Origin of the sequence: Nonomuraea sp. NPDC049504 (genome assembly GCF_040676845.1) — a bacterium.
GTDB classification, from domain to species: domain Bacteria; phylum Actinomycetota; class Actinomycetes; order Streptosporangiales; family Streptosporangiaceae; genus Nonomuraea; species Nonomuraea salmonea.
On record NZ_JBFAPT010000023.1, the window covers coordinates 55163 to 112002 of the forward strand.

Genomic DNA, 56840 nt, shown 5'->3' on the forward strand with positions numbered 1-56840 from the left:
CGCGCCCGGTTGAGCCGCGAGGAGACCGTGCCGAAGGGCACGTCCAGCGCCTGCGCCACCTCCTCGTACCTCAGCCCGGCGAGCGCCACCAGCAGCAGCACGTCACGCTGGTCCGCGGGCAGGGCGGCGATGGCCCTGGCCAGGGCGCCTTTGACGGCCTGCGCGCTCACCTTCGCCGTCACCTCCTCCTCGTGGCCGCCGATCGGCTTCGCCCCCGGTCGCAGCCGGTCCACGGCGCGGAGGAGGCGTGCCTCGTCGCGCCGGTGCCGGCTGATGAGGTTGGTCGCGATGCCGTAGAGCCAGGGACGGGCGCTGCGACGGCGCAGGTCGTAGCGGCGGCGCTCGCGGAAGGCCAGGGCGAACGTCTCGGCGCAGACGTCGTCGGCGGCCTGCGGGCCGAGCCTGCGGGAGGCGTACCGGTGGATCTCCGCGTAGTGCGCGTCGAAGACGGCGCCGAAACGCTCGGGCTCCTGCCAGGACCGTTCGATCGCCCCGGCGTCGTCCTGCGACGGTGAGGCGGTGTCCGGGGGGTCGGCCAGGTGCGGCTCATTCATGGCGAGGCCTCGTGATCGGCGGGACGTCGGTCACCTGTTGTTGCCCGCAGGCCGCCGTCGCCTTCCCCCTGAATTCACCGTTCCCCCTGAATTCACCGCGGCTGTGCGGCAAGCACACAGCCCGACCGGCCCAGGTTCGGTGGGCGGGTCGGGCTGGAGGAGAGAAACGCTAGCGAGGCGGGTCCGGGGCGGTCACCTGGCGCCCCGGCCCGGGAGGTCAGGCCTCGGTGAAGCCGCGGGCGCGGCCACCGGCCGACTCGCGGACGGCGGCGGCAACCGCGGTGGCGACGTCGGGGTGGAAGACGCTGGGGATGATGTAGTTGGGCCCCAGCTCCTCGGGGGTGACGACGGCGGCGAGCGCGCCGGCGGCGGCCAGCAGCATCTCCTGCGTCACCTCGGTGGCCTGCGCGTCGAGCAGCCCGCGGAACACCCCGGGGAAGGCCAGCACGTTGTTGATCTGGTTGGGGTAGTCGGAGCGCCCGGTGGCGACCACGGCGGCGTGTTCGCGGGCCTCGTCGGGCGAGACCTCGGGCTCGGGGTTGGCCAGCGCGAACACGACCGGGTTGTCGGCCATCGCGGCGATGTCGTCGCCGGTGAGGATGCCGGGCGCAGAGACACCCACGAACACGTCGGCGCCCTTGACCGCGCCGCGCAGGTCGCCGGCGTAGCCCTCGGCGTTGGTGTGGTCGGCGATCCAGCGCAGCGACTCGTCGAGGTCGTCGCGCCCCTTGTGGACGGCGCCGAGGTAGTCGCAGACGACGACGTTGCGGGCGCCGGCCGCCAGCAGCAGCCGCAGCACGGCGTTGCCCGCCGCGCCCGCGCCCGCCATGGTGATCTTGACGGTCTCGATGCTCTTGTCGACCACCCGCAGCGCGTTGGTGAGCGCCGCGAGCACGCAGATGGCGGTGCCGTGCTGGTCGTCGTGGAAGACCGGGATGTCGAGCAGCTCGCGCAGCCGGCGCTCGACCTCGAAGCAGCGCGGCGCCCCGATGTCCTCGAGGTTGATGCCGCCGAACCCGGGCGCGATGACCTGCACGGTGCGGACGATCTCGTCGACGTCCTGGGTGTCGAGGCAGATCGGCCAGGCGTCGATGCCGGCGAAGCGTTTGAACAGCGCCGCCTTGCCCTCCATGACCGGCAGCGCCGCCTCAGGCCCGATGTTGCCGAGGCCCAGCACGGCCGAGCCGTCGGTGACGACGGCCACGGTGTTGCGCTTGATGGTCAGGCGCCGCGCGTCCTCCTTGTTGCGCGCGATCGCCATCGATACGCGCGCCACCCCCGGCGTGTACGCCATGGACAGCTCGTCGCGGTTGCGCAGCGGCACCTTCGACTTCATCTCGATCTTGCCGCCGAGATGCATGAGGAACGTGCGGTCGGACACCTTGTGGATGACGACGCCCTCGACGGCCTCGAGCTGGTCGACGATGGCCTGGGCGTGGTCGGTGTCCCTGGCCGCGCAGGTCACGTCGATGCGGAGCTTCTCGTGCCCCGCGTTGGTGACGTCGAGGGCGGTGACGACGCCCCCAGCCGACTCTACGGCGTGGGTGAGCAGGCTGACGGCCTTGCCGCCTGCGGGCACCTCGAGCCGCACGGTGATGGAGTACGACACACTCGGGACGGTCGCCACGTCAATCGCTCCTTCGGGACTGACCAAGAATGCCTCCCATGTTAGGGGGCTTTCGGTCAACCCAGTGCCTCGGCGGCCAGGACGATCAGCTCGACGCACGTCGTCACGGGAATGGTGGTGCTGTCGAGAACCAGGTGATATTGGCACGGATCGGCCGGGTCGACGCGGTAGAAGTGGCGTACGTACGCGGTCCTCGCCCGGTCGTTGTCCTCGATGACGCGCCGCGCCTCGCGCTCGCTCAGCTCGGCGAGCGTGGCCGTCTGCCTGACGCGCCGCGTGAGCGGCGCGTCGAGCCGGACGTGCAGCGCGCCTGGATGGTCGGCCAGCACCACCGCGCCCGCCCGGCCGAGGAACACGCCGCCCTGGTCGCCGGCCATCTCCTTGAGCAGCCGCTCGGTGTGGCGGACGAACTCCTCGGGCGCGAGCGGCATCGCGCCGGGGACGTACATGTCGACGCCGCCGAACGTCACCGTGGGCAGCCGCATGGCCCCGGAGAACAGCCGGCCGAGGCCGTGCTCGGCGCGGTCGTCGTGGGCCAGCGCCTCCTCCAGCGTGCAGCCCAGCTGCTGGGCCACCGCGCTGGGGATGGCCCGGTCGACGAAGGGCACGGCGAGCCGCTCGGCCACGGCCGGGCCGATCTGGTTGCCGGCCGTGCCGTATGTCGCCGATATGGTGACGACCCGCATATCCCCAGGTTAGAACAGGGCGCTCGCCAATGCCCTACGCGCCTTCGCCAAAGATGGGTCTTCGGCCGGCAAGGCGTCGAAAAGCCCCAGCAAATGCTTTCTCGCCCGGTCACGGTCGTCACCCGAGGTGCGCTTGACCACGGCGATGACGCGGTTGAACGCCTCGTCGACCGAGCCGGACAGCATCTCGAGGTCGGCGGCCATGAGCTGGGCGTCGAGGTCGTCGGGATCCTGGGCGCGCCGCTGCACCTCGGCGGGGTCGGCCTCGGCCGTGCGCTTGATCAGGCTGACCCCCGCCAGCCCCATCTTCGCGTCCTCGTCGCCGGGCGCGCGGGCCAGCAGCCGCTCGTAGGCCGCGATCGCCGCGTCGTAGTCGCCCGCGTCGATGGCCTGCTCGGCCGCCACCAGGTCGGGGTCGGCCGGCGGGCCGGCCTGCGCCTCGGGCTCGCCGCCCTCGGCCTCCGGCGGCCTGGCACCGGGGTTGGCCTGGTAGAACTGCTCGACCGCGCCCATCAGCTCGTCGAGCCAGCGCCGCACCTCCTGCTCGGGCAGCACCTGCTGGAAGCCGGTCACGGCCTGGCCCTGGAAGATCGCCAGCACGGTCGGCACGGCCTGCACGCGCAGCGCCTGGGCGATCTGCGGGCTGGCATCGACGTTGACCTTCGCCAGGACGGCCTTGCCGCCCAGGTCGCCGACGACCTTCTCCAGCACCGGGCTGAGCTGGGCACTGCCAGGAGCCCGCGGCGACCAGAGGTCGAGGACGACCGGCACGGTCATCGAGCGCTCGATGACATCGGCCGTGAACGTCTCCTCGGTCACATCGACGACTGAGGCCGACGCCGCCTGGGGACCTGCCGCCTCCCGCCGGGCCTGCGCCTCAAGAGCCTGCTTGCGCGCGCCCAGGTCTATCGCTCCGTAGAGTGACCCGGGCTTAGAGAAGTCCGCCATGCCCTTCATCTTGCCGCATGGACGAAGCCGGGAAGTCACCCGCCGCCACCCGTAGCGTGCGCAACTGGTCGAACATCTGGCTGAGTTCGTCCTCGGCGTACATCGACAGGCCGAACTCGGCGGCCATGAGGTCGGCGGTGGCGCGGCGCACGACGTCGCGGCCGGCCTCGGTGATCTCGGCGAGCACGCCGCGGCCGTCGCGGGGGTTGGGGCGACGCGTCACGAACCCGGGCTTCTCCAGCCTGTCCACCGTGTTCGTCACGCTCGTGGGATGAACCATGAGACGTTCGCCGATCCTGGACAGCGGGAGCGCGCCCGTCCTGCTGAAGGTCAACAGCACCAGCGCCTCGTATCTGGCGAAGGTCAAGTCGTATGGCTTCAGGAGCGAGTCAAGTTGCGACAGCAGGATCTGATGCGCTCTCATGATCGAGGTGACGGCGGCCATGGCGGAGGAAGGTCCGAAGTGAGCGCGCCAGCTTTCCGCGGCGCGGTCGATGGGGTCGAACGGCAGGTTGAGCGGCTTCGGCTGCGACACAGCGATACGGTAGCGCGCCGGTCATCCCGGTTCGTCTGATTACGCTCAGCGACAGCTCTCTTTGCTTGACCAAGAATCCGGACGTCAATCATCACGCTCAGTTATGGTTCTCGTACGTATGGTGACGCGGACGCCAAGTTCACGGCCTGTGGGGACGGGCCAGGACCGCGCGGCGGCCGCATCGCCTAGGGGCACGGGGGGTGCTTGATGAACGTCAACGGGGACAAGGGTGCGTGAGCACGCGGGCGTTTCACGGGAGGAGCTGAAGCACAGCGCGGCCGTCACGGTTGCCGTCCTGCTTGCTGTCGGCCTGATCGCGGCGTGGAACGTCCTGATCCCGGGTGTCGACGCGTGGGAGAACATCGTGGCCGCGGTCATCGGCTCGCTCCGGCTGACCGGGCCCGTCGCCGCGGCCTTCGCCGCCTGGGTGGCGCTGCGCAAGCGCCGCGCGCTGCGCGGGCGCTCACTCACGACGTGGCGGGCGCTCAAGGCGCCGCTGGCGATCGTGGTGGTGGTGCTGGGCTCGTTCGGCGCTACGGTGCTGGTGCTCGCCGTCAAGACGGTGCTCACCGACCAGGCCGGCCGGCTCAGCCTGTCGGGGCTCGGCATGGGCATGGCGGGGCTGGCGCTCTACTCGGTGATCGGGTGGGTGGCCGGATGGGTGGTGCCGAAGCCGTACACGCCGCCGATCGCGGGTCTGGCCTGCTACGGGGTGTTCTCATGGCTGGCCGACGACCGCGGGTGGGCCGACAAGCTCGCGCCGGGCACCGGCGAGCCGTATGACCTGTTCCAGGGGCTCAGCGGGGCGCCGTTCTTCGACCAGACGATCTGGCTGCTCGGCCTCACCGCCGCGCTGCTGCTCGGCTGGGCGGCGCTGGTGACCAGGCAGGCCATGGTGCTGGCGTGTGCGCTGCTCGCCGTGCTAGCGGCCGGCATGGGCGTCTCACGGGTGCTGACCCAGGCGAAGCCGGCCGCGGCGGTGGACATCGCCTACAGCTGCCAGGAGTGGCCGATCACCGTGTGCGTGCATCCCGGCATGCGGGCGGGGCTGACCGAGCTGGGGGCGGCGTTCACGCAGATCGCCTCGCGGCTCGCGGGCACGCCCGCCGCGTTCACGCGGGTGGAGCAGCGCCCGCTGGACGACGCGCTCAAGCCGGCCAACGGGCTGGCCCCCGTGCACGTGCCCGACCTGTCGGCGGGGTTCGCCGAGGAGGCGGCGTACGAGTACGTCGAGTCGCTCGCGCCCCGCTGCCCCACCACGGTCGCCGAGGGCTACCGCCAGATCGTCACGGCCTGGCTGCGCGGCGAGCCGCTGCCGGGCACCCCGCTGCCCGAGCACCAGTACGCGACCCAGTGGTTCTCCTCGCTGAGCGAGCCGCAGCGCCGCGAGTGGCTGCGCATGTTCTACACCGACTTCCAGGGCTGCCGGCTGTCGAGCACCCACTTCGGCGGCGGCCCCGCGCAGGCGGGCATGACCCCGTCGGTGCGCCCGACCCCTGAGTCGAGCCACGTCTACCCCGTCTACCCAACGCCCGGCGGTTCCGCCAGGTCGGCGCCGCAGACGCCCGGTGCGGGCGGGGTCAGTTCGGTGGCGAACACCGGGGACGTCTCCTAAAAGGAGCCAAGTTGTCACCATAGGGCGGGCACTGATGATCGCCCAGCGGGTAGTCATGCTCGCATGACGACTTCCCAGACGACGCCGCCCGCGGTGGCCTCGGGGCGGCGCCGGTGGTGGCGGCTCGCGGCGGGCCTGCTGGTCGTGGCGGTGCTGCTGGTGGTGGCCGGGCGGCTGGCCTGGTCGTGGCTCGACCCGCTGGGCGAGCGGACCATCGACCGCAGCCAGCCGGTGCTGCTGCAGTCCATCAAGGACCTGAGCAGGTTCGAGGCCGCGACGGGGAACTTCCAGGTGGTCGTCGACCTGGAGAAGGACGCCGCCTTCCTGCCGGACGCCATCAAGGGCACGCGCACGTTGTTCGTCGGAGCGGGCGGCGTGGACGCGTACGTGGACTTCTCGACGCTCGCCACGAACGGCGTGACGGTGTCGCAGGACCGCACCGAGGCCACCGTACGCGTGCCGCGCGCGCAGCTCGAGAAGCCGAACCTGGACAACAACCGCTCCTACGTCTTCGCCCACCAGCGCGGCCTGTTCGACCGGGTGAGCGACTTCCTGTCCGGCTCCCCCGCCGACCAGCGCGAGCTCTATCTCCTGGCGGAGAAGAAGATCTCCGAGGCGGCCGTGGCGAGCGACCTGCGGGCCAGGGCCGACGCCAACACCAAGGCGATGCTGTCCGGCATGCTCAGGTCGCTGGGCTTCACGAAGGTCACGGTGAAGTTCACCGACGAGCCCTAGAGGCGCCTTAGGCGTTCCTCGCACCCGTCTAAGTACTTACCGTCCGCGCCTGTGCCGAGAGATAGGACATCCGCCCGATGTGCGGATGGGGGCCTTAGGCGGAGTCTTGAGAGTGCAGGGAACGAACCGAAGGAGCACTCGGATGCACGCCGAACTCGAATACACCGTCATGCAGCACCACGCCTCCGAACTGCGCCGCGCGGCCGCCGAGCACCGCCGCGCACGCGAGGCGGGGCAGGAGCGGCCGGCCGAGCGCCGGCACCGCTCGGTGTTCGCCCGTCTGCTGTCCTCATGACCGCCCACAAGCAGCCCGGCCGCACCCTCCCTCGCGGCCGGGCTGAAGCGCCCCCTTAGCGGGGCGGCCGCGTTCCAGCCCGAATCCTGGTCGGGCTCAGGGAGACGGCATCACGAGGCCCCGGTCCCGTTCCTGGCGGACCGGGGCTTCGCGTCTGCCCATCTGCCGTCACATTGTGCGATCGTCCGTGTACGGAGGATGATGCCGGTATGAGCAGGCTCGCACTGGTGTGGAGCGGCTCCGCGGTCGCGGTCGTCGCCCTGGCGGGGCTGGTCGTCTACGTCGCGCGGGCGGGGCTGGACGAGGCCGACAAACTGGCCGGGGTGATCGGCGCGTTCGTCGGCCTGGCCGGGCTGGGAGTCTCGGTGTACGGCGTCGTCCGCGGCGACCCGCCCACAGGTCCTGGACCGGGCTCCGGACCAGGCTCCGTGGTCGTCAAGGGCGACAACTCAGGCGTCATCACCACCGGCGACGCCGCCGACGTCCGCATGACGACGGAGCCCGACCCCTGACATCGGGCTCAGGACCTGGGGACGCTGATCAGCAGCGCGTCGCCCTGGCCGCCGCCACCGCACAGACCGGCCGCGCCCAGCCCGCCGCCCCTGCGGCGCAGCTCGTGGGCCAGCGTGAGCACGATGCGGGCGCCCGACGCGCCGATCGGGTGGCCGAGCGCGATGCCGCCGCCGTTGACGTTGACCTTGTCGAGCGGCACGCCCAGCTCCTTGACCGACTGGAGCACCACGCTGGCGAACGCCTCGTTGATCTCCACCAGGTCGAGGTCGTCGGCCGTGACGCCCTGCCTGGCCATGGCGTGCTTGATGGCGTTGGCGGGCTGCGACTGCAGGGACGCGTCGGGGCCCGCGACGTTGCCGTGGCGGCCGATCTCGGCCAGCCAGGGCAGCCCCAGCTCCTCGGCCTTCGACTTCGACATGACGACGACCGCGCAGGCGCCGTCGGAGATCTGGGAGGCGGAGCCCGCAGTGATCGTGCCGTCGGCGGCGAAGGCGGGGCGGAGCTTGGCGAGCGTCTCGGCGGTGGTGTCACCGCGTACGCCCTCGTCCTCCTTGACGACGACCGGCTCGCCCCTGCGCTGCGGGATCTCGACGGGGACGATCTCGTCCTCGAAGACGCCGTTCTTGATCGCGGCGGCGGCGAGCTGGTGTGAACGGGCCGACAGGTCGTCCTGCTCCTCGCGGCCGATGCCGAGCCTGGCGTTGTAGCGCTCGGTGGACTCGCCCATCGCGCACTGGTCGAACGCGCAGAACAGGCCGTCGTGCGCCATCGAGTCGACGACCTCCGACCCGCCGTACTTGACGCCCCTGCGCAGCCCCGGCAGCAGGTGGGGCGCGTTGGTCATGGACTCCATGCCGCCGGCCACCACGATGTCGAACTCGCCCGCCCTGATGAGCTGGTCGGCCAGCGCGATGGCGTCGAGGCCCGACAGGCACACCTTGTTGATCGTGATGGAGGGGACGGTCATCGGGATGCCGGCCTTGACGGCGGCCTGGCGTGAGGGGATCTGCCCGGCGCCGGCCTGGAGGACCTGGCCCATGATGACGTACTCGACCGCGTCGGGCGCGACCCCGGCCCGCTCCAGCGCCGCCTTGATGGCGATGCCGCCGAGCTCGACGGCCTGCAGCCCGGACAGCGAACCGAGCAGCCTGCCGATGGGGGTGCGAGCTCCGGCGACGATGACGGAACCTGACATGACAACGGCCTCCTGTGCTCGCGCGTCGGGTCTTTGACACCATACCCACGGGTACGACACCGCTCGCCATGGAGGTGGACCACACATGTTCCTGCGTATCGACCACATAGGGATCGCCTGCCGCGACCTCGAGGAGAAGATCGAGCTGTTCTCCCGCCTGTTCGAACTGGAGGTCGTCGCCAGGGAGGTCAACGAGGAGCAAGGGGTGAAGGAGGCCATGCTGCACATCGCCGACGGCGAAGGCGGGGGCTCCTACATTCAGCTCCTCGAGCCGCTCTCCGACGACTCGCCTGTGGGAAAATTCCTGGCTAAGCGGGGCGAGGGCGTCCATCACGTGGCATTCGGGGTGCCCGACGTCGCCGATGCCATGTCCCAGATCAGCGAGAAAGGTGTGAGACTCCTGGACGAGCGTCCCAGGCACGGGTCGATGGGCTCGGAAATCGCGTTCCTGCATCCCAAGGACGTGGGCGGAATGCTTACAGAGCTGGTCCAAGCGGCCAAGCGATAGCAAACCACCACAAAACGTAAAAACCGTTCATATGTAACTAGTCACGCAGAAAGTTGGACGGGGCTTCGCACGCGGCACCAGCGGAGTACGCTTGACCTTCCACCGGACATGGGGCCTGCCGAGAGGCACAGGCTCCTGGTACGGATGCCCCGAACCCCCCGTCCGGCCCGTGTAGCCGTCTCGACAACCCAGGATCGAGCCTCCATGCAGTCCGACATCGACGCCCAGCTCAACAACTTCTTCGAGGACGCCCCAGCACGCGAGTTCGACGTGGTGCTGCGCGGCTACGACCGGCACCAGGTCCACGACCATCTCAAGCAGCTCGACGGGGAGCTCCGCCAGGCCCGCGAGCAGGTCACCGCCCTCCAGCGCGACCTGTCCGACTCCCAGCGCCAGCTGCAGGAGCAGGAGCGCCCCACCTACTCCGGTCTCGGCGCCCGCATCGAGCAGCTTCTCCGCCTGGCCGAGGAGCAGGCCACCGAGCTCGTCCAGGCCGCCAGGTCCGAGGCCAACGAGATCAAGGCCGCCGCCAAGGTCGAGGCCGCCGACCTGCGCGCCGCCGCCGAGGCCGAGGCCGCCGACAAGCGCGCCCAGGCCACCCGCGAGAGCGACGAGATGCGCACGACCGCCGAGCGCGAGGCCGAGGACATCCGCTCCACCGCCCGCCGCGAGGCCGACGAGCTGACCAACACCACCGAGCGCGAGGCCGCCAAGCTGCGCGCCACCGCCGACCACGAGGTGGCGGAGAAGCGCGCCGACGCCGAGCGGGAGATCGCCAAGCTCCGCACCACCACCGAGCGCGAGGTCGCCCAGCTGCGGGCCTCGACCAAGCGCGAGCGCGACGAGGTGCTGACCACCGCCAAGCGGCAGGCCGACGAGATGCGCGCGCAGGCGCAGCGGGTGCTGGAGGAGTCCGAGGCCAAGCGGGCCCAGGACGAGGCCGAGTTCGAGATCCAGCTCGCCGCCCGCCGCGAGGAGGCCGAGCGCCAGGAGGCAGAGCGCCACGCCACCGCCCAGGCCGCCACACAGAAGCTGGTCGCCGAGGCCGAGCAGCGCGCCGCCACCGCCGAGTCGCGGGCCACGAAGGCCACGCAGCAGGCCGAGCAGACCCGCCGCGAGGCCGACCTGCACGCCAAGCAGCTGGTCGCCAACGCGCGCAAGAGCGCCGATACCATCGTGGCCGAGGCCAAGACGAGCGCCGAGACCATCGTCACCGAGGCGAAGAACGAGGCCGAGCGCACCCGCACCGCCATGCAGCGTCAGGTCGACGAGCTGACCCGCCAGCGTGACAGCATCACCAGCCACCTGGCCCAGCTCCGCCAGCTCCTCGGCGGCGCCGCGCTGCCGGGCATGGAGTCCTCCGAGGCCGCGGTCACCGCGGCTCCGCCGAAGCCCGCTCTCGCCGCCGCGGCACCGGCCGCCGAGCCGGCCGCTCCGGCGACGACGCCCGCTCCCAAGGCTGAGGCCAAGGCCGAGGACGACGCGGAGTGGTGGCAGGAGTAACGACCGCGCACGGGGGCTGAACGACGGCTGGGGAGAGCCTGGCGATCACACGGTCGCTAGGCTCTCTCTTTGCCGTCGGGCGTGTACGAACCGGTACGAGCCCGTCATGCTGCGTTGTCACCGAGCCTTTCTGGAGTTCCCCGTTGTCGGCAGACGCCGGACCCGCGACCGAGCGGGACGAAGCCCGCACCCCTTCGGCCGATCCCGTGCCCGACGCGGACGGCGGCTCCCGCGACGGCGGTTCCGGAGGCCCCTGGCACGAGGACTTCGAGCGCTCCCCAGCGCGGAAGCAGGCGCGGGAGCAGGCGCGGGAGCAGGGCGCCGACGGCGGCGAGACGCCGTACGGACTGCCGGGGAAGCCGCTGGCGCGCGGCCCGTTCCTGTTCGGGCTGGTCGGCGGGCTAGGCGTGCTGACGGCGCTCGCGCTCGCCCAGATGATCGTGGCCTCGCTGAGCACGATCATCCTGGTCGTCGTCGCGATGTTCCTGGCCGTCGGGCTCAACCCGGCGGTCGAGGCGCTCCAGCGCCGGGGCCTGGCCAGGCGGGGCGCGATCGCCATCGTGTTCATCGGCGTCATCGTGGCGTTCGTGCTGTTCGGGCTGGCGATCGTGCCGCCCGTCAGCAAGCAGCTCAGCGAGTTCGTCGACGCCGTGCCTGGTTACATCACCGAGCTGAGCAACCATCCGACGTTGCGGCAGCTCGACGCCGACTATCAGATACTCCCCCAGATCCGCACGTTCGTGACGGCCACGCTGGGGCCGGCGCTGGCCAGTGGCATCATGGGCGCGGGGCTGGTGGTGCTCAACGGCGTCTTCACCACGGTGACGCTGCTGGTGCTCATGCTGTACTTCCTCGGCTCGCTGCACACGATCAAGGAGTATCTGCTCAAGCTCGTCCCGGCCTCGCGGCGGGCGCGTACGCGGGCGATGAGCGAGGAGATCCTCGGCGGCATCGGCGGTTACGTCGCGGGCAACGTGCTCATCTCCCTGATCGCCGGCGTGCTGGCCTGGATCTTCCTGTCGATCATCGGCGTCCAGTACGCGCTCGCGCTCGCCCTCGTCGTGGCGCTGACGGACCTGATCCCGCTGGTCGGCGCCACGATCGGCGCGGTGATCGTGACCGGGGTCGCGCTGCTCGACTCACTGCCCGCCGGCATCGCCTGCGCCATCTTCTTCGTGGTCTACCAGCAGGTCGAGAACTACTTCGTCTATCCCCGGGTGATGAAGCGCTCGGTCGACGTCACGCCCGCGGTGACCGTGATCGCCGCGCTGTTCGGCGGCGCGCTGCTCGGCATCGTCGGCGCGCTACTGGCCATCCCGGTGGCGGCGGCCATCGCGCTGGTCATCAGGGAGGTCGTGGTGCCCCGCCAGGACCGCGCCTGACCGGACGGCCGTGGTGCCCCGCCAGGATCTGCCTGACCGGGCGCGCTACCTGGCCGCCTGGTTGATGCGCAGCAGGTTGCCCGCCGGGTCGCGGACGGCGAAGTCGCGCACGCCGTACGGCTGGTCCATCGGCTCCTGCAGCACGTCACCGCCGGCGTCCCTGATGCGCTCGTACGTGGCGTCGCAGTCGTCGACCTCGAAGATGACCGCCCGCAGCAGGCCCTTGGCCAGCAGCTCCGCCATGGCCTGGCGGTCGGCGGGCGAGGCGTCGGGGTCGGCCAGCGGTGGCTCGAGGACGATGTTGACGTCGGGCTGGGACGGCGAGCCGAGGGTGATCCAGCGCATGCCCTCGAAGCCGACGTCGTTGCGTACCTCCAAGCCGAGGACGTCGCGGTAGAAGGCGAGCGCTTTGTCGTGGTCGTCGACCGCGATGAAGCAGGTGTTGAGTCGGATGTCCATGCCCGTCACGTTACGTGGCGGTCGGCGGTCTTGCCCGGATGACGGCGGACCGGCCGCAGGTAGATCTTCGCGTAGCAGGACGGGACGGCGGCCAGCTCGTGGTGGTCGCGGGCGCGGTAGGCGCTCGGGCTCTCGCCGACCAGCTCGGTGAAGCGCGAGCTGAACGAGCCCAGCGACGTACAGCCGACCGCGAAGCACACCTCGGTCACCGACATGTCGCCGCGCCGCAGCAGCGCCTTGGCCCGCTCGATGCGGCGCGTCATGAGATAGCTGTAGGGGGTCTCCCCGAAGGCCGCGCGGAAACTGCGCGAGAAGTGGCCCGGCGACATGAGGGCGACGCGCGCCAGCGCGGGCACGTCGAGCGGCTCGGCGTAGTCGCGGTTGATCACATCCCGCGCTCGCCGCAACCGAACCAGGTCCTCAAGCGTCACGCCGCCAGCATGCCACACCCCACCGACAACCCCCGGCCCCCGGCCCCGCACCCCGACGTCCTGGGAACAGACCCCGCCGCACAGCTGCACGTCCTTCTTGGGGGTGGGCGGATGCACAGCCTTCTTGGGGGTGGGCGGATGCACAGCTCCGCGCCCGGCCGACGCCACCCGCCCCACACATCCCGCCCCAAAGGGCGATGGGGCAGACCCCACCCAGGCAGGAGCCACCCGCCCCACAAGCGCACGTCCCGGTCGGGGGCGCGATTCCGCGCGCGGGCCAGGCCGCGCAGCCCCGTGCTCAGGCCAGGCTGCGCGGTTCTGTGCGCACGTCGGGTGGCGCGCAGCCCCGTGCGCGGGCCAGGTCGCGCGGTTCTGTGCGCACGTCGGGGGTGGGCGGAGCGTGACCGCGCAGGTTGGCGGAGATGGGCGGTGCGTATGCCCGGGGGTCAGGGGCGGGGGGTGGGGAGTTCTGTGCGGAGGAATTCCGTGACCGCGGTGTTGAAGGCTTCTGGTTGTTCGACGGCGGTCAGGTGGCCGGCCTTCGGGATGATCTCCAAGCGGCCGTCAGGGACTGCCTTGGCCATGGCGGCGGCGTCGGACGGTGGTGAGAGCTCGTCTTCCTCGCCCACGATGACCAGCAGCGGCACCTTCAGCGCGGTCAGGGTGTCGAAGGAGTCGGGGCGGGCGGCCATCGCGCGCTGGGCCCAGGCGACCGCGCCGGGTGGCGCCGACTGGACGAGGCCCTTGACGCGGCCGAACACCATGGCACGGCGTTCCTTGGTCGTCGGCCCGATGAGCGCGGGCAGGACCTCGCTGACCAGCACCTCGCTGCCGGACTCGAGCACGGCCTGCGCGATGCGCTCGCGGTTGTCCCTGGCCGGGGGCGGGTCGGGGCTGGCCTTGGTGTCGGCCAGGATGACGCCGAGCACCCGGTCGGGATGCCGCCGGCAGAACGCCATGGTCACGTAGCCGCCCATGGACAGTCCGCCGATCACGGCCTTGTCGATGCCCTCCGCGTCGAGCAGGGCGGCGACGTCGTCGGCCATCAGGTCGAGTGACGGCTCGTCGTCGCCCAGCCGCGACCCGCCGAAGCCGCGCAGGTCAGGCGTGATGACGCGGCAGACCTTGGCTAGCCCTTCGCGCTGGGCCAGCCACATGGCGGACGAGAGCGGGAACGCATGAAGCAGCACAAGCGGGATTCCGGTCCCGGCCGATCTCGTGTAGAGCTGCACGGACCTCACGGTAACGCGGTTCACGGCGACATTCACTCAATGGCCCATGCCAAATATCTCGCTAAATGCCGCACACAGCTAATGTCCGCCCTAAAAGTGACTTTGCCCGCCGCATAAAACACCCGCACAATCCAGGCGCGACCGTCCCGGGCCCCCGAGGTGAAACCTGGCAGGAAAGCGTCCCGCCCTTCCCGACGCCACCAACGCCGGCCCACCAACGCCGGCTTCCTCCTCGACGCGCTGCACGCGGTCAACGCCCGCCGCGCCGAGGGCCCGGCGGCGTACGAGACGTACCTCGTCTTCGTCTTCGAGCCGCCGGGCCCTCAGATCAGCCGATCACTGGGCGGCGAGCGCGGCGATCTGCTCCGCGCTCAGCGCCCCGTCATACGCACGGACGTCGTCCACGGCCCCCGGCCAGTAGCCGGTGAAGGCGCCCGCCAGCTTCGTCCGCCCGAGTTGCACGGGCCCGGTGGCGTTCCACGTGCTCAGGTGGCTGGTGACGGTGGTGGAGGCCAGCCGCCCGTTGACGTAGACCCGCAGCTGACCGGCGAGCGCGTCGTACACGCCGGCCACGTGCGTCCACTCCATCGGGTTGGGGATGGCGTCGGAGCGCGTCCGTACGAGGGCGGCGGCGTCGGTGTCGGCGGCCGCCATGCCGAGCGTCCATCTGCCCTGCTCCTTGTCGAAGCCGAGCTGGAACCCGGCGGCCCTGCTGCCGGGCTGGGCCACGGCCGCGCTGTCGCGGGCAGGAAGGTAGTCGAGCTGGGTCCAGGCGGTGACGGTGAAGCTCGACCTGGTGTCCACCACGGGACCGCCGGTCTGGGCGTGCCCGTTGACGCCGTCGAGCGCGAGTGCCCCGTCCAGCCAGCCCGACGTCCACGAGGCGGCTCCGGACAGCGACGCGGCGGTCGCCCGGCCCGAGGAGTCGGCCGCCGACGAGCCGGACTCCTCGTCCAGCTTCCAGTGGCCGACCAGCGTGGCAGCGCTGTTGACCAGATCGGCGACCTCGTCGGCGAACAGCGCGCGGTCATAGACGCGCACCTCGTCGACGTCCCCGGGCCAGTGGCCCGAAGCCGCCCCGGCGACCTTTCCGCGGCCGATCGTCAGGGGGCCTGTGGCGTTCCATGCGGTGGTGACGGCGGCGGTGCCCTCCAGCCTGCCGTTCACGTAGAGCGAGATCCGGCCCGCCGCGGAGTCGTGGACGCCGGTCAGGTGGACCCATTCGTTGAGGCGTGGCGCGGCGGCCGACAGGGCACGGGCGGCGGGTGCGCCGTCCGTGTCGGAGCCGGGCGCGACCAGCGCCCAGCGGTTGTCGGCCGTGGCGTACTGCAGCGCGAACGCGCCCGTCCTCGTGCCCTCCTGGGTGAGGACGGTGGCGTCGCCGGCGGTGCCGGTCAGGCGGGCCCACGCGGCGACGGTGTAGTTGCGGGTGGTGTCGACGACCGGCCCTGACGCCTGGGCGTAGGCGCCGGCCAGCCGGAGCGCGCCGCCGGTGCGGCCCGAGGTCCAGGTGGCGCCGTACAGCGTGGCGGGGTGCGCCCCTGTGGCGTCGGCGGCGGCGCCGCCCTGGCCGTCGTCCATCGTCCAGTGGGCGGCGGGCGCCCGCCCAGGGTTGACGTTGAAGACGTAGATGCGGATGGGGCCGAGCTGGCCCGCGCGGTCCTTGCTGCGCACGGCCAGCACGTTGGGGCCGTCGTGCGACGGGGTGAGCCGGATCGTGGCCCGGCCGTCGGCGCCCGCCGCCACCTCGGTCTTCGGCGTGGTGTCCAGGCCGTAGACGTAGGCGGCCACGTCGGTGACGCCGTCGGGGTCGAAGGTGAACGCGCCCGCCAGACCGGCGCCGTCGCTCCAGCCGTTCTCCGTGTAGTCCGTGGAGGTGACGACCGGCTCCCTGCCGGGGGCGGTGGCGTCTACGGTGGCCTCGCACCACGGGCTCCACGCGCTGTTGGCCTTGCCGTCCTCGGCCCGCACCCGCCAGCGGACGAGCGCGCCGTCGGCGAAGAGCGCCTGCGGGATCGTGGCGGAGAAGGCGGTGCCCGACGAGCCGGAGGGGGTGACGTACTCGCCGGTCTTGGTGCCGGCCTCGTCGTACCACTCGAAGCGGCCCTTGACCGAGTTGTCGGCGTCCTTCAGCCTGGCCCACAGCTTGGGCGTGGCGGTGCTGATGACCGGCCGGTCGTCACCGGAGACGCAGGGGCCGCCCGGGTCCGACCACACGTCGGCGGCCGCGGGGACGCCGGGGTAGGAGTTGTACTCGATGTTCAGGCTCGGGTTGTTCCTGAACTTCTTCCACGCGTAGACGTCGGTCTCGCTGGTGGCGCGCAGGCCGATCGTGACGTTCGCCCAGTTGTTCGCGGCGGCGTTGACGACCTGCGGCGTGACGTTGAACTCCACGCCGCCGGGCTTGCAGCTCGTGCCCCAGCCCTTGGCGACGTTCTTGGTGTCCAGCTTGGTCACCCAGGAGGGCTGCTTGTTCCAGGTGGTGGACTTGCTGATGGTGTTGGTGGCCCACGCCTCGACCTTGCGGGCGCTGCAGGAGTACGACCACGTCTCGTACGTGCGCAGCGTCGCCGAGATGATCTGCTTGCCGTGGATGGTCGAGCCGGTGTTCATCTGGAAGAACGAGCGGTTCTTCTGCGACTCGACGTGCCCCACGCGGGCGACGTCGCTGGAGTTGAGGTAGTTGGAGTTGGGCCAGTTGCTCCACACGGCCGTCCAGGCGTTGCGCGCGGCCGAGAAGTACGGGTCGAGGTAGATGGGGAACTTCGTGCCGGGATCGGTCATCATCCTGCGATCCGGCCGCAGCCGCAGCTTCTTGTCCTTCAGCTCCACGTCCATGACGGCCTCGCGGGCCTCGGGTGAGCGGCCCTCCTTGAACGCCTTCTGGTCGGGCAGGCCCTTCGAGTCCCACATCTTGGGGGTCGGCGCGATGAACAGCGTGCCGCCGTTGCCGTCGATCGCCTCCAGGTTGCCGGCCGCGTCGGTTTCCAGCTCCAGCCCTTGTGCGGCGAGCGGGTACGCCAGCTCGGTCAGGCTCTCGGCCGCGGCCCGCGACTTGACGACCAGCACGTGGGAGAAGCCGTCCACGTCGGCGGTGACCTGGAGGTCCACGCCGGGCCTGACCTCGGCGTAGGTGGCGGTGTCGCCGCTCAGCGTGGGGGTGGGCAGCGGGCCGGTCCAGCCCAGCTCCATCGACTTGCCGCCGCGCGAGAGGCGGGCGAGCGCGCGGTCGCCGCCGCCGGAGAACGTCAGCCCTACCGCCGCGGCGACCGGCTCGACCGCGCCGTCGGGGCGCAGGTGCAACGTGGTGTCCACGGGCACCCAGCGGTCGTCCTTGCGGACGCGGACCGGGCGCACGTTCAGCTCCATCTTCATGGTGCCGTCGGGCTGGGCGAAGACCGTACGGGTCTCGCTGCGCAGCGCCTCCACCTCGACCGGCCGCCCGTCACGGCGGGCCCGCGCGGCCGCGGCCCGCTCGGGGTCGGCCGGCTGCGGTGGAGCAGCCCGCCCAGCCGGAGGGCTGGGACTTGGTGCCTCTTCCGCCACCGAAGGTGGTGCCACCGCCAGAGTCGTGATCGATAACGCCGCCGCCACCAGCCCGTGCACTAATCGCATACGTGCCTCGCCCATGCTGAGCAGGGATGACGCGCGGACATGCGAACGCCCGGCGTCTCCACGATCTTCACGTGATGATCGGATTTTCACCCGCGTCGATCGCGAACACCAGAGTTCTGCTCATAATGCTCAAAATTCTCTTCAGCGCGGGCGGGCACGATGGAGAGAACCGTCATACCTCCGTGGGCAGCGGCGACGCGGCGGGGTTGACCCGCCGGACGATCTCGTCGAGCACGATCCGTACGTACGGCTCCCCCACCCACAGGTGCTTGGCCCCGTCGACGCCGATCACCTCGGCCTGCGGCACCCGCGCGAAGCGCGCCTTGGCCTCGTCGGGCCGCAGGTAGTCGTCGAACTCCGGCACCAGCGCCACCAGCGGCCGCCCGAACTCCGCCCACTTGTCGAGGTCGGCGTCGGTGGCCCTGTGCAGCGGCGGCGACAGCAGGATCGCCCCCTCGACCAGCGGGTCGTGCGCCCACTTCAGCGTCAGCTCGGTGCCGAACGACCAGCCGACGACCCAGACGCGGGGCAGGTCGTGGAACTCGGCGTATTCGAGGGCCGCCGCCACGTCGAACCGCTCGCCCTCGCCTCCGTCGAACGTGCCTTGTGAGGTGCCGCGCTCGGAGGAGGTGCCGCGCGTGTTGAAGCGCAGCACGGCCAGGTCGGCCAGCGCGGGCAGCCGGTTGGCCGCCTTCTTGTAGACGTGGCTGTCCATGAACCCGCCGTGGGTGGGCAGCGGGTGCAGGGTGACCAGCGTCGCCACCGGCGGCCGGTCGAGGGGCTGGGCCAGCTCGCCGACCAGGGTCAGGCCGTCGGCCGTGTGCAGCTCGATCGGCTCGCGCCGGGCGGGCAGCACGGTCGCCGCGCGAATCTCCACATCGATCCCTTCAGTAGCGGGTGCGGCCCGGGCCGCGGTCGAGTCTCTTACGCCAGCAGGCCTGGTGCCAGTGGCGGCGCTCCTCGTCGCCGCCCGGCCAGTTGGGCCAGGCCACCAGGTGCGGCTGCCCGCTGCGGATCTCCTGATCGCAGCCGGGACAGCGGTAGTTCTTCGTCGAGGAGGCACCGGTGAGCACGCGGACCTTCCACTCGCCGTCGGGCCACTCCTCCACCTTGTCCAGCCCGGTCGGGAAGCCGAAGGGGCGGGTGGACTCCCTGCGGCGGGCGCGGCGGGGGCTCATGAGCGGGGGAACGTGCTCGCGCCGGCGACGACGAGCTGATCGAGCAGGGGGGCGGGGGCGAAGGCGGGCTCGCGGTACTCGGCGTAGAGGGCGCGCAGGCCGTCGCGTACGCGGGCGAGGCCCATGGTCTCCATGGTCGCGAAGGGCCCGGCGGGGTAGCCGCAGCCCAGGCGCATGGCGGTGTCGATGTCGGCGATGGAGGCGTAGCCGGCGTCGTACATGCGGACGGCGTCGTTGAGGTAGGGCAGCAGCAACGCGTCGGCGACGAACCCGGCGCGGTCCTTGCACGGCACGGCCGCGAGGCCCAGCACCTTCATCAGGTCGCTCGCGGCGGCCACGGCGGCGGGCGAGGTGAGCGCGGTGACGGCCAGCTCGGCCGCCCGGTCGCCGTGCAACCGCACGCCGACCAGCTTGGCGGGGTCGCGCAGGCGTACGGCGTGCTCGACCACCGGCCGGTCGGCCAGCCGCAGCACGACGTCGGGATCGTCGCCCGACCGCTTGAACCCGGCCGCGCCGAGCCGCTCGGCCAGCTCGTCGGCCCCAGGCCCGGCCACCTCGAACGCCGTCACCCCCGGCCGCGACCCGCCGTCAGGGGCACGTGGCGGCTCGCCGGAGTAGAACCCGGCGCCCGACTTGCGGCCCAGCCGCCCGGCGGTGACCAGCTCGCGCAGCAGCGGCGACGGCGCGTGGCGCCGGTCGCGGGTCTCGTCGTGGAGCACTCCCATGATCTCGTACGCGGTGTCGAGCCCGATCAGGTCGAGCAGCGTGAACGGCCCCATGGGCAGCCCCGCGCCGAGCCGCATGACGGCGTCGATGTCGTCGCGGGTGGCCACGCCCAGCTCCAGCAGCACGGCGGCGTGGTTGAGGTAGGGCAGCAGGAGCCGGTTGACCACGAACCCGGCCCGGTCGCCCACGGTCACGGCGGTCTTGCCGAGCCGGCCCGCCAGCCCGGCGACCTCGTCGACGACGCCGGGCTCGCTCAGCACGGTGCGCACCACCTCGACCAGCCGCATGACCGGCGCGGGGTTGAAGAAGTGCAGGCCGACGACGCGGCCTGGCCGCCCGGTGGCGGCGGCGATCGCCGTCACGGACAGGGACGAGGTGTTGGTGGCGAGCACGGTCTCGGGCTTGCAGATGCGATCGAGGTCGGCGAAGAGCGCGAGCTTGAGGTCGAGGTGCTCGGGGATGGCCTCGATGACGAGATCGGCCTCGCGCAGGTCCTCCCTGGAGGTGGTCAGCGTGACCCGGCCCAGGATCGCGGCGCGTTCTTCCCCGGTGAGCCTGCCCTTGTCGAGCGCCCGCCCAGTGGAGCCCTCCAGCAGCGAGCGGCCGCGCGCGAGCGCCTCTGCGTCGGCCTCGACACCGAGCACGCGCAGCCCCGCCCGTGCGAACACCTCCGCGATGCCGGCCCCCATCGTGCCCAGGCCGACCACACCCACCCGTTCGAACGCCATGCCTTCAGTTTTCCAGAGGCACTAAGGTGGACGGTCATGCGGCTGGTCATCGCGCGCTGCAGCGTGGATTACATCGGACGGCTCACGGCTCACCTGCCGATGGCCCCAAGACTCGTGCTCATCAAGGCCGACGGCAGCGTGAGCATCCACGCCGACGACCGCGCCTTCAAGCCGCTCAACTGGATGAATCCGCCGTGCAAGCTCAAAGAGGACGGCGAGACCTGGACGGTCACCCACGGCAAGACCGGCGAGAAGCTGGTTCTGACGATGGCCGAGATCCTCCACGACTCCAGTCACGAGCTGGGCGTCGACCCGGGCCTGATCAAGGACGGCGTCGAGGCCCACCTGCAGGAGCTGCTCGCCGAGCACATCACGACGCTCGGCCCCGGCTACTCCCTCATCCGCCGCGAATACATGACGGCCATCGGTCCCGTCGACATCCTGTGCCGCGACGCCTCGGGCGCGACGGTGGCGGTGGAGATCAAGCGCCGGGGCGAGATCGACGGGGTCGAGCAGCTCACTCGCTATCTGGAGCTGCTCAACCGCGATCCGCTCCTGGCGCCCGTACGCGGGGTGTTCGCGGCCCAGGAGATCAAGCCGCAGGCCCGCGTCCTCGCCGCCGACCGCGGCATCGGCTGCGTCACCCTCGACTACGACGCCCTGCGCGGCATCGAGCCGGAGAACCCCACGCTGTTCTGAGCGCCCGTGCACGGCGCTGCACGCGCCCCTGCGGGCCGAACGCCCACCGGCCAGGCCCTCTACGGCGGCCCCGCCTTCAGCGGCCGCCACGGACGTCTCCGGACATTCTGGTAAGCGGTGGCTTACCGGATTATCGTGACGCCATGACGACCCTGACGTTCGACTCACTCAACCCGGCGACCGGCGCGGTCGTCGGGAGCCACCCGAAGGCCACTCCCGAGGCCGTGCACGAGGCCGTGGGCCGGGCGGAGACGGCCGCCGCGTGGTGGGCCGCGCTGGGCCACGCCGAGCGCAGGCGCCGGCTGCTCGACTACAAGGCGGTGCTCACCCAGCACATCAGGGAGCTGGCCGCGCTGGTGCACGAGGAGAACGGCAAGCCCGTCGGCGACGCCACGCTGGAGCTGGTCCTGGCCGTCACCCACCTCGACTGGGCGGCCCGCAACGCCGCCAAGGTGCTCGGCCGCCGCCGGGTCAACACCGGCATGATCGGCCTCAACCTGGCCGCCACCCTCGAATACCTGCCGCTCGGCGTCGTCGGCGTCATCGGCCCGTGGAACTACCCGGTCTTCACCCCCATGGGCTCCATCGCGTACGCGCTCGCGGCCGGCAACGCCGTCGTGTTCAAGCCCAGCGAGCTGACCCCCGGCATCGGGGTGCGCCTGGCCGAGCTGTTCAGGGAGTCGGTGCCGGAGCACGACGTCTTCCAGACCGTCACGGGCCTCGGCGAGACCGGCGCGGCGCTGGCCGGCGACCCCCGGGTGAAGAAGGTGGCCTTCACCGGCTCCACCGCGACGGCCAAGCGGGTGATGGCGGCCTGCGCCGAGAACCTCACCCCGATCGTCGCCGAGTGCGGCGGCAAGGACGCCTTCATCGTGGACGCCGACGCCGACCTCGCCGCCGCCGCCGACGCCTGCCTGTGGGGCGCCATGTCGAACGCCGGCCAGACCTGCGTGGGCGTCGAGCGGGTCTACGTGGTGGACGCGGTCTACGACGGCTTCATGCGCGAGCTGACCGGCCGGGCGGCCCGGCTGAAGGCGGGCGAGGACTACGGCCCGATCACCATGCCGGGCCAGGTGGACGTCATCAAGCGGCACATCGACGACGCGGTCAAGGCGGGCAGGACGGTCACCGGCGGCTCCGGCGCGGTCAGGGCGCCGTACGTGGATCCGGTGATCGTCGAGGACGTGCCCGAGGACTCCCCCGCCGTCCGCGAGGAGACCTTCGGCCCGACCATCACCGTCCGCCGCACCCGCGACGCGCAGGAGGCGCTGGAGCTGGCCAACGCCTCGGCGTACGGGCTGGGCGGCACCATCTTCAGCCGCAACGCCCGCCGCGCCACCGAGCTGGCCCGCCTGATGCGCAGCGGCATGACGGCCATCAACTCGGTCATCTCGTTCGCGGGAGTGCCCTCGCTGCCGTTCGGCGGAGTCGGCGACTCGGGGTTCGGCCGCATCCACGGCGCCGACGGATTGCGGGAATTCGCCAGGCCCAAGGCCATCTCGCGGCAGCGCTTCGCGATGCCGGGGATGAACATCACCTCGTTCAACAGGGGCCCCGCCGAACTTGAGCGACTGGTCAGGCTTGTCACGTTCTTGCATGGAAGACGTAAAAGGTAATCTTCTTACCCTTTCCCAGATCCGATCATCCGTCCATAATTGTGTGCTCTGGGGGCCACGATCATGTTGGACGGGTGGAATGTGAACCGGTCTTACCGGGGAATGTCGGCTGAGCAAAGGCTGGCAGACAGACGAGAGCGGCTGATGACGGCCGCGTACACGCTATACGCGAAGCCGGGTTTCGCGGCGACGACCATCGAAAGGCTCTGCTCGGAGGCGCGGATCTCCAACAGGGCCTTCTACGAATGTTTCGGCGGCCGCGAAGAGTTGCTGCAGGCGTTGCACGAGCGCTGCGTGGACGAAAGCCTGGCCGTCGTCGCGAAGGCCGTTCAGGACGCGCCTGCCACGCTCGACGGCCGGGTGACGGCCGGCATTCGCGCGTATATCGAGTTCGCCACCGCCGACTGGCGGCGAGCGCGCATCATGCACGTCGAAGTACGCCGATCAGGCGACGTCCTGGCCCTGTCCCGCCAGCGTGCGATCGGCTCCTTCGCCAAGCTCGTCGAGGAGGCGTCCGCCGATTTCCCGCTCGCCGGCGGCCTCAATCGGCGGCTGGTCGCGCTGGGCGCCATAGGGGCCTTACAAGAGCTGCTCATCGAATGGCTGCTGGCCGACGATCAACCGGAGATCGACGAACTCGTCGAGGTCGCGGTGCACATCTTCAACCGCGCACTGGGCCCCACCTGATCGTCCGTTCAATACCATTGCACATTTGCAGCCGGAGTGACCCGGCCGAAATCGCCATTTAGTCAATGCAGAAAAAGAGCGGGCGACGGCTGATCGTCGCCCGCTCCGATATGTCACATCAGGCCACCGCGGCCTCGGGAACCTCCACGTTCAGCACCCGATTCAGCCGGGTCACCGCGAGGATCCGCATGATCCGCGGTGGCACCCCCCGAAGGACGAGGCGGCGTCGCACGCTGATCGCGCGCCGATGAGCGCCCACGAGCACACCGAGCCCGGTCGCGTCGATCATCTCCAGCTTGGAGAGATCGAGGATCAGGTCTCCTTCGCCGGAGTCGAGCGCCTCGTGCAGCCGCTCGCGCACCCCCGCCGACGTGCCGGCGTCGAGCCGGGCACCGATCCTCACCACCTGGGCCCGCGGATTGCCCCGGACGCGCATGCCACCTCCTCAGTCACGCACACGGCGTGGTCACAGCGCTGCGTACAGCGCATGACGAGGTAAAACCTCACCATCTCCCTACCCAGCCATCGGGAGTGACACGACCGCTCGTAGCAGGAATTGTCCGTCTCCTGTCGGCTGGGCGGTCATCGCGCCTCCCACGGCCGCCAGCCGCTCGCTCAGCCCCGCCAGGCCACTGCCCAGGTCGGCCGCCTTCCTGCGGGCCACACCGTCGTTGCGCACGGTCAGCTCGGCCTCGTCCGCAGTGAACCGGAAGGAGATGTCGCAGAAGGTCGCCGTGCTGTGCTTCAGCACGTTCGTCACCGCCTCGCGCACCGCGAACGCGAACACCGGCGCCACTCCGTCCGGTGACTCGCGGTGGGGCAGCGCCACCTCGCAGCGGACCCCCGCCGCTTCGAGCACACTTTTCACGCTATTCAGCTCAGCGGTCAAGTCAAGCTCGCGGTAGCCGCGCACGGCCTGCCGCAGCTCCTTGAGCGCCTTCCTGGTCAGCGCGTTCACCTCGGCCATCTCGGCCTTGGCCGCGCCGGCGTCCACGTCCGACAGGCGTACCGCCAGCTCGGTCTTGACCGCGATGGCGGAGAGCTGATGTCCGACGAGGTCGTGCAGGTCGCGGGAGAAGCGCAGCCGCTCCTCGGCCAGCGCCAGCCTGGTGTGCGCCTCCTTGCCCCGGTGCGCCTCGACGGCCAGCCTCCAGATCCACATCCACACCCGGTTGGAGGGCGGGATGATCACACACAGCAGGCCGTACGCCATCGCGTCGAGCAACAACCGCTGGATCAGGGTCATGCCGGAGAACATCTCCGACAGCATCGTCCCGCCGCTGAGCGCCGACAGGCCCACCCCGGTCACCCACGTGCCGGCCGCCACCACGTACGACCAGCGCTTGGGGATCTCCAGCACGGCGATCGACAACCAGCACAGGAGCAGGAAACCCCACCCGACCGGCTGGGCCCCGCCCAGGGCTGCCGCGAGCACGGCGAGGACCGCCGCCATCCCCACCTTCCTGGTGGGGTAGCGGCGGTCCAGGAGCTCGTCCACCACCTGCCAGGCGACCCAGGTGAAGCCGGCCGCGGCGACCGCGCCCAGCGCCACCCGCCACCCGACGAACTGACCGTCGGCGAGTGCGCTCAAGACGGCCAGGCCGATCAGGATCCAGGAGGCGAGGAAGGCGAACCCGAGCACCCTCTTGGTGATCGCACGCGCCTGTTCGATCGTGTCCATCTACCGCGTACGGAGGACTTCGGTGAGCTTGAGCCGCGCCCCCGTCCGCAGCACGGCCCGGCGGTACACCGTCGCCCCGAAGGCCAGCACGCCCGCCACGCCCAGCATCATGAGCCCCATGGACGCGGCCACCTGCCACACCGGCACCTCGGTCGCGGCCATCCGCACCGGCATGATCATCGAGGAGAAGGGCGGGATGAACGACCCGACCGTGGCCAGCGTGCTCGTGGGCTCGTTGCCGGCGTAGAAGGCCACGAAGTACGTGCCCATGATGACCATGGTGAGCGGCGTCATCACGGTGTTGACCTCCTCCTGCCGCGAGACCAGCGAGCCGGAGGCCGCCGCCAGCGTGGCGAAGAAGGCGTAACCGAGCACGAACCAGAGCACGACCGCCACCACGAGCCCGGTCATGCCGGGCGGGAAGTCCGCGGCGAGGCCCGAGGCCGAGGCCGCGACCAGGCCGACGACCAGGATCGTCACCAGATTGATCAGACCGACCACGCCCAGGCCGAGGATCTTGCCGCCGAGCAGCTGCCACGGCCGCACCGAGGCCAGCAGGATCTCGACGATGCGGCTGCCCTTCTCCTCGACCACGCCCATGGCCACCATCACGACCTGACCGATGATCATGAAGAAGAGCACGAAGACGAGGACCGTCGCGATGCCCGTCCTGGCCGCCTCGTAACGCGTGTCCGCACCCACCGACTGGACCTGCAGCGGCGGGATGTTCACCCCCGCGGCGCCGAGCTTGACCTCCCGGTTCACGCTCTGCATGAGCACGCCGAGCTCCTGGTCGATCTCGCCGTCCGTGAGCACCCTGGTGCCGTCGACCAGCACCGCGTCCACGTCGCCCGCCAGCACGGCGGTCTTGGCCGCCGCCTCGTCGGCGAACTGGCGCCACTCGAACGTGATGTCCGGCGCCGCCCGGTCCAGCGGCAACTGCTCGGAGTTGACGGTGCCCACCGTGTAGGAGTCACCGCCGTCGAACAGCTTGGGCGCGTACGACAGCAGCCCCACCAGCACCGCCGTGATGATCAGGCCGATCACGAACCCCTTGGTCCTGACCTGCGTGGTGATCTCACGCCCGGCGACCAGCATCAGTCCGTTCACGCCACGGCCTCCTTGAAGATCTCGGTGAGCGACGGGTGCTCGGCGCCGAAGCGCTCGACCGCGCCCGCCTTCATGGCGCGGCGCAGCAGCTCCTGGCCGTCACCCGTGTTCGTGCGAAGGATGTGCAGATCGCCGTCGACCGTGACCGTGCCGGGCAGGCCGTCGGCCCAGCCGGGCGCCGGGTCCCGGACGGCCACCACCGTCGTGCCGCCCTCGGCCGCGCGCAGCTCCTCCACCGTGCCGGTGGCCACCATGCGGCCGGACGAGACGATGCCCACGGAGTCGCACAGCCGCTCCACCAGCTCCAGCTGGTGGCTGGAGAAGATCACCGGCACGCCGCTCCTGCAGCGCTCCTGCAGCGCCGCGGCGAGCGCGTCCACCGCGATCGGGTCGAGCCCGGAGAACGGCTCGTCGAGGATCAGCACCTCGGGATCGTGCACCAGCGCCACCGCGAGCTGGACCCTTTGCTGGTTGCCCAGTGACAGCGCCTGCACGGCGTCGTTCCTGCGCTCGATCAGTCCCAGGCGCTGCAGCAGGTCGTCGGTGGCCTTCTTGGCGGCCGTGGCGCTCAGGCCGTGCAGCCGGCCGAAGTACTCGATCTGCTGGCCCACCCGCATCTTCTGGTACAGCCCGCGCTCTTCCGGCATGTAGCCGAAGCGCTGGCGGGCGTCGTAGCCGAGCGGCCTGCCCTGCCAGCTCACCGAGCCGGAGTCGGCCTGGAGCACGCCCATCACGATGCGCATCGTCGTGGTCTTGCCGGCGCCGTTCGCGCCGACGAAGCCGTACATCTCGCCCGGCCGTACGCTGAAGCTGACGCCGTCGAGGGCGAGCTTGCCGCCCGGGGCGCCGGGACCACCCGCGAAAGTCTTGCGCAGCTCGCTGATCTCGAGCATCAGGTCATCTCCTTCGTCATGCGTCCATGGTGGCGTTTGCCCCATTGGCCCGGCCAGTCGGAGAAATCACCGGCCCGAGGTGCATCCCGCGTCCGATCCCGATGACATTTGTCATTACGCTGTGCCCATGACGCGCGCCGACAAGGACAAACCGGTCGTACTCTCCCGCATCTACACCCGTACCGGTGACGACGGCACCACGTCGCTGGTCGATGGCAGCCGCACCCACAAGACCGACCCCCGGCTCGTCGCCTACGCCGACGTCGAGGAGGCCAACGCCCACCTGGGCGTCGCGCTGTCACACGGCACGCTGCCCGCCGAGCTGGCGGAGGTGCTGGTCAGGGTGCAGAACGAACTGTTCGACGTGGGGGCGGACCTCGCCACGCCGGTCGTGGCCGAGCCCGAGTTCCCGCCGCTGCGGGTCGAGGCGTCGTACATCGAGTGGCTGGAGGAGCAGTGCGATCGCTTCAACGCCGGCCTCAAGCCGCTGCGGAGCTTCATCCTGCCCGGCGGCGACCCCGCCACGGCCGCCCTGCACGTCGCCCGCGTCACCGTACGCCGTGCCGAGCGCTCGGCGTGGGCGGCCATGCGGGCGCACGACGACACCAACCCGCTGACCGCGAAATACCTCAACCGCCTGTCGGACCTGCTGTTCATCGCCTGCCGCGTCGCCCACGACGGCAGGGAGATCCTCTGGAAGCCAGGCGGCACCCGCTAGGCGACGTCCAGATAAGCGCTCGGCGGCGCCGACTCCAGCCAGGCCAGGAACCCGGTCATGGCGTCGGCGCTCATCGCCAGCGAGATGCCCCGGGTGCTGCCCGAGCAGTCGACCGCGAACAGGCCGCCGTCGACCTCCCTGCGGGCGGATACGACAAGGCCGCGCCTCGCGATAGCGTGACGCGGCCTGAGTCGGACGCCCAGCAGCGGGATCCAGTGGAGCTCCCCGTCGGCGTAGCGGGCCACCCCGCTCTGCCATCCGCGCTCCCCCACGCGCAGCCGACACGGTACGCTCCCACGCGCGCGGGACAGCATGGCCCCCCGCACGACGATGAGGGCGGCAAGTAGCACTACGAGAATCACAACCGTCGCCACCATGCCGCCCCCTGAGCCCGCTTGATAGGTGCTATTAAACCTCTTCGCCCGCCGCACGCAGGCGGGCCCTGGCACGCTTGGCCTCGACGGCCGCGTCGGCGTCCTCCTGGTTGGCCTCGATCGAGGCCTGGGCCCGGTCGAGAGCGTCACGAGCCGCCGCCACGTCGACCTCGGAGCCGAGCTCGGCCACCTCGGCCAGCACGGAGACCTCGTCGTCGGCGACGGAGATGAAGCCCCCGTGCACCGCCGCCACCAGCTCCGGCTCGCCTTCCCGCTTCACGCGCAGCACCCCGCCCTCGACGAGGACGCCGAGCACAGGTGCGTGTTGCGGCATAATACCGATCTCGCCGTCCACGGTCTTGGCAATCACCATGTCGGCCTCGCCCGACCAGATCTCACGCTCGGGTGAGACAACCCCTACGCGTAGCTTCGCCACTTGTGTAGGTTCCTTTCCGATCAGGTGGTGGCACGGCGCTCCTGCCGTACCACCACCGTGGGGCGATTAGCGACGCTCGAGTTCCTTGGCCTTGGCGATGGCCTGCTCGATGCCACCGACCATGAAGAACGCCTGCTCGGGCAGGTGGTCGTACTCGCCGGCGCACAGGCCCTTGAACGAGGCGATGGTCTCGTCCAGCGGCACGGTCTCGCCCGGCTGGCCGGTGAAGGCCTCGGCCGCGTACATCGGGTGCGACAGGAAGCGCTCGATGCGGCGGGCCCGCTGGACGGTGACCTTGTCCTCTTCGGACAGCTCGTCGATACCGAGGATCGCGATGATGTCCTGGAGCTCGCGGTACTTCTGCAGGATCCGCTTGGTCTCCTGGGCCACCGCGTAGTGCTCCTCGCCCACGATCTGCGGGTCGAGGATGCGGGAGGAGGAGTCGAGCGGGTCCACCGCGGGGTAGATGCCCTTCTCGGAGATGGGCCGCGAGAGCACGGTCTGCGCGTCGAGGTGCGCGAACGCGTTGTGCGGCGCCGGGTCGGTGATGTCGTCCGCGGGGACGTAGATCGCCTGCATGGAGGTGATCGAGTGACCACGCGTCGAGGTGATGCGCTCCTGGAGCACACCCATCTCGTCGGCCAGCGTGGGCTGGTAACCCACGGCGGACGGCATACGGCCGAGCAGCGTCGAGACCTCGGAACCGGCCTGCGTGAAGCGGAAGATGTTGTCGATGAACAGCAGCACGTCCTGCTTCTGCACATCGCGGAAGTACTCCGCCATCGTCAGCGCCGACAGGGCGACCCGCAGACGGGTGCCCGGCGGCTCGTCCATCTGGCCGAAGACGAGCGCGGTGTCCTTGAGGACGTCCGCCTCCTCCATCTCCAGCCAGAGGTCGTTGCCCTCACGGGTGCGCTCGCCGACACCGGCGAAGCACGACGTACCGCCGAAGTTACGGGCGACACGGCGGATCATCTCCTGGATGAGCACCGTCTTGCCCACGCCGGCGCCGCCGAACAGGCCGATCTTCCCACCCTGCACGTAGGGGGTGAGCAGGTCGATGACCTTGATGCCGGTGACCAGCAGCTCGGTGCGGGACTCGAGCTGGTCGAAGGGGGGCGACGGCCGGTGGATCGGCCAGCGCTCCTCGACCTTCAGCGAGGAGGTCGGCACGTCGAGCGTCTCGCCCAGCGCGTTCCACACGTGGCCCTTGACGACGTCGCCGACCGGCACCGAGATCGGGGCGCCGGAGTCGCTCACCGCCTGGCCGCGGACCAGGCCGTCGGTGGGCTGCATGGAGATGGCGCGCACGAGGTTGTCGCCCAGGTGCTGGGCGACCTCGAGCGTCAGGGTCTTGGTCTCGCCACCGAGGGTCACCTCGACGTTGAGCGCGTTGTAGATGTCGGGCATCGCATCGACGGGGAACTCCACGTCGACGACGGCGCCGGTGACACGTGCCACGCGGCCAGTGCCGGCCGCGGGGGCTTCCACAGTTTCTACAGCCTCTGCAGTCATTTCACTCTTTCCCCGCTGCGGCGTCAGCGAGCGCGTTGGCGCCACCGACGATCTCGCTGATTTCCTGGGTGATCTCGGCCTGGCGAGCCTGGTTCATCTGCTGGGTGAGCACCCGCATCAGCTCGTTGGCGTTGTCGGTCGCCGACTTCATCGCGCGCCGCCGCGCGGCCTCCTCGGAGGCCGCGGACTGCAGCAGCGCCGTGAAGATGCGCGACTCCACGTAGCGCGGCAGCAGCGTCTCCAGCACGTCGCCCGCGGTCGGCTCGAACTCGAAGTACGGCGGGATCACGGTGGACTCCGTCGCCTCGGTCTCCTCGACCTCCAGCGGAAGGACGCGCTTGACCGCGACGTTCTGCGTCAGCATCGAGACGAACTCGGTCGAGACGATGTGGATCTCGTCGATGCCGTTGTCGTCCTTGAACGACTCGATCAGCGTGTTCGCGATCTCCTTGGCGTCGGCGTAGGCCGGCCGGCGGGTGAAGCCGGTCCAGCTGCCGCCCATCTCCCTGTTACGGAAGGTGTGCCAGGTGACGCCCTTGGTGCCGGTCACGAACGGCACGACGTCGAGGCCGCGGCCCTCCAGCAGGCCGCGCAGGGCCTCGGCCTCGCGCAGCACGTTGGCGTTGAAGCCGCCACAGAACCCACTGTCGCTGGTGACGATGAGCACGCCCGCCTTGGCGGGGTTCTCCTTCGCCACGGTCAGCGGATGGTCGACGCTGGCCGCGTTGCTGACGACGCCGGTGACGGCGCGAGTGATCTCACGCTCGTACGGCAGCGCCGCCTGCATCCGCTGCTGCGCCTTCACGATCCGTGAAGAGGCGATGAGCTCCTGCGCGCGCGTGATCTTCGCGGTGGACTTCACCGAGGTGATCCGCCGGCGCAGCTGCCTTAGCTGGGCACCCATCTGCTACTTCTTCTCCGCCGGACGGACGACCTTCTTGATCTTCTCCTGGCCGACCTCGTCGGCACCCAGCGGAGCGACCGGCTCGTCCTTGACCAGCAGCTCACCCGAGGAGGTGGTGAAGCCCTTCTTGAACTCCGTGATGGCGTCCTTGAGAGCGGTCACCGTGTCGTCGGACATCTCGCGGGTCTCGCGGATGGTGTCGAGGATGCCCTTGTGCGAGGACTGCAGGTAGTCGAGGAACTCGCCCTCGAACCGGCGGATGTCCTCGACCGGCACCTCGTCCAGCTCGCCGCTCGTGCCGGACCACACCGACACGACCTGACGCTCGACGGGGAACGGCGCGTACTGGGGCTGCTTGAGCAGCTCGACCAGCCGCTGACCGCGCTCCAGCTGAGCGAGCGAGGCGGCGTCGAGGTCGGACGCGAACGCGGCGAACGCCTCGAGGTCGCGGTACTGCGACAGCGACAGCTTCAGCGTGCCGGAGACCTTGCGCATGGCCTTGACCTGCGCGGAGCCACCGACTCGGGACACCGAGATACCGACGTTGATCGCCGGGCGGACACCGGCGTTGAACAGGTCGGTCTCCAGGAAGCACTGACCGTCGGTGATGGAGATGACGTTGGTCGGGATGAACGCCGACACGTCGTTGCCCTTGGTCTCGATGACCGGCAGGCCCGTCATCGAGCCACCGCCCATGTCGGCGGAGAGCTTCGCGCAGCGCTCCAGCAGCCGGGAGTGGAGGTAGAAGACGTCGCCGGGGAATGCCTCACGGCCCGGCGGGCGACGCAGCAGCAGGGACACGGCGCGGTAGGCGTCGGCCTGCTTGGTCAGGTCGTCGAAGACGATCAGAACGTGCTTGCCCTGGTACATCCAGTGCTGGCCGATGGCCGAGCCGGTGTAGGGGGCAAGGTACTTGTAACCGGCCGGGTCGGAGGCCGGGGCGGCGACGATGGTGGTGTACTCCATCGCGCCCGCCTCCTCCAGGCGGGCCTTGACCTGCGCGATCGTCGAGCCCTTCTGGCCGACGGCGACGTAGACGCAGCGGACCTGCTGCTCGGGGTCGCCCGACAGCCAGCCCTCACGCTGGTTGAGGATGGTGTCCACGGCGATCGCGGTCTTGCCGGTGCCACGGTCGCCGATGATCAGCTGGCGCTGGCCGCGGCCGATCGGCGTCATGGCGTCGATCGCCTTGATGCCGGTCTGCAGCGGCTGCTTCACCGGCTGCCTCTGAACGACCGAGGGGGCCTGCAGCTCAAGGGCACGGATGCCCTCGGCCTCGATGGCTCCCTTGCCGTCGAGCGGGTTGCCCAGGGGGTCGACCACGCGGCCGAGGAAGTTGTCGCCGACGGGCACGGACAGGACCTCGCCCGTCCTGCGGACCGTCTGGCCCTCCTCGATGCCGGCGAACTCGCCGAGGACCACGGCACCGATCTCACGGGTGTCGAGGTTGAGTGCCAGGCCGCGCGTACCGTTCTCGAACTCGAGCAGCTCGTTCGCCATCGCCGAGGGAAGGCCGGAGACATGGGCAATGCCGTCGCCGGCGTCGACGACGGTCCCGATCTCCTCGCGCGCGGCGCCTTCCGGTTCGTACGCCTGGACGAAGCGCTCAAGCGCGTCCCGGATCTCGTCCGGCCGGATCGTAAGCTCCGCCATCTCTACTCTGTCTCCCTATTCGCCTAGCCGGCCAACCGGCGGCGGACTTCTTCGATTCGTCCCACAATGGTGGTGTCGATGATCTCGTCGCCGATGCGGACCGAGAACCCACCGAGCACTCGCTTGTCCACCTCGACGTTCAGGTGCACATCACGCCCGTACGAGGAGCGCAGCCACGTGGCCAGGCGCTCCTTCTGCGCATCCGACAGCTCGACCGCGCTGCGCACCACCGCCACGAGGCGCTGGCGCTGCTGGGCCACGAGCTGGCCGACTTCTTCGAGACCGGCTTCCAGACTACGTCCTCGCGGATGCACGACGAGCTGCGTGACCAGGCGCAGGCTGGTCGGCGCGACCTTGCCGTCGAGCAGGTCGTGCAGCAGCGCGCGCTTGCCCTCCTCGGAGGCGCCCGCGTCGGTGAGCGCCCTGCGCAGGTCGGGGTTGGCGGCGACGATGCGGCCGAAGCGGAAGAGCTCGTCCTCCACCTCGTCGAGCCTGGACTGGCCCTCCGCCTCAGCCGCCGCGGCCACGACACCGAGCCGCTCCAGCACGTCGGCCAGGTCGCCCGTGCGCGACCAGCGGGCCGCGACCGCGGCCTCGGCCGTGGCCAGGGCGGCCTCGCCGACCTTGCCCTGCAGCAGCGAGCGCAGCACGCCCGACTTCTGCCCGGCCGGCCTCGCCGGATCGGACAGGGCGCGGCGCAGGCCGTGCTCGCGGTCGAGCAGATCCGCGACCGCGAACAGCTCGTCGGAGAGCGCGCCGAGCTCGGCGCTGCCCGCGACCGCGTTGAACCGCTCTTCGACCTCGGCCAGCGAGGCCCTGCTCAAACCCCTCATCGCGCGCTCACCCGCTCCTCGTTCGCCGCGCGGACGCGCACGCTCGCGTGTCCGCTCCGCTCACCGCGGGGGGTTCGCTCCAGCATCAGCGCACCGCCTGCGCGTTGCTGTTCTCCAGCTCGTCGAGGAACCGGTCCACGATGCGGCTCTGGCGCGCCTCGTCCTCCAGCGACTCGCCGACGATGCGGCCGGCCAGCTCGGTCGACAGGCGGCCGATCTCGGTGCGGAGCTGGGCGAACGCCGCCTGGCGGTCGGCCTCGATCTGGGCGTGCGCGGCCTCGACGAGACGGCGGGCCTCGGCCTGCGCCTCCTCGCGAAGCTCGGCCTTGATCTGCGCGGCCTGCTCACGGGCCTCCTCGCGCAGCCTGGCGGCGTCGCGACGGGCCTCTTCGAGCTGCTCGGAGAAGCGCTTCTGCAGGGCCTGCGCCTCGGCCTGCGCCTCCTCTGCCCGCTTGATGCCACCCTCGATGGCGTCGGTGCGCTCGGCCAGCGTCTTCTGGATGCGCGGGACGAGGATCTTGCCGACGACGAGGAAGACGACGAGGAACGCGAAGATACCGACGACGAGCTCGTACGTGTGCGGAATGAGCGGACTCGATTCCGCCGCAAGGAGCGTAGCTGCCTTGATGATCATATTGCAGCCTTCCGTCAGCTAGGGGCGATCAGATGCCCTGGAAGATGAACGGCGCCACCAGGCCGATCAGGGCGAGGGCCTCGGTGAGGACGAAGCCGAGGAGCATGTTCTGGCGGATCAGGCCGTACGCCTCCGGCTGGCGCGCGATGGCCTGCACGCCCTGACCGAAGATGATGCCGACGCCGATGCCGGGGCCGATGGCGGCGAGACCGTAACCGATGGCGGTGACGTTGCCGGAGACCTCAGCGAGAACGCTCATTGTTCGTATTCCTTTACTTAACGGCCGGTGGACTGGGTATCACCGGTCATGGACATTCCGTGAGTCGTGCGGTGGTTCTCAGTGCTCCGCGTGGAGCGAGTTGCCGATGTACATCGCCGCCAGCATCGCGAACAGGAAGGCCTGCAGGAACTGGATGAACATCTCGAAGCCGGTCAGGATGATCGTCATCACCACGCCGATCACGCCGACGGGCGCGCCCAGCGGGGTCAGCTTCTCGAACAGGAACCAGAAGCCGACCATGCTGAAGAAGGCCAGCAGCATGTGGCCCGCGAACATGTTCGCGAAGAGTCGTACCGCGTGCGTGAAGGGGGCGATGATCAGGTTCGACAGGAACTCGATCGGGGCCAGCAGGACGTAGATGAACTTGGGCAGGCCCGGGGGGAACATCATGTTCTTGAAGTAGCCGACCGCGCCCTGGTGCTTCATGCCGAGATAGATCTTCAGGATGTAGATGATCAGGGCGAGCACGGCGGGGAAGGCGATGTGGGAGGCCACCGGGAACTGCAGCACGGGGATGACGCCCATGAAGTTCCACAGCAGGACCACGAAGAAGATCGAGACGAGCAGACCCATCCACTGGTCGGCGTCCTTGCCCAGGAAGGGCCGGGCGACCTGGTCGCGGACGAACATGTAGCCGTACTCGACGACGTTCTGCAGGCCCCTGGGCACGATCTTCGGGTTACCGAAGGCGCCCCAGCACAGACCGATCACCACGAGCGAGGTGAGGATCGCGAGCAGGACCGGCTTGGTGAACCAGTCGACCCCCGCGATGATGGGGGGCAGATCGAACAGCTCTTCTGGCGTAGGCGCCCCGAACTGATCGCCAGGAGGAGCGAGGACCGTCAGCGCACTCACGCGGCGTTCCCTTCAACGTCGTAGTGGATCACAAGAGTTACCTCGGCGAAGTGATCGCTGCGCCGGGTTAGCGACTGAACTTCCGGTAGGCCAGGTAGCCGGCGAGCACAACCCCCAGAACCACGCCTATGGGGAAGAACGCGGACATGTCCAGCCACCGGTCCAGCAACCACCCGAGACCGCCGTAGATGGCCATCCCCGCGAGAAGATAGCTGGGGACTGACCACATGGCGTCGGCGAAGTCGCGACCGTCTTCTTCCGGTCGGCGTTCCTGTGCGCTCATCGCGGCCCCGACGATAGCAGGCGGACAGAGGGCTAGTCATATCGGGCCCCACCCGGCCACCGGCATCATGAGTCGCCTCTGCCGGGGACCCGGGCCTCGGGGTCGACGTACAGCATCTTGGTCTTCATGAAGGCGCGGACCTCGAAACCGGTCCACACGATGGTGCCGATCACCACCGACCAAGCGAAAGCAAGCGTGTTCCACGCCGTGGTGTCGCGGAACGCGTTGAGCACGAGCATGATGACGACGACCTTGACGAGGTAGCTCAGCATCGCCGCGATGGCCATCACCTGAGGGGAGACCCGGGCGGCGTAGGACACCGCCACCACGCTGATGCTGAAGAAGACCCCGACGAGCAAGGTGCCGAGTGCGGCTCCGAGCGCTCCCTTGCCACCCGCCAGCAGGAGGGACACGAGCACGGCGACCAGCCCGACCGCGAGGGTCGGAATCGCGGCGCTCTTGAGTACGCGCACGTCGTTGGCCTGCATCAATGCTCCATCGGCAAGTTATCAAGCGAGCGTTTGCTACCTCCAGAACCGGTACATCTGGAGGCCCCTGCTCGTGAAAGATATCACAAGCTCACGGAAGGCCGCTTTTACCTGCCGTTTCTAGTTCGCTGTCACGGACGGTGCGGAAATGCGGTGATGACCGGATTGCCCTCTGTGCTCGCGCGTTCGTGCGCGGCGCCGCCCGGCGGCGGCATCTGCCGCCTGACCTGCGGGTCCGGCAGGATCGGCGGCATCGGGCCGGTCGGCGGGCCGTCGTCGTCGGGCTCGTCACGCCGCGACGCCGGGCGCGAGCCGCCCCTGCCGCGCCAGCGCGGAGCCGCCATCAGCACCAGCACGGCCAGCGCCAGCACGATGAAGACCGGGAACAGCAGCACCGGCACACCCTGGCGGGACATCAGCACCACGACGAAGGCGAAAAGGAACGCCCACGCGTACATGATCAGGACCGAGCGGCGCTGCGAGTGGCCGATGTCGAGCAGCCGGTGGTGCAGGTGGCCGCGGTCGGGGGCGAACGGCGACAGGCCCTGCGACGTGCGCCGCACCACCGCGGTGATCAGGTCGACCAGCGGCAGCACCAGCACGGCGGCCGGCAGCATCAGCGGCAGCAGCACCCCGAACTTGTTCATGTCCTCGATGGCCGCCGGGTCGAGCGGCGTCACGGTGACGATCGAGGAGGCCAGCACCAGGCCGATCAGCATGGCGCCGGTGTCGCCCATGAAGATCTTCGCCGGATGGAAATTGTGCGGCAGGAAGCCCACGCACGTGCCGATGAGCACGGCCGCGATGGCGGCGGTCGTCGTGATGTTGCCGACGCTCATGCTCTGGGCGAGGAAGATCGAGTAGGCCCAGGTGGCCATGGCCGCGATGCCGACGATGCCGGCCGCGAGCCCGTCGAGGCCGTCGACGAAGTTGACCGCGTTGATGGTGACGACCACGACCATGATGGTGATGATCGTGCTGAGGGTGTAGTCGAGGCTGGTCGAGCCGCCCCAGTCCTTCGGCAGCGGGATGTAGAGCAGCCGCAGGTCGTAGGCGACCAGCACGCCCGCCGCCGCGATCTGCCCGCCGAGCTTGATGAAGGCGTCCATGCCCCACCAGTCGTCGAGGAAGCCCGTCACCGTGATGAGGCCGCCGGCCACGATGAGCGCCGTGACCGCGTTGGCGTCGGACTCCGACAGCGCCGCGCCGCTGTGGGGCAATCGGCTCGCGCACAGCAGGCCCACCACCAGGCCGCCGTACATCGCCAGGCCGCCGAGCCTCGGCGTCGGCGTGGTGTGCACGTCGCGCTCGCGAACCTCGGGCATGGCGCCGATGCGGATGGCGAAGCGGCGCACCAACGGCACCAGCAGGTAGGTCACCGCCGCTGAGATGAGCGCCATGAACAGGTATTCGCGCACGACCCTAGTTTCCCGGATACACCGGCCAGCTGTGACCGGAAAACGACACAGACCAGCTTAATATCTGCTGAGATATGGGCGATGGATGGCCAGAAGGGCCGCAACTCTTTCCCTGACCTCGGCCGATGCCTCCGGCCCGCGCACCGCCCTGGCCACCAACTTTCCCACTTCCGCCAGGTCCTCCTCGCCCATCCCCTGGGTCGTCACGCACGGCGTGCCCACCCTGATGCCCGACGTCACCGCCGGAGGTTCCGGATCGTACGGGACCGCGTTGCGGTTCAGCGTGATGCCCGCCGCCGCGCACCTGCGCTCCGCCTCGGCGCCCGACACCCCCACCTCGCGCAGGTCGATGAGCGCCAGATGCGTGTCCGTGCCGCCCGACACGGGCCGCATCCCCTCCGCCGCCAGCGCCGCCGCCAGCGACCGCGCGTTCGCCACCACCCGGCGCGCGTAACCGGCGAACTCCGGCCGCATCGCCTCCCCGAACGCCACCGCCTTCGCCGCCACCACGTGCATCAGCGGGCCGCCCTGCACGAACGGGAACACCGCGCGGTCGATCCGCTTCGCCAACTCCGACGTGCACAGGATGGCGCCGCCGCGCGGTCCCCTCAGCGCCTTGTGCGTGGTGAACGTCACGACGTCCGCGTACGGCACCGCCGACGGGATCGCGCCGCCCGCCATCAGCCCGATCGGATGCGCCACGTCCGCCATCAGCCACGCACCCACCTCGTCCGCGATGCCGCGGAAGACCCCGTAGTCGATCAGCCTCGGGTACGCCGTCGCCCCGCACACGATCAGCTTCGGCCGCCGGCGCAGGGCCAGGTCGCGCACCTCGTCGTAGTCGATCAGTTCGGTGTCGCGGCGCACCCCGTACGAGACCACGTCGAACCACCGGCCGGAGAAGTTGACCTTCGAGCCGTGCGTCAGGTGACCGCCGTGCGGCAACGCCATCGCCAGCATCGTGTCGCCCGGCTGGAGCAGGGCGGCATAGGCGGCCAGGTTCGCCGACGCGCCGGAATGCGGCTGCACGTTGGCGTGATCCGCCCCGAACAACCTCCTTGCCCGCTCCACCGCCAGCCGCTCCGCCCGGTCCACGACCTCGCAGCCGCCGTAGTAGCGCCGGCCCGGGTAGCCCTCGGCGTACTTGTTGGTCAGGGTGGAGCCCAGGGCGGCCATGACGGCGGGCGAGGTGAAGTTCTCGCTGGCGATGAGCTGGATGCCGCCGCGTACCCGGTCCAGCTCGTCGAGCAGCACCTGCGCGATCTCGGGGTCACGCTCACGCAGCTGCCCGAAGTCAGGGCCGTAATAGGGCTCCGCACCCATTTCCCCACTGTACGACCGGATGTCCGTTTTTCCCATACACGATGGCTGCCCCGAAATCCGGCCTCATGACCTCACGACGGGTAGGCGTGCGGAGCGTTCGCCGTCGTCTGGACCCAGCGCGGGGTGTCGGCGGCCTCATCGCTGATCGACGTCAGGACGGCCTGCCGGTAAAGGGCCAGCCTGTTGCGCCACTCCCTGATGTCCTCCACGTACCGCTCGCCCACCGGGGCGTCCCACGTCTGCGGGCTCTTCGCCAGCGCGAACGCCTTGTCCAGCACCACCCTCAGGTCGTCGAGCTGCGGCTTGACCGTCTCCCATGCCGTGACCAGGCGTTCGTAGTCGGGATTGAAGCGCCAGGCGCGCTGCGGGTCCTCCAGCGGGCCCGTGGAGGTGATCGGGGGCGCCTCGTAACGGCCCTTCGCCCTGGGGGCCGGCGGGTCGACGTACATCACGCTCTCCTCTCCGGGGCCACCTCACCGGGCGGGCCGTCCGGCCTGATGTCCTCGGGCGCCCACTCCCCCTTGCCGTACTCGCCCGGCGGCACCTGCACGGACGGCATCTCCTGCGGACGGATGTCGCGGTGGTGCTCGATCACGGTCCCCATGGCCTCCAGGCTCGGCGGCCGCACCCCGGCCGACACGACGTCGTCACCGTCATTCGCCCACCTCCCGCTGTCGGAGCCGGGCGTCACCTCGTAGCCCGGCTCGACGTCGTACGCGATCAACACCTCGTACGCACCGGCCGCACTGACCTGCCGCTCCCCCGCCACCGCCCCAGGCGCATTACCGCCCGAGCCGTCGTGCCGCTCCCCCGCCACCGTCCCAGGCGCATTACCGCCCGAGCCGTCGTGCCGCTCCCCGGTTACCGTCCCGGGCGTGTTACCGCCCGAACCCTCGCGCCGCTCCCCGGCGATCGCCCCAGGTCCGCCACCGCCCGAGCCCTCGTGGCGCTCCCCGGCCACCGTGCCGGACCCACCGGCTCCGGGCTGGGCTTCACGGCCGGAGCTCCCGCCGTCGCCCCCGTCGCCCGGAGCGCCGTACGCCGCCTCCGCTCCGTAACTGACCTCCTGCCCTGCGCCGAACGCGTAACCGGCCTCCTGAGCCACCACGGCGCCATATCCGGCCCCTGGCGGGTTACCGCCCCCCGAGCCCTGTGACGCCCCGGCAGGACCGGCACCTTGAGCTCCACCACCGGCGCCCCGGTCAGGCGCTGTGGTCGGAGGGTCGGTGGCGGCGCCGTTGGGGGGATCGACGGACGGACTGGTCGGCGGAATCGTGACGGGCCTGCCCCGGCCATCCGCACTCTGGCCGTCGCTCCCGCCACCGGCACCTTGACCACCCGTACCGCCTTGTCCCCCGCCCCCACCGGCACCCTGACCCCCGCCACCACCCGCACCCCGATCCCCATTCCCACCGCCAACGCCACGCTCCCCGGCGCCGCCACCACCGGCCCCCTGCCCCCCTGACCCAGCACCACCCGTGCCCTGACCCCCATCGGACCGATCCCCGGCTCCCGAGCCGGCGTCGCAATCGCCACCTCCGGCGCCCTGACCCCCGGCCCCAGCACCACCGGAACCCTGGCCGCCCGCACCCCGCTCCCCAGCACCGCTTCCTTCGGAGCCCTGACCGCCGGCCCCAGCACCTCCTGCGCCCTGACCACCCACGCCGCGATCCCCGGCACCACCACTACCGGAGCCCTGGTCCCCGGCCCCAGCACCACTGGAGCCCTGGCCACCCGCGCCCCGCTCCCCTGAACCGCTCCCGCCGGCACCTTGATCCCCGGCCCCGCTACCACCTGCACCACGCTCTCCCATGTCCTGGGGTGCGTCCTTGGAGGGTGGGCAGGGTCCGTCGGGTTGGTTGCCGGCACCTGGGTCTGACGGTGTGGCGCCTGTGCCGGGTGCGTCCGGGGTGTAGCCTCCCGCGATCGTGCCTGCGCTGCCCGCTGCGGCGCCGCTCGTCGATGTGACCTGGCCGTCTGTCGTCAGGCCGCCTGAGGTCGCGTCGATCGGTGGGAGGGTCTGGGTGATGCCGGTGATCGGGGCGCCGGGGGCGATCGAGCCGGTGGGGCCGTCGGGGCGGATGTCGCGTTCGGCCCACTGGCCCTGGCCGTATTCGCCGCGCGGGACCTCCACGCCCTGCATCTCCTGGGGGGCTACGTCCCGGTGGTTCTCGATGACCGTCTTGAGGGCGTCCAGGTCCGGTGGGCGGGCCTCGGCCGAGACGACGTCGCTGCCGTCGTTCGCGTAGCCGTTGACGTTCGCGTAGCCGTTGACGTTCGCGGTGCCGGTCGCGTTGGACGAGCCAGTGCCGTTCGGTGAGCCGGTGCCGTTCGGTGAGCCGGTGCCGTTCGGTGAGCCGGTGTCGTTGGTGTTCGGCGGGAGCGTGGCGTGGTCGGCGGGGAGTTTCGGCATGTCGGCCGGTTGGACCTTGTCGGGGTTCCGCAGCATCTCCTCGATGGCTGCGGCGGACGGCGGGTCCAGAGGGACCTGCAGCACCTTCACGCCATCGACCACCACGACCTGGGGCTTGGACGCGTCCTGACCGTCGCCCACAGGCGTTCCGGCCGTCCCGTTGTCCGAGGCTCCGGTGTCCGAGGCCCCGTTGTCCGTAGCGCCGGTGTCCGTGCCTCTGGTGTCGGCGTCGTTGCCGCGGTCGCGGCGGCTGTCCAGGTCGTCGTCCTTGGGCTGGCTCACAGGCTGGTCGCCGGCTCGATCACCGGTCCTGCCGTCGCCCCCGGTCCCGTTGTCCCGACCGGTCTCGTTCCCCTGGCCGGTCCCATTGTCCCGACCGGTTCCATTGTCCCGACCGGTCCCGTTGTCCCGACCCGTCTCGTTCCCCTGGCCGGTGCCCCGGTCGCGGTTGTTCCCGTTGTCCTGGTCGGGGCGGGGGTTCTTGTCGTCGCAGTTCTGGTCGCCCACATCCGGCTTGTCGCCGGTGCCGGTCTTTCCGGATGAGTCGGGTCGCTCGTTCGCGTCAGGCCGCCCGCCGCCGGGCTTGTCACCCACGTCGGGCTTGCCGTCGGAGCCGGGGTTCCCGCCGGTGCCGGTCTTTCCGCCGGTCTCGGCGCGCCCGTTCGACCCGGCCCTGTCGTCGGAACCAGAAGGGGAGCCGGGGCTGCGGGGGTTCTCGTACCGGTCCCGATCCCCACGGGACTCCTTCGGGGTGGAGTTCGCGTCCTCGCCGGCCGAACCCGAGCCCGCCTTCGGCGGCGGATCCACCCGCTTCTCCAGGGTGGCGAGCCGCTTGTCGACGTCGCGCACCATGACGTCCACCGCGTCGGCGACCTGCACGGGACGGTGGGTGCTCTGCAGGGGCAGCCCGGCCTGCTGCATGGCGAGGCGGACGCGCTCCTCCGTCGTACGCATCTGCGCAGCCGCCCGCTTGACCTCGGCCAGCAGGTCACGGACCAGCTTGGGGTCCATGCCGTCGTACTTGCCCATGCGCCACTCCCCGACGTCTAGCCGCTCCGCGCCCACGTAACCACGACGGGAGCGGCTTGGCAGCCGGAATAAGCAGCGGGTATACGACTAGTCGTCAGTCAGTCGTCGGTCAATCGTCGGTGGCGACGTAACCGATGATGCCGCGCAGCTTCTCCACGGGGATCGCGCCGCGCCGCAGCAGCCGCGGCACGGCGGTGGTGAGGTCGAGGATGGTGGACGGGGTGTTGTCGGTGGTCTTGCCCCCGTCGAGATAGACCTCGATGGCGTCGCCGAGCTGCTCTTCGGCCTCGTCCACGGTGGTGGCGGCGGGCGCGCCGGACCGGTTGGCGCTGGAGACGGCCATGGGCCCGGTCTCCTTGAGCAGGTCGAGCGCGACGGGGTGGAGCGGCATGCGTACGGCGACCGTCCCCTTCGTGTCGCCCAGGTCCCACGACAGCGCCCTGTTGGCCTTGCAGACGAGTGTCAGCGGCCCGGGCCAGAAGGCGTCGATGAGGTCCTGCCCGTACGGCCCCAAGTCGTCCACCAGCGCGCTCGCCGCGCGTACGGTGCCCACCAGCACGGGCGGCGGCATCTCACGCCCGCGCCCCTTGGCTTCGAGCAGTTTGGTGACGGCTTCTGGTGTGAAGGCGTCGGCGCCGATGCCGTAGACCGTGTCGGTCGGCAGCACCAGGAGATCGCCACGGCGAGCGGCGGCCGCGGCCTCCATCAGCCCGATGGTCCGCTGGTCGGGGTCGGAGCAGTCGAAACGTCGTCCCACGATAGGTTGCCTCGCTCCGCTCAGCGGGTGAACGGCGCTGTCGAGGCCTCCTCCTTCCTCCAAGTACGGTCGCCACGGCCCCCGGCGGTCAGGAGCAGGTAGCGCCGCTTCGCGTGCATCCTAATCCTGGCCCAGCCTGGCCGTGACGAAGCGGTCTCGTCTGGTGAGGTCTTGGCGCAGGCGTACGTCGCGCCAGCCGTTGTCCTCGGGGAACGTGAGGTAGACGGCCCTGCCCTGCTCGTCGGCGTGCTCGACGGCCACCCACCCGCCGGGCCGCAGCAGCCGGCGCGCGGTGCGCTCGACGGCCCGCACCTCGCCGAGCCCGTCGTCGCCCGAGCCGTAAAGAGCCCGGGTGGGGTCGTAGTCGCGCACCTCGGGGTCGCGCGGGATGGCGCCGGGCGGGATGTAGGGCGGGTTGGAGATGACGAGGTCGACCTTGCCGTTGAGCTCGGGCAGCGCCTCGGCGAGGTCTTCCGGGTGCAGGTGGGTGCGCCCCTGGCCGAGCTCGGAGATGTTGCGCTTGGCCCACGTGTACGCCGCGGGGTCGACCTCGACGGCGTGCACCTCGGCCAGCGCCACCTCCTGGGCGATGGACAGCGCGATGGCGCCGGAGCCGGTGCCGAGGTCGACGACGAGCGGCGCGGTGACGTCCATCTCGCGCAGGGTCTCGATGGCCCAGCCGGCCATCACCTCGGTCTCGGGCCGCGGCACGAACACGCCGGGCCCGACGGCCAGCTCGAGGTAGCGGAAGTAGGCGTGGCCGGTGATGTGCTGCAGCGGCTCGCGGGCCTCACGCCTGGCCACGCCCTCCCAGAAGAGCGCGTCGAAGTCGGAGTCCTTGACGGTGTGCAGCTCGCTTCTGCGCACGCCGTGGACGAAGGCCGCGATCTCCTCGGCGTCGGTGCGCGGCGAAGGAACGCCTGCCTCGGCCAGCCGGGCAGTGGCGAGCGCGATCTCGTCCAGCAGAAATGTCATGAGTGTTGTGCGAGCTTCTCCGCCATCTCGGCGTCGATGAGGGCCTGGGTGACGGCGTTGAGCTCGCCGTCGAGCACCTGGTCGAGGTTATACGCCTTGAAGCCGACGCGGTGGTCGGAGATGCGGTTTTCCGGGAAGTTGTAGGTGCGGACGCGCTCGGAGCGGTCGACGGTGCGGACCTGCGACTTGCGCTCCGCCTGGGCGGCGGCCTCGGCCTCCTCCTGCGCTATGGCCAGCAGCCGGGCGCGCAGGATGCGCAGGGCCGACTCCTTGTTCTGGAGCTGGCTCTTCTCGTTCTGGCAGGAGACGACGACGCCGGTGGGCAGGTGGGTGATGCGCACCGCGGAGTCGGTGGTGTTGACGCTCTGGCCGCCGGGGCCGCTGGAGCGGTAGACGTCGATGCGCAGGTCGTTGGGGTCGATCTGGACGTCGACCTCCTCCGCCTCCGGGTAGACGAGCACGCCCGCGGCGCTGGTGTGGATGCGGCCCTGCGACTCGGTGACGGGCACCCGCTGCACGCGGTGGACGCCGCCCTCGAACTTCAGCCGCGACCACACGCCCTCGTCGCCCTTGGCCCTGATGCCGACCGTGACGTCTTTGTAGCCGCCGAGGTCGGAGGGCTGGCTGTCGATGATCTCGGTCTTCCAGCCGAGCCGCTCGGCGTAGCGGAGGTACATCCGCAGCAGGTCGCCCGCGAACAGCGCGGACTCCTCGCCGCCCTCGCCCGCCTTGATCTCCATGATGATGTCCTTGTCATCGTTGGGATCGCGCGGGATGAGCAGGTGGCGCAGCCGCTCTTCGAGCTGCGGGATGCGGGCCTCCAGCTCGGCGGCCTCGGCCGCGAACGTCTCGTCCTCGCCGGCCAGCTCCTTGGCGGCCGTGAGGTCCTCGCGGACCGACTCGAGCTCGCGGTAGGTGCCGATGACGGGCGTGAGCTGGGAGTAGCGCTTGCCGAGCGTGCGGGCCCTGTTCTGGTTTGCGTGCACGGCGGGGTCGGCGAGCTGCGACTCCAGCTCGGAATACTCCTTGAGCAACTCGTCGAGATTCACCGTGGATCCTTTGTATCGAGAAGTACGGGCCGTTCACCAACAACGCCGACCCGGCGCACGCGTGTGCGTCCGGGCCGGCGTACGTGGAGCTACTTGCCCGAGGCCTTCTTGCCGAAGCGCTTCTCGAAGCGGGCCACCCGGCCGCCGGTGTCGAGGATCTTCTGCTTGCCCGTGTAGAACGGGTGGCAGGCCGAGCACACGTCGGCGTGGATCACGCCGTTCTTCGCGGTGCTGCGGGTGGTGAACGTGTTGCCGCAGGAGCAGGTCACCTGCGTCACGTGGTAGTCAGGGTGGATGTCGCGCTTCATCGCTGTCCTTTCGGGGTGCGGCCGCCGGGTCGCCTTCACGCATGGCGTGAACCGGAACCGCAAAATGGTCAGCTACCAGTGTGCCAGATCGTGAAACCATCCCAGGCCATCGCTCATTCCTCATGAGCCCGGCACGGGAACGCGTGAGGGGTGGCGGACGACACCGCCACCCCTCACGACGCAGCCGCTAGCCGCGGTCGTTGCTCACCGTGGTCGTCTGGACCTGCATGAGGAACTCCGCGTTGGACTTGGTCTCCTTCATCTTCTCCAGGAGCAGCTCCAGCGCCTGCTGCATGTCGAGTGCGTGCAGCACCCTGCGCAGCTTCCAGACGATCTGCAGCTCCTCCTTGGCCATGAGGATCTCTTCCTTACGCGTGCTGGACGCGTCGACGTCGACCGCCGGGAAGATCCGCTTGTCGGCCAGGGACCGGTTGAGCTTGAGCTCCATGTTGCCGGTGCCCTTGAACTCTTCGAAGATGACCTCGTCCATCTTCGACCCGGTCTCGACCAGGGCCGTGGCGAGGATCGTCAGCGAGCCGCCGTTCTCGATGTTGCGGGCGGCGCCGAAGAAGCGCTTGGGCGGGTAGAGCGCCGTGGAGTCGACACCACCCGACAGGATGCGCCCGGACGCGGGGGCCGCGAGGTTGTACGCGCGGCCGAGCCGGGTGATCGAGTCGAGCAGGACGACGACGTCGTGACCCAGCTCCACCAGGCGCTTGGCCCGCTCGATGGCGAGCTCGGCGACCGTGGTGTGGTCTTCGGCGGGACGGTCGAAGGTCGAGTGGATGACCTCGCCCTTGACCGACCGCTGCATGTCGGTGACCTCTTCAGGCCGCTCGTCCACGAGCACGACCATGAGGTGGCACTCGGGGTTGTTGCGGGTGAGCGCGTTGGCGATGGCCTGCAGCACCATCGTCTTACCCGCCTTCGGCGGCGAGACGATGAGACCGCGCTGGCCCTTGCCGATCGGCGAGACGAGGTCGATGATCCGCGTGGTGAGGATGTTGGGCTCGGTCTCGAGGCGCAGGCGCTCCTGCGGGTAGAGCGGCGTCAGCTTGTTGAAGTCGGGCCTGTTGCGGGCCTGCTCCGGGTCCATGCCGTTGACGGTGTCGAGGCGGACCAGCGCGTTGAACTTCTCGCGCCGCTCACCCTCGCGCGGCTGCCGCACGGCGCCGGTGATGACGTCGCCCTTGCGCAGGCCGTTGCGGCGGATCTGGGCGAGCGAGACGTAGACGTCGTTGCTGCCGGGCAGGTAGCCGCTGGTCCTGACGAACGCGTAGTTGTCGAGGATGTCGAGGATGCCGGCGATCGGGATGAGCACGTCGTCGTCGCCGATGACGGGCTCGCCGCTGTCGAAGCGGTCGCGGCCACGGCCACGGTTGCGCTCCCTGAAGCGGCCCCTGCGGCTGCGTCCGCCGCGCTCGTCGTCGTCGCCGCCGCGCTGGTCGTTGCGCGGGTCGTTGCGCTGGTCGCCGCGCTGGTCGGAACGGCCGCCCGCGTCGGCTGCGACGCGCTCGCGCTGGTCGCCGCGACCCCCATCGCGACCGCCGTCACGACCACTGTCACGGCCGCCGTCGCGGCCGCTGTCACGACCGCCGTCACTGATGCGGTCGCCACGGTCACCGCGGTCACCACGGTCACCACGGTCACCGCGGTCGCTGTTACGGTCGCTGCCCCGCTCGCCGCGCTCGCGGCGCTCGCCACGGCTGCGGCGCTCGCGCCTGCTCTCGCCGCGCTCGGAGCGCGACTCGCCCTGTCCGGCGTCCGCGGGCTGCGACTGCTGCTCCACGACCGGCTCCGCCACGGCGGCGGCGACCGGCTCAGGCGCGGCGGCCACGGGCTCGGGCGCGGCGGCGGCGGGCTGCTGCGCGGGCTCTTCCACGGTCTTGGCGCGGGAACGTTCCCTGCGTGTACGGGTGGGTCGCTCCGCCGCGGGCGCCGCCTCTGCGGGGGCGGCCGCGGGGGCCTCGGCCACCGGCGCGGCCGTCGCTGCGCCGTCTCCGGAACCGCCACCCTGCTTCTCCTGGATGGCCGCGATGAGCTGGCTCTTCCGCATGCGCCCGGTCCCGCTGATGCCCAGCTCCGCTGCCATCTTCTGCAGCTCGGGCAGCACCTTGGCGGACAGGCCGGTGCCGGAGCGACGCGCACGCGGCTTGGCCGCTGCGCGGGTGGGGGTGTCGCCGGACGCCGGCTCAGCGCCTGATGCGTCGGAGAGGAGTTCGGTGGTGTCGCTCAACTAAAAGGTCCTTCCCAGGGGTCGGGCGCCGGATTTGTTCTTCCGGGCGTCCCGGAGGTGCTTGCGATCCGGCGGGACAGACCGGGTCGGGGTGCACTTTGCGATCTTCGGCTGTCGCTTGAGACGGCCGCCACTCTTGGGGAGGGGTTCGTCCACGCCGCCGATGGCCCTTGGCGCGTGGCTGACACCCCCCAGATTGCTGTCGCCAACCAGATGTCGAGATGATTCGAACGCGCAGATCCCCGTCGTCGCCACCTCGCGTTGCGCCAACCGGGTGTGGGCCAACCGGAGGCAACGGATTCCGGGGAGACAGCCGCGCTGCTCACGCCTCGCGACGTGAAGCATGATGCAGCGATGTATGGCTGACAAGCACGCACCCACCAAGGGGGCATCTGGTGCGGCTATCAGCCTAACATCACCAGCGCACACGGCTATTCCCTGAAGGTCTAAAGAGGCATCAGCGTGTCTCGGGGAACTGAACGTTCGCACCAACCGGGTCGACGTCCATTTGCTGGATGTGCCAGTCATTACCCACTTCTGGCGCGATCAAATCCTGCGAATCCGATGTCGAAAACGCAAGAACCGTGGGACCCGCTCCCGAAACGACCGCGGGCACGCCCACTGCACGGAGACGTTCTACCAGATCCGCACTCTGCCGCATGGCAGGCGCGCGGTATTGCTGGTGGAGCCGATCTTCTGTGGCGGCGAGCAGGAGCCCCGGCTCTGGCCGCTGGGTCAGCGCCGCGATCAGCAGCGCGGCCCGGCCGGCGTTGAAGGAGGCGTCCTCGTGGGGCACGTCCTTCGGCAGCAGCCCCCGGGCGGCCTCCGTCGACAACCGCGTCGAAGGGACGCAGACGACCGGACGGATGCGCTGGTCGGGAACTAGTTTCAGCCTATGCGGCAGCCCGGTGTGGTCGGACCACGAGACCGTCAGCCCACCGGAAAGACAGGGCGCGACGTTGTCAGGATGGCCCTCCATCTCGGTGGCCAGCGCGTAGACGTCGTCGTCGCTCAGCGCGTTCTCCCCCGAGTCCGCGAGTGCGCGCGCGGCCAGAATGCCCGCGCACACCGCGGCCGACGACGACCCGAGCCCCCGTGCGTGCGGGATGCGGTTGCGGCAGTGCAGGTGTATGCCCTCCGGCTGGGGCACGCCCATGCGGTCGTACGCCACCCGCATGGCTTTGACGACCAGATGCCCCTCGCCGGGATCGACCTCCCCCGCCCCCTCGCCCTCCACGACGACGTGGACGCCTCGCTCCCCGGTGAGCGTGGCCGTGACCTCGTCGTGGAGGCTCAGCGCGAGCCCGAGCGCGTCGTAACCCGGCCCCAGGTTGGCCGACGTCGCGGGCACGCGAATGTCAACGGTCCTCATTCGTTCACTTTTCCCTCGTCACTCCCCGTCAGGCGAGGTTGAGCGCCGCCGCGGCGGCGTGGACGTCGATGGGGATGACCACCGGCGCGGGCGCCCCCGAGATCGCCCAGTCAGGGTCCTTCAGCCCGTTGCCCGTCACCGTGCACACGATGCGCTGCCCCGGATCAACCATGCCCTGCGCGTGGGCCTGCAGCAACCCCGCTACGCTGGCGGCGGAAGCGAGCTCGACGAACACGCCCTCCTCCTGCGCCAGCAACTTGTACGCCGCCGCGATCTGCCGGTCGGTCACCGCCTGGATCACGCCGCCCGACTCGTCGCGGGCCGCGGTGGCCAGCGACCACGACGCCGGGTTGCCGATGCGGATGGCCGTGGCGATCGTGTGCGGGTGGGTGACGGGCGCGCCCTGCACGATGGGCGCCGCGCCGCTGGCCTGGAAGCCGAACATGCGCGGCCGCTTCGTCGCCACCCCGTCGGCGGCGTATTCGCCGTAGCCCATCCAGTAGGCCGAGATGTTGCCGGCGTTGCCGACGGGGATGCAGTGGATGTCGGGGGCGTCGCCGAGCGCGTCGACGATCTCGAACGCGGCGGTCTTCTGGCCCTGCAACCTGTACGGGTTGACGGAGTTGACCAGCGCGATCGGATAGTTGGACGACAGCTTGCGCGTCATCTCCAGGCAGTCGTCGAACGACCCCTCGACCTGCAGCAGCGTGGCACCGTGCACGAGCGCCTGGGCCAGCTTGCCCATCGCGATCTTCCCCCGTGGCACCAGCACGGCGCAGGTCAGCCCGGCGCGTACGGCGTAGGCGGCGGCCGAGGCGGAGGTGTTGCCCGTGGAGGCGCAGATGACCGCCTTGGCGCCCTCTTCGACGGCCTTGCTGATGGCCATCGTCATGCCGCGGTCCTTGAAGCTGCCCGTCGGGTTGGCCCCCTCGACCTTCAGGTAGACCTCGCACCCCGTGAGCGCCGAGACGCGGTGCGCGGGCACCAGCGGCGTGCCGCCTTCGAGCAGCGTGATGACGGGCGTCTTCGCGGTGACCGGAAGACGCTCGCGGTACTCCTCGATGAGGCCACGCCACGACCTGCTCATGATGACTCCCTACCTGCGCTGTTGGGCACAGAGTGTACGGGGTGCCGGGGACCGTCGCGGAGCGGCGTCCACGGGTCGGACACCCGCCGAACTCCTGCATTGGACAGGAGCACTATTCAGGAAATTCTCAGCATCTCCCGATAAGGTCTCGGCCAGGGGGTCACGACCATGAACGCGCGTCCTGCTCTGAGGCAGAACGACTATTCACCGGTGACGGCACCGCTGCTCGGCGCCTGGTCACCCGCCCTTTCCGTCAGCGTGGTGATACCCGCGCGCGGCGGGCAGGACAAGCTCGACCTGACGCTCGCGGCGCTGGCCGCGCAGACGTACCCGGAGCACCTCATGGAGGTCCTGGTCGTCGACGACGGCAGCGACCCGCCCATCCGCCTGCCCGAGATCCGGCCGTTCAACACCCGTCTCGTACGCGTGCGCGACGGCGGGGGCATCTCCAACGCGGTCAACACCGGGGCGAAGGCCGCCGACGGCGAGATCATCCAGCGGCTCGACTCCGACATGGTGGCCTGCAGGGAGCACATCGAGGCCCTGGCGCGCTGGCACCACCAGACCGACTACCTGGTCACGATCGGCATGAAGAAGTTCGTCGACGCGCCGCCCGTCACCCCCGAGCAGGTCTTCCTGGCGGGACACCTGGGAGAGCTGTTCGACCTGGAGACGGCGGTGGCCAGCTCGACGGAGGCGACGATCGCCAAGACCGACGGGCTGCGCAAGAGCCGCAATCCGTACCACGTGTGCACGGGGCCGACCTTCGCCCTTCCCAGGGAGGTCTTCCACGCCGTGGGCGGGCTCGACCCTACGGTCGCGCGTGGCGAGGACACCGAGTTCTCCTATCGGCTGGCCATGCACGGCGTGGTCTTCGTGCCCGACATGGACGCCCAGGCCGTCCACTTGGGGCTGCCCTCGCAGCATCGCGACAGGGAGCGGGCGGTGCGTGCCGTGGAGCCTTTCCTGGCCCATCGCATCCCGCTCCGCCGTGACCTGCGCAAGGACCGGGGGCGGCGGTGGCTGGTGCCGTACGTGGAGGTCGTCCTCGACGTCTCCGGCGCCTCCGAGACCGCCGTGCGGCAGGCGGTGGCGGCGGCGCTGGACGGCAAGGTGCAGGACGTCGTGGTGACGCTGGTCGGGCCGTGGTCGCGGCTGGCCGACGGGCGCCGCTACTCGCTGTCCGACCCGGACTTCGAGCTGCGGCTGCTGCGTGACCTGTTCGCGCACGACGAACGCGTCCGCCTCATCGACGAGCCCGCGTCCACGCCGGCCCCGATCCCGTTCCGCTACCGGGGGCCCGTGGATGTGCCGCTGCACCGGGCGACGCTGGAGCGGATGATCGAATCGGTGCAGAAGGACCTGACGGGCGTGCTGGTGGTGAACCTCCCGGACGGGCGGACGGCCCGCCTCGAACGCACCTCCGCGCTGGGCCGGGCCGTGCTGCTCACCGGCGCGGGCGATGACGTGGACGAGGTCATCGCGGCCACGCACGGCGTACGTCACGAGCCGCCCGACCGCTTCTGGCCCGCGCCCGCGCAGCCGGACCCGGTCACGATCCCGGCCCCGCAGGCGACCGTGCAGGTCTCATCGGACCCGCCGGACAAAACCCTCCTACGCCGCCTCAAATCAGCCCTCCGCCCCAACTAACCCACCACACCAGCTGGGGGTCCTTTGGGAAAGGAACCCCACGCCGGCTGAGGTCTTTCGGGGAGAAGGGGGAACCCACGCCGGCTGAGGTCCTTCTGAGGAGGGGGAACCCACGGCGGCTGAGGCGCCTTTAGGGAGGAGGGAAACCAGCTACGCCCGCCCCCACCCCACACGGTGATGCCAGCGGCTACGGCGGAGAAGGTGGGTCGGCGGATCCGCCAGCGAAGAGCGCATCCGCTGCGCGCTGAAGGGCCGACTGAGTGTCCGGCCGCTGCCGCCTCGCACCCCGTGGGGTGAGTCACCGTTGAAGGGCTCGCTTGTGGCCCCGCCCCCGCCCCCCTCACACGGCGAGGCCGGCGGCTGCGGAGGAGGTGGGTCGGCGGTTCCGGCCGCGAAGAGCGCGTCCGCTGCGCGCTGGAGGGTCGGCTGAGCGTTCGGCCGCTGTCGCCCTACCCGTGGGCCTGGCCGTGCTCCCACCCGTGGGCCTGGCCGTGCTCCCACCCGAGGGCCTAGCTGTGCCCCCAGCCTGTGGGCCCGGCTGTACCCCCACCCCGTGGTGGCCGGCTGTACCCCCACCCCGTGGTGGCCGGCTGTACCCCCATCCCGCCCCGAGCGGGGTCAGCGGGTGCGGCGGAAGGCGCGTTTTACTGTTGTCGACACCAGCGAGCGGAGGTCTTGTTGGGGGCGGTTGGCGGCGGCTATGCGGCGGCGGAGGGTGCCTACCTCGCGGCGGAGTTCCACGGCCGACTTGCGCCAGGTGCCTGCTTCCTCGCGCCACTTGGCCACCTGGGCGCGCAGGCGTTCGGCCTCCTTGGCCAGCCGGGCCGCCTCCGCCTGCGCGGCCAGTTTCTCCTTGTACGCGCTGCGCCGCCCCTGCGGCGGCTCGGCCTCGGTGGTGAAGCCGTAGGTGGCGCCGTCGGCCCACAGCACGCCGGCGACCTCGTCCACCACGTCGTCCAGGTTCTCGCCAGCGGCGGCCACGATGCGGGCCCTGGCGAAGGCGGAGGCGCGTTCGAGCCTGGCCGCCACGACGCCGCCTGAGCTCTCGTCCAGGAGCAGGTTCACCAGGCCGAGGCCCTCGTCGCGGGCCAGGTCGAGCAGGCGGGCGAGCGTGTCGTGGCCGGGGATCCAGCCGGCGGGCAGGTGCAGCGTGTACGGCACCGCCGGGTCGACCGAGGCCGAGGCTGAGGCCGAGGTCACCAGGTGTACCCGGCCCTCGTGCCGGTAGTGTCCCTCGATCAGCACCAGGTCGAGCGACGGGTCCTTCAGGGGCGCACGGCGGTCGTGGTCGAGGGTGTCCCAGGGGCCGACGAGCAGCACGGACACGTCGGGCACGGTGCCGGCCAGCAGCGCGTCGACGGTGGCCCGCACTTCGTCGTAGCCGGTGGTCGTCGCGGAGACGACGGCGGTGACGTACGGGACCTTCCACTGCCGCCCGGGATGCCCGCGCAGCCACCGGTAGGCCGGGATGCGGTCGGCGACGAACGCGTGGCTGACCCGGTCGATGGGCGCCTTGTCGCGCATGCGCATGGTCGGCCCGAGGTGGTAGCCGCGCGCGGCGGGCTCGGGGACGAAGACCGCGCCCGCCTGCCACAGCCGGTAGCCGAGCTCGGTGTCCTGCCCGAGCACCAGGTCGTCGTCCATGGGCCCGGCGGCTTTGATCAGGGCGGCGTTGACGGAGGTGGCGCCGCCCACGTGCAGGCTGAAGGGCCGCTGGGCGTTGTCGGTGAGCCCGTCGGTGCGCTCGACGAGGTCGACGAGCCAGGCGTGCGGCTCGGCGGGCTCGAAGGCGGCCTCCAGGTCGGACGGCAGCTCGGCGGGCACGGGCGCCTCGGTGAAGCGCAGGTAGCCGGTGACGACGAGGTAGGGGGCGGCGTGGTGCCAGCGCATGTGCGCCTCGATCGCGCCGGGGGTGAGCAGCACGTCGGAATCGAGCCAGTGGATCACTTCGCCGGTGGCGGCTCCCAGTCCGGCGTTGCGGGCGGCGGCGCGTCCTGGGCGCTCGCAGCGCACCAGCCGGGTCAGTTCGGGCCGTTCGGCGGGCAGGCGCAGCGGTGGCTCGCTGCCGTTGTCGACGACGATGACCTCGATGAGCTCGGCCGGGTACGTCTGCCTGGCCAGCGCGGCGAGCACCAGGTCCAGCTTGTCCTGGCCGCCGTACGCGGGCACGACGACGCTGACCGTGAGCCGGGGTTCGAAGGGCTCGCCGGAGGCGAGGACGCGGTAGTCGTTGCCGCGTACGCGGGCGGTCACGCGGCTTCCATCAGCAGGCTCGGGCGGAAGCCCCGCCACTGGTTGGCGGCCACCTTGAGGAAGTGGGCGAGCGGGAGCTGCCAGGTGTGCTCGCCGCTGAGCCCGCGGCGCAGGACGTAGCCGAGGCCGTGGGTGCGGTAGATGCGGGCGTCCGCGCTCTTGGCCGCCTTGAGGAACTCGAGATCGACGGCCCGTGGCAGCGCGGGATATCCGCCTATGTCGTGGAATTTCGACCGGGACACCATGATCGTGCCGCCCGCCACGTGATCGGCGTGGACCTCGCTCGGATAGCTCGCCCCGCTGGCGAACGTCGTGCGCCTGATCGTCGCCTCCAGCGGCTCCAGGTAGAAGAACTCGGCCGTGGTGCCCACCACGTCGGCCCCCGCGTACGTCAGCGCCATGAACAGGTCGGCCAGGTGGCGGGGGCCGTACCAGTCGTCGTCGTCCCACTTCGCCAGATAGTCGCACTCCGCCAGGGCTGCGGCCTGGTTGAGCACCTCGCCGAACGGCACCGAGGCGTCGGCCTCCACGTGGCGCACGGGCAGCGCGCAGGAGCCGACGGCCTCGCGTACCTCGTCGAAGGCCACCCCGTGCAGGCCGAGCAGCACCTCGGCGACGACGTCGCGCTGCCGCTCCATCTGCGCCAGCGCGGCGGGCACCATGGCGGGCCGTTTGGTGGCCATGACGATGCTGACGTGCGGGATGGCCGTGGGGTGGGCCAGGCGGCGCAGGCGTACGCTGTGCTCCTCGCGCCGCAGGTCGGCCAGCGAGCGCGCGGTGCCGTCGGCCGGGTGGGCGAGCCAGTCGCGGTCGGTGAGCAGCGCGGCGAGGCCGGCGGGCACCCACGCGGGCGCGTCGGCGGCGGTCAGCGGCACGCCGGCCGCGGCCAGCCGCATGAGCCCGTCGAGCGGCACCTCGCGCTCGGGCCACTCGACCTCCAGGCCGCGCAGCGGGCGCAGCTCCGGCACCTCGGGCGGCCCGCCCTCGACCGCCCATGCGCCGGTGTTCCAGTGGAGGCGGGCCAGCCCCTTCTCCGGCGTACGCGCGAAGCCACAGGGGGTCTCGGACATCGCAGGCTGCTCCTCGGGCGCAGGGACGGAATCGGCGGCGCCTACCTTACGCCCGTTTCGGGAGCGATCTGGCGATTACCGCCCCTTCAGCCGACCTCGTCGCCCTCCACGCGCATCACGCTGGCCACCGCGCGGACGATGTCGAGCTCGCGCAGCCCCTCCATGGTGGCCGAGAGCGCGGCGTCGGTGGCGCGGTGGGTGACGATGACGAGCTGGGCGTCGTCGCCCCTGCCCTCCTGCCGGACGGTCTGGATGGACACGTCGTGCTTGGAGAACAGCTCGGCCACCCGGGCCAGCACGCCCGGCTTGTCGGCGACGTCGAGCGCCACGTGGCAGCGCGTGACGGTCTCGCCCATGGGGTGGACGGTCAGCTCGGCGTAGGTGGACTCCTCGGGGCCGCGGGTGCCGGCCAGGCGGTTGCGCCCGACGGCCACCAGGTCGCCGAGCACGGCGGACGCGGTGGGCGCGCCGCCCGCGCCCTTGCCGTAGAACATGAGCTGCCCCGCCGACTCGGCCTCCACGAAGACCGCGTTGTACGCCTCGCGCACCCCGGCCAGCGGGTGGCTGCGCGGGATCATCGCCGGGTGCACCCGCACGCCGAAGGAGCGGCCGTCGTCGGAGCGCGCGCAGATGGCCAGCAGCTTGATGACGTAGCCCATGGCCTTGGCGGAGGCGACGTCGGTGGCGGTGATCTCGGTGATGCCCTCGCGGTGCACCTCTTCGGCCCGCACCCGGCTGTGGAAGGCGAGCCCGGCGAGGATGGCGGCCTTGGCGGCGGCGTCGAAGCCCTCGACGTCGGCGGTCGGGTCGGCCTCGGCGTAGCCGAGCGTCTGGGCCTCCTCGAGCGCGTCGGTGAAGGAGGCGCCGGTGGAGTCCATCTTGTCGAGGATGTAGTTGGTGGTGCCGTTGACGATGCCGAGCACCCGCTTGACGTGGTCGCCGGCCAGCGACTCGCGCAGGGGGCGCAGCAGCGGGATGGCGCCGGCGACGCTGGCCTCGAAGTAGAGGTCGCCGTTGCCGGCCCTGGCCGCCTCGTGGAGGGTGGCGCCGTCTTCGGCCAGCAGCGCCTTGTTGGCGGTGACCACGGACTTGCCCCTCGACAGGGCGGCCGTGATCAGCGAGCGGGCCGGCTCGATGCCGCCGATGACCTCGATGACGATGTCGATGTCGTCGCGGGTGACGAGCGACTCGGCGTCGGTGGTGAGCAGCGCGGGATCGACCTCGACGTCGCGCTTGCGGCCGAGCCTGCGCACGGCGACGCCGGCCAGCTCGAGCGGCGCGCCGACGCGGGCGGCGAGGTCGGGGGCCTGCTCGTGCATGAGCCTGATGACCTGGGAGCCGACCACGCCGCAGCCCAGCAGCGCCACTTTCAGCGGTTTCACAGCTGCCCCCTCAACAGGTCGTCCTCGGTCTCGCCCTGCACGATCACGCGGGAGGCGCCGCCCGAGACGGCGACCACGGCGGGTCTCGGCAGGTAGTTGTAGTTGCTGGCCAGCGAGCGGCAGTAGGCGCCGGTGGCGGCGACGGCGATGAGGTCGCCTGGCGCGAGGTCGCTCGGCAGGTGGAAGTCGCGCACGATGATGTCGCCGCTCTCGCAGTGCTTGCCGACCAGGCGGCTGAGCATGGGCTCCGCCTGGCTCGCGCGGCTGGCCAGGGCGGCGGAGTATTCGGCGCCGTAGAGGGCGGTGCGGACGTTGTCGCTCATGCCGCCGTCGACGCTGACGTAGGTGCGCAGGCCCTCGACGTCCTTGATGGTGCCGACCTCGTAGAGGGTGA

The 56840-nt window shown here is 70.6% G+C and carries 55 protein-coding genes (2 of these 55 running past the window's edge); 12 read left to right on the forward strand and 43 right to left on the reverse strand.

Annotated elements, in window-relative coordinates; translation table 11 throughout:
* From AB0K28_RS36045 to AB0K28_RS36065, 5 genes are all read right to left on the reverse strand, one after another.
* Positions 1–554, reverse strand: partial view of an RNA polymerase sigma factor gene (locus AB0K28_RS36045; protein WP_364378766.1) — the 5' portion only. It extends 67 nt beyond the left edge of the window; only the first 554 of its 621 coding nucleotides appear in the window; its start codon is at positions 552–554; the stop codon falls past the left edge of the window.
* A 217-nt stretch (positions 555–771) separates the two neighbouring features.
* Positions 772–2181, reverse strand: a complete 1410-nt coding sequence (locus tag AB0K28_RS36050) for an NAD-dependent malic enzyme (protein WP_345397665.1) — start codon at positions 2179–2181, stop codon at positions 772–774.
* A 56-nt stretch (positions 2182–2237) separates the two neighbouring features.
* The gene (locus tag AB0K28_RS36055; protein WP_345397662.1) at positions 2238–2867 is read right to left on the reverse strand and encodes a cytidylate kinase-like family protein; all 630 of its coding nucleotides are present in this window, start codon (positions 2865–2867) and stop codon (positions 2238–2240) included.
* Positions 2868–2876: 9 nt separating this feature from the next.
* Positions 2877–3815, reverse strand: a complete 939-nt coding sequence (locus tag AB0K28_RS36060; RefSeq protein WP_345397659.1) for a tetratricopeptide repeat protein — start codon at positions 3813–3815, stop codon at positions 2877–2879.
* Positions 3799–4350, reverse strand: a complete 552-nt coding sequence (locus tag AB0K28_RS36065; protein ID WP_364378771.1) for a MarR family transcriptional regulator — start codon at positions 4348–4350, stop codon at positions 3799–3801. The genes AB0K28_RS36060 and AB0K28_RS36065 overlap by 17 nt, the downstream gene beginning before the upstream one ends.
* Positions 4351–4579: 229 nt before the next feature.
* Between AB0K28_RS36065 and AB0K28_RS36070 the strand changes: the two genes are divergently transcribed.
* The 4 genes from AB0K28_RS36070 to AB0K28_RS36085 all read left to right on the forward strand — a co-directional run bounded on the left by AB0K28_RS36070 (position 4580) and on the right by AB0K28_RS36085 (position 7507).
* Positions 4580–5965: a hypothetical protein gene (locus tag AB0K28_RS36070; RefSeq protein WP_364378773.1), complete on the forward strand. Its 1386-nt coding sequence runs from the start codon at positions 4580–4582 to the stop codon at positions 5963–5965.
* 63 nt (positions 5966–6028) lie between these two features.
* Positions 6029–6700, forward strand: coding sequence for a DUF4230 domain-containing protein (locus AB0K28_RS36075; RefSeq protein ID WP_345397650.1), 672 nt, complete (start codon positions 6029–6031; stop codon positions 6698–6700).
* A gap of 142 nt (positions 6701–6842) precedes the next feature.
* Positions 6843–6995, forward strand: a complete 153-nt coding sequence (locus tag AB0K28_RS36080) for a hypothetical protein (RefSeq protein WP_345397648.1) — start codon at positions 6843–6845, stop codon at positions 6993–6995.
* 209 nt (positions 6996–7204) lie between these two features.
* Positions 7205–7507 (forward strand): hypothetical protein, encoded by a 303-nt coding sequence (locus AB0K28_RS36085; protein ID WP_364378776.1) that lies wholly within the window; start codon positions 7205–7207, stop codon positions 7505–7507.
* Between the two features lie 8 nt (positions 7508–7515).
* On the opposite strand, the gene AB0K28_RS36090 is transcribed toward AB0K28_RS36085, so the two are convergent.
* Positions 7516–8703 (reverse strand): acetyl-CoA C-acetyltransferase, encoded by a 1188-nt coding sequence (locus tag AB0K28_RS36090; protein WP_364378779.1) that lies wholly within the window; start codon positions 8701–8703, stop codon positions 7516–7518.
* 85 nt (positions 8704–8788) lie between these two features.
* On the opposite strand from AB0K28_RS36090, the gene mce reads away from it, so the two are divergent.
* The 3 genes from mce to AB0K28_RS36105 all read left to right on the forward strand — a co-directional run bounded on the left by mce (position 8789) and on the right by AB0K28_RS36105 (position 12096).
* Positions 8789–9211: a methylmalonyl-CoA epimerase gene (mce, locus tag AB0K28_RS36095; protein WP_364378782.1), complete on the forward strand. Its 423-nt coding sequence runs from the start codon at positions 8789–8791 to the stop codon at positions 9209–9211.
* A 204-nt stretch (positions 9212–9415) separates the two neighbouring features.
* Entirely contained in the window at positions 9416–10714 is a 1299-nt protein-coding gene (locus tag AB0K28_RS36100; protein WP_345397642.1) for a DivIVA domain-containing protein, read from the forward strand.
* Between the two features lie 143 nt (positions 10715–10857).
* Entirely contained in the window at positions 10858–12096 is a 1239-nt protein-coding gene (locus AB0K28_RS36105; RefSeq protein ID WP_364378786.1) for an AI-2E family transporter, read from the forward strand.
* 45 nt (positions 12097–12141) lie between these two features.
* On the opposite strand, the gene AB0K28_RS36110 is transcribed toward AB0K28_RS36105, so the two are convergent.
* The 7 genes from AB0K28_RS36110 to AB0K28_RS36140 all read right to left on the reverse strand — a co-directional run bounded on the left by AB0K28_RS36110 (position 12142) and on the right by AB0K28_RS36140 (position 20465).
* The gene (locus tag AB0K28_RS36110; protein WP_345397636.1) at positions 12142–12555 is read right to left on the reverse strand and encodes a VOC family protein; all 414 of its coding nucleotides are present in this window, start codon (positions 12553–12555) and stop codon (positions 12142–12144) included.
* Between the two features lie 5 nt (positions 12556–12560).
* Positions 12561–12986, reverse strand: coding sequence for a helix-turn-helix transcriptional regulator (locus AB0K28_RS36115; protein WP_345397633.1), 426 nt, complete (start codon positions 12984–12986; stop codon positions 12561–12563).
* Between the two features lie 446 nt (positions 12987–13432).
* Positions 13433–14218 carry an alpha/beta fold hydrolase gene (locus AB0K28_RS36120; RefSeq protein ID WP_364378790.1) on the reverse strand — a complete coding sequence of 262 codons (786 nt, stop codon included), beginning with the start codon at positions 14216–14218 and terminating at the stop codon, positions 13433–13435.
* A gap of 336 nt (positions 14219–14554) precedes the next feature.
* The gene (locus AB0K28_RS36125; RefSeq protein ID WP_364378793.1) at positions 14555–17833 is read right to left on the reverse strand and encodes a LamG-like jellyroll fold domain-containing protein; all 3279 of its coding nucleotides are present in this window, start codon (positions 17831–17833) and stop codon (positions 14555–14557) included.
* 172 nt (positions 17834–18005) lie between these two features.
* Entirely contained in the window at positions 18006–18710 is a 705-nt protein-coding gene (locus AB0K28_RS36130; RefSeq protein WP_345397615.1) for an alpha/beta fold hydrolase, read from the reverse strand.
* A 10-nt stretch (positions 18711–18720) separates the two neighbouring features.
* Entirely contained in the window at positions 18721–19011 is a 291-nt protein-coding gene (locus tag AB0K28_RS36135) for an ATP/GTP-binding protein (RefSeq protein WP_364378796.1), read from the reverse strand.
* On the reverse strand, positions 19008–20465 hold the full coding sequence (locus AB0K28_RS36140; protein ID WP_364378799.1) for a 3-hydroxyacyl-CoA dehydrogenase NAD-binding domain-containing protein: 1458 nt from the start codon (positions 20463–20465) through the stop codon (positions 19008–19010). The genes AB0K28_RS36135 and AB0K28_RS36140 overlap by 4 nt, the downstream gene beginning before the upstream one ends.
* Before the next feature lie 36 nt (positions 20466–20501).
* Here AB0K28_RS36140 and nucS point away from each other — a divergent pair, with 36 nt between their 5' ends.
* The 3 genes from nucS (at position 20502) to AB0K28_RS36155 (ending at position 23467) form a co-directional block, all read left to right on the forward strand.
* Positions 20502–21164, forward strand: a complete 663-nt coding sequence (gene nucS, locus AB0K28_RS36145; RefSeq protein WP_345397609.1) for an endonuclease NucS — start codon at positions 20502–20504, stop codon at positions 21162–21164.
* 143 nt (positions 21165–21307) lie between these two features.
* Complete coding sequence (locus AB0K28_RS36150; protein ID WP_364378802.1) at positions 21308–22780, forward strand: aldehyde dehydrogenase family protein; 1473 nt, start codon at positions 21308–21310, stop codon at positions 22778–22780.
* A 144-nt stretch (positions 22781–22924) separates the two neighbouring features.
* The gene (locus AB0K28_RS36155) at positions 22925–23467 is read left to right on the forward strand and encodes a TetR/AcrR family transcriptional regulator (RefSeq protein ID WP_345397606.1); all 543 of its coding nucleotides are present in this window, start codon (positions 22925–22927) and stop codon (positions 23465–23467) included.
* A gap of 118 nt (positions 23468–23585) precedes the next feature.
* Here AB0K28_RS36155 and AB0K28_RS36160 read toward each other — a convergent pair whose 3' ends face one another.
* From AB0K28_RS36160 to AB0K28_RS36175, 4 genes are all read right to left on the reverse strand, one after another.
* Positions 23586–23903 carry an STAS domain-containing protein gene (locus AB0K28_RS36160; RefSeq protein ID WP_355429893.1) on the reverse strand — a complete coding sequence of 106 codons (318 nt, stop codon included), beginning with the start codon at positions 23901–23903 and terminating at the stop codon, positions 23586–23588.
* A gap of 78 nt (positions 23904–23981) precedes the next feature.
* On the reverse strand, positions 23982–25148 hold the full coding sequence (locus tag AB0K28_RS36165; RefSeq protein ID WP_364378807.1) for a histidine kinase: 1167 nt from the start codon (positions 25146–25148) through the stop codon (positions 23982–23984).
* Entirely contained in the window at positions 25149–26258 is a 1110-nt protein-coding gene (locus tag AB0K28_RS36170; RefSeq protein WP_345397597.1) for an ABC transporter permease, read from the reverse strand.
* Positions 26255–27151 carry an ATP-binding cassette domain-containing protein gene (locus AB0K28_RS36175; protein WP_345397594.1) on the reverse strand — a complete coding sequence of 299 codons (897 nt, stop codon included), beginning with the start codon at positions 27149–27151 and terminating at the stop codon, positions 26255–26257. Before AB0K28_RS36175 ends, AB0K28_RS36170 begins: the two co-directional genes overlap by 4 nt.
* A 127-nt stretch (positions 27152–27278) precedes the next feature.
* On the opposite strand from AB0K28_RS36175, the gene AB0K28_RS36180 reads away from it, so the two are divergent.
* Positions 27279–27869 (forward strand): cob(I)yrinic acid a,c-diamide adenosyltransferase, encoded by a 591-nt coding sequence (locus tag AB0K28_RS36180; RefSeq protein ID WP_345397591.1) that lies wholly within the window; start codon positions 27279–27281, stop codon positions 27867–27869.
* Here the strand turns inward: AB0K28_RS36180 and AB0K28_RS36185 are convergent.
* From AB0K28_RS36185 to thrC, 22 genes are all read right to left on the reverse strand, one after another.
* On the reverse strand, positions 27866–28246 hold the full coding sequence (locus AB0K28_RS36185; protein WP_364378812.1) for a DUF2550 domain-containing protein: 381 nt from the start codon (positions 28244–28246) through the stop codon (positions 27866–27868). The genes AB0K28_RS36180 and AB0K28_RS36185 overlap by 4 nt on opposite strands.
* A gap of 31 nt (positions 28247–28277) precedes the next feature.
* Positions 28278–28679: a F0F1 ATP synthase subunit epsilon gene (locus AB0K28_RS36190; RefSeq protein WP_344876149.1), complete on the reverse strand. Its 402-nt coding sequence runs from the start codon at positions 28677–28679 to the stop codon at positions 28278–28280.
* A gap of 66 nt (positions 28680–28745) precedes the next feature.
* The gene (gene atpD, locus AB0K28_RS36195; RefSeq protein WP_345397584.1) at positions 28746–30194 is read right to left on the reverse strand and encodes a F0F1 ATP synthase subunit beta; all 1449 of its coding nucleotides are present in this window, start codon (positions 30192–30194) and stop codon (positions 28746–28748) included.
* Between the two features lies 1 nt (position 30195).
* Positions 30196–31098 carry a F0F1 ATP synthase subunit gamma gene (locus AB0K28_RS36200; protein ID WP_345397581.1) on the reverse strand — a complete coding sequence of 301 codons (903 nt, stop codon included), beginning with the start codon at positions 31096–31098 and terminating at the stop codon, positions 30196–30198.
* A gap of 3 nt (positions 31099–31101) precedes the next feature.
* Positions 31102–32751, reverse strand: coding sequence for a F0F1 ATP synthase subunit alpha (gene atpA / locus AB0K28_RS36205; protein ID WP_364378816.1), 1650 nt, complete (start codon positions 32749–32751; stop codon positions 31102–31104).
* Positions 32752–32774: 23 nt separating this feature from the next.
* Positions 32775–33584: a F0F1 ATP synthase subunit delta gene (locus tag AB0K28_RS36210; RefSeq protein ID WP_345397578.1), complete on the reverse strand. Its 810-nt coding sequence runs from the start codon at positions 33582–33584 to the stop codon at positions 32775–32777.
* Between the two features lie 85 nt (positions 33585–33669).
* Positions 33670–34218, reverse strand: a complete 549-nt coding sequence (locus AB0K28_RS36215) for a F0F1 ATP synthase subunit B (protein ID WP_345397575.1) — start codon at positions 34216–34218, stop codon at positions 33670–33672.
* A gap of 28 nt (positions 34219–34246) precedes the next feature.
* The gene (atpE, locus tag AB0K28_RS36220) at positions 34247–34477 is read right to left on the reverse strand and encodes an ATP synthase F0 subunit C (protein WP_138666586.1); all 231 of its coding nucleotides are present in this window, start codon (positions 34475–34477) and stop codon (positions 34247–34249) included.
* Positions 34478–34555: 78 nt separating this feature from the next.
* The gene (atpB, locus tag AB0K28_RS36225; protein ID WP_364378820.1) at positions 34556–35353 is read right to left on the reverse strand and encodes a F0F1 ATP synthase subunit A; all 798 of its coding nucleotides are present in this window, start codon (positions 35351–35353) and stop codon (positions 34556–34558) included.
* Positions 35354–35420: 67 nt separating this feature from the next.
* On the reverse strand, positions 35421–35636 hold the full coding sequence (locus tag AB0K28_RS36230; RefSeq protein WP_242379410.1) for an AtpZ/AtpI family protein: 216 nt from the start codon (positions 35634–35636) through the stop codon (positions 35421–35423).
* Between the two features lie 65 nt (positions 35637–35701).
* Positions 35702–36124, reverse strand: coding sequence for a hypothetical protein (locus tag AB0K28_RS36235; RefSeq protein ID WP_345397555.1), 423 nt, complete (start codon positions 36122–36124; stop codon positions 35702–35704).
* A 131-nt stretch (positions 36125–36255) separates the two neighbouring features.
* The gene (locus AB0K28_RS36240; protein ID WP_364378825.1) at positions 36256–37542 is read right to left on the reverse strand and encodes an MraY family glycosyltransferase; all 1287 of its coding nucleotides are present in this window, start codon (positions 37540–37542) and stop codon (positions 36256–36258) included.
* Positions 37543–37599: 57 nt separating this feature from the next.
* Complete coding sequence (gene glyA, locus AB0K28_RS36245) at positions 37600–38865, reverse strand: serine hydroxymethyltransferase (protein WP_364378828.1); 1266 nt, start codon at positions 38863–38865, stop codon at positions 37600–37602.
* Between the two features lie 71 nt (positions 38866–38936).
* Positions 38937–39314 carry a hypothetical protein gene (locus AB0K28_RS36250; protein ID WP_364378831.1) on the reverse strand — a complete coding sequence of 126 codons (378 nt, stop codon included), beginning with the start codon at positions 39312–39314 and terminating at the stop codon, positions 38937–38939.
* On the reverse strand, positions 39314–42307 hold the full coding sequence (locus AB0K28_RS36255; RefSeq protein WP_364378834.1) for a hypothetical protein: 2994 nt from the start codon (positions 42305–42307) through the stop codon (positions 39314–39316). Before AB0K28_RS36255 ends, AB0K28_RS36250 begins: the two co-directional genes overlap by 1 nt.
* A 109-nt stretch (positions 42308–42416) precedes the next feature.
* Positions 42417–43064, reverse strand: a complete 648-nt coding sequence (locus AB0K28_RS36260) for an L-threonylcarbamoyladenylate synthase (protein ID WP_364378837.1) — start codon at positions 43062–43064, stop codon at positions 42417–42419.
* Positions 43065–43184: 120 nt separating this feature from the next.
* Positions 43185–44039, reverse strand: a complete 855-nt coding sequence (prmC, locus tag AB0K28_RS36265; protein WP_345397538.1) for a peptide chain release factor N(5)-glutamine methyltransferase — start codon at positions 44037–44039, stop codon at positions 43185–43187.
* Positions 44036–45088 (reverse strand): peptide chain release factor 1, encoded by a 1053-nt coding sequence (prfA, locus tag AB0K28_RS36270; protein WP_345397535.1) that lies wholly within the window; start codon positions 45086–45088, stop codon positions 44036–44038. The genes prmC and prfA overlap by 4 nt, the downstream gene beginning before the upstream one ends.
* Before the next feature lie 89 nt (positions 45089–45177).
* Positions 45178–45396 carry a 50S ribosomal protein L31 gene (rpmE, locus tag AB0K28_RS36275; protein ID WP_148033924.1) on the reverse strand — a complete coding sequence of 73 codons (219 nt, stop codon included), beginning with the start codon at positions 45394–45396 and terminating at the stop codon, positions 45178–45180.
* Between the two features lie 187 nt (positions 45397–45583).
* A complete protein-coding gene (rho, locus tag AB0K28_RS36280; RefSeq protein WP_364378841.1) occupies positions 45584–47632 on the reverse strand; it encodes a transcription termination factor Rho in 2049 nt (682 codons plus the stop codon).
* Positions 47633–48089: 457 nt separating this feature from the next.
* Entirely contained in the window at positions 48090–49004 is a 915-nt protein-coding gene (thrB, locus tag AB0K28_RS36285; protein ID WP_364378844.1) for a homoserine kinase, read from the reverse strand.
* 28 nt (positions 49005–49032) lie between these two features.
* The gene (gene thrC / locus AB0K28_RS36290) at positions 49033–50091 is read right to left on the reverse strand and encodes a threonine synthase (protein WP_364378847.1); all 1059 of its coding nucleotides are present in this window, start codon (positions 50089–50091) and stop codon (positions 49033–49035) included.
* Positions 50092–50301: 210 nt separating this feature from the next.
* Here thrC and AB0K28_RS36295 point away from each other — a divergent pair, with 210 nt between their 5' ends.
* The gene (locus AB0K28_RS36295; protein WP_364378850.1) at positions 50302–51741 is read left to right on the forward strand and encodes a glycosyltransferase; all 1440 of its coding nucleotides are present in this window, start codon (positions 50302–50304) and stop codon (positions 51739–51741) included.
* 618 nt (positions 51742–52359) lie between these two features.
* Here AB0K28_RS36295 and AB0K28_RS36300 read toward each other — a convergent pair.
* From AB0K28_RS36300 to lysA, 4 genes are all read right to left on the reverse strand, one after another.
* The gene (locus AB0K28_RS36300; RefSeq protein ID WP_364378853.1) at positions 52360–53994 is read right to left on the reverse strand and encodes a glycosyltransferase; all 1635 of its coding nucleotides are present in this window, start codon (positions 53992–53994) and stop codon (positions 52360–52362) included.
* On the reverse strand, positions 53991–55064 hold the full coding sequence (locus AB0K28_RS36305) for a family 2 glycosyl transferase (protein WP_364378856.1): 1074 nt from the start codon (positions 55062–55064) through the stop codon (positions 53991–53993). Before AB0K28_RS36305 ends, AB0K28_RS36300 begins: the two co-directional genes overlap by 4 nt.
* An 86-nt stretch (positions 55065–55150) precedes the next feature.
* Positions 55151–56446 (reverse strand): homoserine dehydrogenase, encoded by a 1296-nt coding sequence (locus tag AB0K28_RS36310; protein WP_364378859.1) that lies wholly within the window; start codon positions 56444–56446, stop codon positions 55151–55153.
* Positions 56443–56840, reverse strand: the 3' portion of a protein-coding gene (gene lysA, locus AB0K28_RS36315; protein WP_364378862.1) for a diaminopimelate decarboxylase. The gene runs 985 nt beyond the window's last position; 398 of the gene's 1383 nt are visible here — the last part of the coding sequence; its start codon lies off the right edge, out of view; it ends in the stop codon at positions 56443–56445. Before lysA ends, AB0K28_RS36310 begins: the two co-directional genes overlap by 4 nt.

Coding starts and splice junctions, on each gene's coding strand:
- AB0K28_RS36055 (WP_345397662.1), bottom strand. CDS start 2,867: ATGCGGGTCGTCACCATATCGGCGACATACGGCACGGCCGGCAACCAG.
- AB0K28_RS36060 (WP_345397659.1), bottom strand. CDS start 3,815: ATGGCGGACTTCTCTAAGCCCGGGTCACTCTACGGAGCGATAGACCTG.
- AB0K28_RS36075 (WP_345397650.1), top strand. CDS start 6,029: ATGACGACTTCCCAGACGACGCCGCCCGCGGTGGCCTCGGGGCGGCGC.
- AB0K28_RS36080 (WP_345397648.1), top strand. CDS start 6,843: ATGCACGCCGAACTCGAATACACCGTCATGCAGCACCACGCCTCCGAA.
- AB0K28_RS36085 (WP_364378776.1), top strand. CDS start 7,205: ATGAGCAGGCTCGCACTGGTGTGGAGCGGCTCCGCGGTCGCGGTCGTC.
- AB0K28_RS36090 (WP_364378779.1), bottom strand. CDS start 8,703: ATGTCAGGTTCCGTCATCGTCGCCGGAGCTCGCACCCCCATCGGCAGG.
- mce (WP_364378782.1), top strand. CDS start 8,789: ATGTTCCTGCGTATCGACCACATAGGGATCGCCTGCCGCGACCTCGAG.
- AB0K28_RS36100 (WP_345397642.1), top strand. CDS start 9,416: ATGCAGTCCGACATCGACGCCCAGCTCAACAACTTCTTCGAGGACGCC.
- AB0K28_RS36110 (WP_345397636.1), bottom strand. CDS start 12,555: ATGGACATCCGACTCAACACCTGCTTCATCGCGGTCGACGACCACGAC.
- AB0K28_RS36125 (WP_364378793.1), bottom strand. CDS start 17,833: ATGCGATTAGTGCACGGGCTGGTGGCGGCGGCGTTATCGATCACGACT.
- AB0K28_RS36135 (WP_364378796.1), bottom strand. CDS start 19,011: ATGAGCCCCCGCCGCGCCCGCCGCAGGGAGTCCACCCGCCCCTTCGGC.
- AB0K28_RS36140 (WP_364378799.1), bottom strand. CDS start 20,465: ATGGCGTTCGAACGGGTGGGTGTGGTCGGCCTGGGCACGATGGGGGCC.
- nucS (WP_345397609.1), top strand. CDS start 20,502: ATGCGGCTGGTCATCGCGCGCTGCAGCGTGGATTACATCGGACGGCTC.
- AB0K28_RS36150 (WP_364378802.1), top strand. CDS start 21,308: ATGACGACCCTGACGTTCGACTCACTCAACCCGGCGACCGGCGCGGTC.
- AB0K28_RS36155 (WP_345397606.1), top strand. CDS start 22,925: ATGACGGCCGCGTACACGCTATACGCGAAGCCGGGTTTCGCGGCGACG.
- AB0K28_RS36160 (WP_355429893.1), bottom strand. CDS start 23,903: ATGCGCGTCCGGGGCAATCCGCGGGCCCAGGTGGTGAGGATCGGTGCC.
- AB0K28_RS36165 (WP_364378807.1), bottom strand. CDS start 25,148: ATGGACACGATCGAACAGGCGCGTGCGATCACCAAGAGGGTGCTCGGG.
- AB0K28_RS36175 (WP_345397594.1), bottom strand. CDS start 27,151: ATGCTCGAGATCAGCGAGCTGCGCAAGACTTTCGCGGGTGGTCCCGGC.
- AB0K28_RS36180 (WP_345397591.1), top strand. CDS start 27,279: ATGACGCGCGCCGACAAGGACAAACCGGTCGTACTCTCCCGCATCTAC.
- AB0K28_RS36185 (WP_364378812.1), bottom strand. CDS start 28,246: ATGGTGGCGACGGTTGTGATTCTCGTAGTGCTACTTGCCGCCCTCATC.
- atpD (WP_345397584.1), bottom strand. CDS start 30,194: ATGACTGCAGAGGCTGTAGAAACTGTGGAAGCCCCCGCGGCCGGCACT.
- AB0K28_RS36200 (WP_345397581.1), bottom strand. CDS start 31,098: ATGGGTGCCCAGCTAAGGCAGCTGCGCCGGCGGATCACCTCGGTGAAG.
- atpA (WP_364378816.1), bottom strand. CDS start 32,751: ATGGCGGAGCTTACGATCCGGCCGGACGAGATCCGGGACGCGCTTGAG.
- AB0K28_RS36210 (WP_345397578.1), bottom strand. CDS start 33,584: ATGAGGGGTTTGAGCAGGGCCTCGCTGGCCGAGGTCGAAGAGCGGTTC.
- AB0K28_RS36215 (WP_345397575.1), bottom strand. CDS start 34,218: ATGATCATCAAGGCAGCTACGCTCCTTGCGGCGGAATCGAGTCCGCTC.
- atpE (WP_138666586.1), bottom strand. CDS start 34,477: ATGAGCGTTCTCGCTGAGGTCTCCGGCAACGTCACCGCCATCGGTTAC.
- AB0K28_RS36230 (WP_242379410.1), bottom strand. CDS start 35,636: ATGAGCGCACAGGAACGCCGACCGGAAGAAGACGGTCGCGACTTCGCC.
- AB0K28_RS36235 (WP_345397555.1), bottom strand. CDS start 36,124: ATGCAGGCCAACGACGTGCGCGTACTCAAGAGCGCCGCGATTCCGACC.
- glyA (WP_364378828.1), bottom strand. CDS start 38,865: ATGGGTGCGGAGCCCTATTACGGCCCTGACTTCGGGCAGCTGCGTGAG.
- AB0K28_RS36250 (WP_364378831.1), bottom strand. CDS start 39,314: ATGTACGTCGACCCGCCGGCCCCCAGGGCGAAGGGCCGTTACGAGGCG.
- AB0K28_RS36255 (WP_364378834.1), bottom strand. CDS start 42,307: ATGGGCAAGTACGACGGCATGGACCCCAAGCTGGTCCGTGACCTGCTG.
- prmC (WP_345397538.1), bottom strand. CDS start 44,039: ATGACATTTCTGCTGGACGAGATCGCGCTCGCCACTGCCCGGCTGGCC.
- rpmE (WP_148033924.1), bottom strand. CDS start 45,396: ATGAAGCGCGACATCCACCCTGACTACCACGTGACGCAGGTGACCTGC.
- thrB (WP_364378844.1), bottom strand. CDS start 49,004: ATGAGGACCGTTGACATTCGCGTGCCCGCGACGTCGGCCAACCTGGGG.
- thrC (WP_364378847.1), bottom strand. CDS start 50,091: ATGAGCAGGTCGTGGCGTGGCCTCATCGAGGAGTACCGCGAGCGTCTT.
- AB0K28_RS36305 (WP_364378856.1), bottom strand. CDS start 55,064: ATGTCCGAGACCCCCTGTGGCTTCGCGCGTACGCCGGAGAAGGGGCTG.